This window comes from Pseudomonas orientalis (assembly GCF_022807995.1).
Classification (GTDB): Bacteria; Pseudomonadota; Gammaproteobacteria; order Pseudomonadales; family Pseudomonadaceae; genus Aquipseudomonas; species Aquipseudomonas orientalis_B.
The window spans coordinates 696446-754116 of sequence record NZ_CP094351.1 but is presented as its reverse complement, the minus strand read 5'-3'; the positions used below and the strand labels follow the sequence as shown (position 1 = coordinate 754116).

The window sequence follows — 57671 nt, the reverse complement described above, 5'->3', positions numbered from 1 at the left end:
GCGCCCGGAGACCCAGGAATGGGCCAGGGCCCTGGGCGCCGATCTGGTGATCGACCATAGCCAGCCATTGAGCGAGGCACTCAAACACGCCGGCCACCCGCAAGTGACCCACGTCGCCAGCCTGACCCAGACCGACCATCACCTGGACCAACTGGTGGAAGCCTTGCAGCCCCAGGGCAAGCTGGCGCTGATCGATGACCCCAAGGCGCTGGACGTCAGCACGCTCAAGCGCAAGAGCCTATCGCTGCACTGGGAGTTCATGTACACCCGCTCGATGTTCGAGACACCGGACATGATCGAGCAGCACAACCTGCTCAACCGCGTGGCCGCGCTGATCGACGCCGGCGTCTTGAAAACCACACTCGGCGAGCATTTTGGCGTGATCAATGCGGCGAACCTGCGCCGTGCCCATGCGCTGCTGGAAAGCGGCAAGGCCAAGGGCAAGATCGTGTTGGAGGGGTTCTAGAAAACGGCTGTCAGTGTCGTCTATTACTGGTGTAAGTAATGGACGACACCATTAGTCCGAGAGTTGACCTTTGTCATATCTGTGAGCGCATACGGGTTTATATTGGCCGCCTTTGCCACGATTCTTTTACGTGAGGAAGTCAGCAATGAAGATCCTGATAAAAGCGTTAGCAAAAAAATCCCAATGGGAGGTCCGCCTGGACCAGCGGTCGATTATTTTTCACACCGAGGCCGAGGCCCGTGCCTTTGTCGACACCTTGCAAGCCCGCATCCAGGCCCCCCACCGTTTTCCCCTCAGCCAGCAACGCGCCGCCGGCTGATCGGCCCTTCAGACCTGCGCCTGTAAAGCCCTGGCCCGTTGCAGGCGCTGGGTCGCCATCGCAATCGTCACTGCCAGCACCCCGCACAGGCTGATGACCATTGCCATCGGCATCGCCGTGCCATCGTGCAACACCCCGACCAACGACGCCGCCCCCGCCGCCACACCGAACTGAATACAACCGAGCAACGCCGACGCGCTGCCGGCCCGTGCGCCCTGCCCGCTCATGGCACACGCCGAGGTGTTGGGCAAAATGCAGCCCAGGCTGGCGATACAGATAAACAGCGGCACCAGCAACGGCCACAGGGCTTCGGTGCGCAGCGCTGCAATCCCCAGCAGGGTCAACGCCGCCGCCACGTAAACCCACACCGTACGCGAGAGCAGAAACGCCGGGCCACGCTTGGCCAGCAAGCGCGCATTCAACTGCGCCACCAGGATAAAACCGGCGGCGTTGGAGCCGAACAGCCAGCCGTAATGCTCGGCGGGGACGCCATACAGCTTGATGAACACGAACGGTGAGCCGGCGATGTAGGCAAACATACCGGCAATCGCGATGCCGCCGGTCAGGGCGTAACCCAGGTAAACCCGGTCCGACAACAGCGCGCCGTATCGACGCAGCGAGCCGGACAACGGCTGGCGCGGCTGGTGCGCCGGAAAGGTTTCCGGCAAGCCCACCGCCACCGCAATGGCCGCCATCACGCTGAACAGCGACAGCGCCAGGAAAATCGATTGCCAGCCCCACAGCCCCACCATCAGCCCGCCCGCCAGCGGCGCGAGGATCGGCGCCAGGCCCGTGACCAGCATCAGTTGCGAATACACCTTGGCCGAGCCCACGGCGTCGCATTTGTCACTCACCACTGCCCGCGAAATTACCATGCCCGCACAGCCGCCGAGGGCCTGTACGAAACGAGCACCGATCAGCCATTCCAGGGACGGCGCATACGCGCAGGCGAAGGACGCGAGGGTAAACAGCGTGACACCGCTGAGCAGCGGCCCGCGCCGGCCAAAGCGGTCGGCCAGCGGGCCGTAGATCAATTGGCCGATGGCCAGCCCGGCGAAATACACCGCCAGGGTCAGTTGGACATGTTTTTCGTCGGTGGCAAAAGCGCTCGCGATGGCCGGGAAGCCCGGCAGGTAAAAGTCGATCGCCAACGGCGCGAAGGCGCTCAAGGCGCCAAGGATCAGAATTATGCGAAGGTTCATCAGGCACCCAAGTGAGTCGGCAGCCCGACAGTCTAGCCGCGCTTGGGTGCCTTGAACATTAAGATAGCTCGCTAACTATTAAAAATCAGACGACGGTGTAGCCTTCTTCCTTGATCAACTGTGCAATGGCTTCGCGCTCCAGCAGGCTTTGTACCCTGACCTGCTTTGTTGCGAGATCGACAGTGACCTCGGCATCTGGGTCCTGGCTCTGCACCGCCTGGGTCACCGCCCGAACGCAATGGCCGCAGGTCATTCCTTCAACACTGAATACTTGCATGACATGACTCCTTTTGATGAGGTTGAAGCCAGTCTTGACCTTGCCATGATGGCAAGGTCAAGTTTCAAAAAAAACGGCCGGGCTGGTATTCGACGGCGACGTCGGCCAAGCTTCAACTTTATCGATGTGACCCACGGAGCATTCGCCATGCGCTGGTCGTTTTTTGCCCTTGCCGGCCTGATGAGTTTTTCTGCTGTTGCGCCCGCCGCTGAAGACTATGCGGTGCTGATCATTTCCCGGGAGCGCCTGGAAGTGCCAACCACCTGTGAAATCGGTCTGTACATCCAGGATCAACTGGCCGGCCGCTTGTTTCAGGAGGAGTCCACTTCATTCAACCTGCCGGCCGGCAATGTGTCACTGCGCCTGAAACTGCTGCCGGGGCAATCGCCGGGCTGTCTGCCCGGCATGCTCGCCCCGCCCTCCCAGAACATCACGCTCAAGGCCGGCGACGTGCGCAAGCTGCGGATCGCCCAGGGCCCGGATGGGATGTACCTCAAACCCACCGAGCTGGGATATTAAGCAGCGAAATCAAAGATGCTTGACCTTACCCACAGGTCAAGGTTGATGCTAGGGGCACTGTCTTCTGGAGGACTGCCCCATGAATGGAACCACCACCTTTGACCTGCCCATCGGCGGCATGACCTGCGCCAGTTGCGCCGGCCGTGTGGAGCGTGCGCTGGGCAAGGTGCCGGGGGTGCAGCGTGTCAGCGTCAACCTGGCCAACGAACGTGCCCACGTTGAAGTACTCGGCCAGATCGACCCCGGCGTCCTGATCGCCGCCGTCGACAAAGCCGGCTACACCGCCAGCCTGCCCCAGGCTGAAACCGCTACGGGGGCCGATCAAGCCCGGCGCCTGCATCACGAACGCTGGGCGCTGACACTGGCGATCCTGCTGGCGTTGCCCCTGGTGCTGCCAATGCTGGTCGAACCCTTCGGCCTGCACTGGATGCTCCCCGCCTGGGTGCAGTTCGCCCTGGCGACGCCGGTGCAATTCATCCTTGGTGCGCGCTTTTACCGTGCCGCCTGGAAAGCCGTGCGCGTCGGCGCGGGCAATATGGACCTGCTGGTGGCGATCGGCACCAGCGCCGGCTACGGCCTGAGCGTTTATCAATGGCTCACCCGGCCCGTTCCGCATTTGTATTTCGAAGCCTCGGCCGTGGTGATCGCACTGGTGTTGTTGGGTAAATACCTGGAGAGCCGCGCCAAGCGCCAGACCGCCAGCGCCATTCGCGCCCTCGAAGCCTTGCGCCCCGAGCGGGCGGTGCGGGTGCTGGAGGGCCATGAGGAAGAGGTCGCCATCACCGCGCTCAAGCTCGGAGACCTGGTCATGGTCAAGCCAGGCGAACGGTTCCCGGTGGATGGCGAGGTCGTCGATGGCCAAAGCCATGCCGACGAAGCGCTGATCAGCGGCGAAAGCCTGCCGGTGCCGAAACAGCCTGGGGACCGGGTCACCGGCGGCGCGATTAACGGTGAAGGTCGCTTGGTGGTGCGTACCCAGGCACTGGGCGCGGAAAGCGTGCTGGCCCGGATCATCCGCCTGGTCGAGGACGCCCAGGCTGCCAAGGCACCGATCCAGAAACTGGTGGATAAAGTCAGCCAGGTATTCGTGCCGACGGTGCTGGTAGTGGCGTTGCTCACGCTGGCGGGCTGGTGGCTGTACGGCGCACCCCTGGAGAGCGCAATCATCAACGCGGTCGCGGTGCTGGTGATCGCCTGCCCGTGCGCCCTGGGCCTGGCGACGCCGACGGCAATCATGGCCGGTACCGGTGTCGCCGCGCGCCACGGCATTCTGATCAAGGATGCCGAGGCCCTGGAGCATGCCCATGCGGTCAGCGCCGTGGTGTTCGACAAGACCGGCACCCTTACCTGCGGCGCGCCGAAAATCGCTCATTTGGCAGCGGTGGACGGCAACACGTCGCTGTTGCTGCAACAGGCGGGAGCCCTGCAGCGTGGCAGCGAGCACCCGCTGGCCAAGGCGGTGCTGGAGGCCTGTGACGAACAAGGGCTGAAGCTGGCCGATGTCAGCGCCAGCCAGTCCCTGACCGGACGCGGCATTTGCGGCACCCTTGACGGCCGGCAACTGGCCCTGGGCAACCTTCGCCTGCTGGAAGAAACCGGCCTGGGCGCCGGCCCGTTGAGCCAGCGTGCAACGGAATGGGAAGCCGAAGGCCGCACCCTGTCCTGGCTGATCGAACAAGGCGCACATCCGCGCGTGCTGGGGCTGTTCGCGTTTGGCGACACGCTCAAGCCCGGCGCACTGCAGGCTGTGCAGCAACTCAAGGCGCAGCACATCAGCAGCCACCTGCTCACCGGCGATAATCGCGGCAGCGCGCGGGTGGTCGCAGAGGCACTGGGCATCGACGACGTCTACGCCGAGGTGCTGCCCGCCGACAAAGCCGCCACCGTGACCGCACTGAAAAAAACCGGCGTGGTGGCCATGGTCGGCGACGGCATCAACGACGCACCGGCCTTGGCCGCGGCCGATATCGGCATCGCCATGGGCGGCGGCACCGACGTGGCCATGCACGCCGCCGGCATCACCCTGATGCGCGGCGACCCGCGCCTGGTGCCGGCGGCCCTGGAGATCAGCCGCAAGACCTACGCAAAAATCCGCCAGAACCTGTTCTGGGCCTTTGTGTATAACCTGATCGGCATCCCGCTGGCGGCCTTCGGCCTGCTCAACCCGGTGCTGGCAGGCGCGGCGATGGCGTTGTCCAGCGTCAGCGTGGTGAGCAATGCGCTGCTGCTGAAAACCTGGAAACCCAAGGACCTGGAGGATCAACGCCCATGAACATCGGCCAAGCCGCTCGCCAAAGCGGGCTGAGCGCGAAAATGATTCGCTACTACGAATCCATCGGCCTGCTCAAGGCAGCCCAACGCACCGACAGTGGTTATCGCCTCTACGGCGCTGATGACCTGCACACCCTGGCTTTTATCAAACGTTCGCGGGACCTGGGATTTTCACTGGAAGAAGTCGGCAAGCTGCTGACCTTGTGGCAGGACCGCCAGCGCGCCAGCGCCGACGTGAAAGCCCTGGCGCGCCAGCATGTCGAGGAGTTGAATCAGAAGATTCGCGAGTTTGAGCAACTGCGCGATACCTTGCAGGACCTGGTGGAACACTGCCAGGGCGACCACCGGCCGGATTGTCCGATTCTCAAGGAGTTGGCTTCTGGCAAGTGCTGCAACTGAGTGGCTGCGCACAAAACCCGTGTGGGAGGGGACTCGCCCTAATACCAGTCTGTAGGAGCGAGCTTGCTCGCGAAAAACGTCAACGATAACGCGTGCTTCCTGAATGAACGCGGTGCCTGTGAGTTTTTCGCGAGCAAACTCGCTCCTACACTCCGCCATCGGGGGCAAGCCCCCTCCCACATGTTGATTTTCATCTACCCGAAGGTTACTGCATCCAGGGCGGCGGCGGTTCTTCTGCCGTCTTGGTCGATGGCGCATCATCCGCCGCGCGAATCGCTTGCTTGCGCTCTTCATCCAGCCGCGCCGCTTCGATCTCGCGGATCACACCGCCCACGTCGGCCAGTTCTTCCGGCTCGTCGAACTCACCGGTCAGGATACTGGCTGGGTGCAAGGTGCCGGCCTCATACAACGCCCACATTTCCTTGGCGTACTTGGTCTTCTTCAGTTCCGGGGCAAAGCGCCCGAAGTAGGAAGCCATGTTGCCCACGTCCCGCTCCAGCATGCTGAACGCGTGGTTGTTGCCCGCCGCATCCACCGCCTGGGGCAGGTCGATGATCACCGGGCCCGTCGGTGTGAGCAGTACGTTGAACTCGGACAGGTCACCGTGCACCAGCCCGGTACACAGCATCAGCACGATCTGGGAAATCAGGAAGGCGTGGTATTCGCGCGCCTGGTCCGGCTCCAGCGTCACGTCGTTCAGACGCGGCGCCGCATCGCCGTACTCGTCGGCCACCAGCTCCATCAACAGCACGCCTTCAAGGAAGTCGTACGGCTTGGGCACGCGAACGCCCGCCCCGGCCAGGCGGAACAACGCCGCCACTTCGGCGTTCTGCCAGGCATCCTCGGTTTCTTTCTTGCCGAACTTGGAGCCCTTGGCCATGGCCCGGGCCTGACGGCTGTTACGGACCTTACGGCCTTCCTGGTATTCGGACGCCTGACGAAAACTTCGTTTATTCGCCTCCTTGTAAACCTTGGCGCAACGCAATTCGTTGCCGCAGCGCACCACATAAACAGCTGCTTCTTTACCACTCATGAGTGGGCGCAGCACTTCGTCGACCAGACCGTCTTCGATCAGGGGTTCAATGCGTTTAGGAGTCTTCATCAGCTTTTATTGTGGGTCCTGTATTACCAAACACGCGTGTGGCACTCGTTATACGGCAATCGGCGCGCCGGTGGGAGAGGCTACCGACCTCTGGCCCTCTAAGAATGCATTCAATAGGCCAATTTTTCTGCTGCTCAGCGCTCGATAATGGCTGTCACGCCCTGCCCCCCCGCCGCACAGATCGAAATCAAGCCACGCCCTTTGCCCGCCGCCTCCAGCAACTTGGCCAGGTTGGCGACAATGCGCCCACCGGTCGCGGCAAACGGATGCCCGGCGGCCAGTGAACTGCCCTTGACGTTCAGACGGCTGCGGTCGATGGCGCCCAGCGGCGCCTCCAGGCCCAGGCGCGTTTTGCAGTAATCGGCGTCTTCCCAGGCCTTGAGCGTGCACAACACTTGAGCGGCGAAGGCTTCGTGGATCTCGTAGTAATCGAAGTCCTGCAGCGTCAGGCCATTCCTCGCCAACAGACGCGGTACGGCGTACACCGGCGCCATCAGCAAGCCTTCGGCACCGTTGACGAAATCCACCGCCGCCGCTTCGCCATCGCGCAGATAGGCAAGGATCGGCAAGCCGCGCTCCCTGGCCCATGCCTCGCTGCCCAGCAGCACCAACGATGCGCCGTCGGTCAGCGGCGTGGAGTTGCCGGCGGTGAGCGTGCCCTTTTCGCTGCGTTCGAACGCGGGCTTGAGCGCGGCGAGCTTTTCCAGGCTCAGGTCGGGGCGCAGGTTGTTGTCGCGGGTAAGACCCAGAAACGGCGTAAGCAAATCGTTGTGCCAGCCTTCGGCGTAGGCGGCGGCCATTTTCTGGTGGCTCTCAAGTGCCAGTTGGTCCTGCTCGGCGCGCGGAATCTGCCAGGTCTGCGCCATCAGCTCGCAGTGCTGGCCCATCGATAACCCGGTGCGCGGTTCACCGTTGCGCGGCAGCTGGGGCTTGAGGTGATGCGGACGAAGTTGTAACAGGATTTTAAGCTTATCCGCCATGGACTTGCTGCGGTTGGCTTGCAGCAGCAGCTTGCGCAAGCCTTCATTGATTCCAATCGGCGCGTCGGAGGTGGTGTCCACCCCGCCGGCAATGCCGCATTCGATCTGGCCCAGGGCAATCTTGTTGGCCACCAGCAAGGCCGCCTCCAGCCCGGTGCCGCAGGCCTGCTGCACGTCGTAGGCCGGGGTTTGCGGCGACAGGCGCGAGCCCAGCACGCATTCGCGGGTGAGGTTGAAGTCGCGGGAATGCTTGAGCACCGCGCCGGCCGCCACTTCGCCGATGCGCAGGCCGTGCAGGTTGAAACGTTCGATCAGGCCTTCCAGAGCGGCGGTGAGCATCGCCTGGTTACTGGCCGTGGCGTAGGGGCCGTTGGAGCGGGCGAAGGGAATGCGATTACCGCCAATGATCGCCACACGGCGCAATTGAGTCATGGAAAGCTCCCTCTGTCTGTTATGGGCTTGATCACTGAGCCTAGTCGAACGACTGCTACCCTGGGATGGTCAACCCTTTGAACCCCAGTCTTCGGAGAGCGTTCCATGTCTGACCGTTATATCGACTTCGCCAACTCCAGCCTCGGCCATCGCCTGGTCGCCGCCCTTGGCCTGCCGTCGCCGGTACGCCTGGAACGCTGGCAAGCCGGGCGCCTGCGCCCGGTGGAAGGTGCGCTGCTGCTGGGCGGCGGCGCGCTGGCGAGCAAGGTCCTGCCGTTCGCCAACAAACTCACCGATGCGCTGTACAGCTATGGCGCCCGAACGCTGGACGCGCCGGCGTGGATTCCCGGGCACGGTCCCAAACTCAAGGCCGTGGTGTTCGACGCCAGCGACTTGCAGCACACCGACCAGCTCAAGCAGTTGCGCGAATTTTTCCAGCCCTTGCTGAAAAACCTCGCTCACAGCGCACACCTGGTGATTCTTGGCCGCGCGCCGGAAAGCCTCAGCGACCCGTTCGCCGCCAGCGCCCAGCGCGCCCTGGAGGGGTTCAGCCGTTCCCTGGCCAAGGAGCTGCGCAGCGGCGGCGTGCTGCAGTTGCTGTACGTGGGCGAGGGTGCCGAGGACCAGTTGGAAGGCGCGCTGCGGTTCTTCCTGTCGCCCAAGAGTGCCTATATCTCAGGGCAGGTGATTCGCCTGGAGGCCTGCGCCACGTCGGTCGAGGACTGGACGCGCCCGCTGGCCGGGCGCAGGGCGCTGGTGACCGGCGCCGCCCGGGGCATTGGCGCTTCCATCGCTGAAACCCTGGTGCGCGATGGCGCCGAGGTGATCCTGCTGGATGTGCCCCAAGCCAAGGCCGACCTCGACGCCCTGGCCGCACGCTTGAACGCGCGCACCCTCACGCTGGATATCTGCGCCGAAGACGCCGCCGCCCGGTTGATCGAACACCTGCCCGACGGCCTCGATATTCTGGTGCACAACGCCGGGATCACCCGTGACAAGACCCTGGCCAACATGACCCCGGAATACTGGGACGCCGTGCTGGCGGTGAATCTCAATGCGCCGCAGGTGCTGACCCAGGCACTGCTCGACAGCGGCACCCTGCAAGAGAATGCCCGCGTGGTTCTGCTGGCCTCCATCAGCGGCATCGCCGGCAATCGCGGGCAAACCAACTATGCCGCGAGCAAGGCCGGGCTGATCGGGTTGGCCCAGGCGTGGGCGCCGCTGCTCAAAACCCGTGGCATCAGCATCAACGCCGTCGCTCCCGGCTTTATCGAAACCCAGATGACCGCGCATATCCCGTTTGCCCTGCGCGAGGCCGGGCGGCGCATGAGTTCGCTGGGCCAGGGCGGCGTGCCGCAGGACGTCGCCGAAGCCGTCGCCTGGCTGAGTCAGCCGGGCTCGGGCGCCGTCAGCGGCCAGGCGCTGCGGGTGTGCGGACAAAGTCTTCTGGGAGCGTGAATATGCAGTGGCAAACGTTGGACAGCACGCCGTTTCTACCGCCGCTGTACTGGCGTGCGGCGCTCAAGCGCAAGATCACCGGCAGTACGCTGCCCGAACATGGCCTGCGCTGCCAGGTGCGGGTCGATCCCAAGGCTGTCGCGGCGTACCGCAACGTCTGCGGGTTTGCCGACAGCCCGATGCTGCCGCCGACCTATCCGCATATCCTGGCGTTCGGCCTGCAGATGCAACTGCTGACCGACAAGGCCTTTGCATTTCCGCTGCTGGGGCTGATCCACTTGAGCAACCGCATTCGTGTCCATCGCCCCCTGGGCAGCGTGGGTGAGCTGACCGTCGGCGTGTATACGTGCAATCTCAAGCCTCACGCCAAGGGCGCCACCTTTGACGTGGTGACCGTGGTGGAGGACGCCCTGGGGCTGCTCTGGGAAGCCGAAAGCACAATGTTGTGCCGTGGCGTGAAGCTCGAGGGTGAAACAGTGGAGCATGGCTTGTCAGTGCACACGCCCATCAGCGAACTGTCCCGCTGGAAAGCCCCCGCCGATATCGGCCGACGCTATGCCCGAGTATCCGGCGATTACAACCCGATTCATCTCAGCGCACCGACGGCCAAACTGTTCGGCTTCCCCCAGGCCATCGCTCACGGTCTATGGAACAAGGCCCGCGCCCTGGCGGCGATGGGCGAGCAACTGCCGCTCGCCAATGTCGACGTTGAAGTTGAATTCAGGAAACCCGTACGCCTGCCCGGCGAAGTGATACTGATGACCAGCGGCGCCGGCTCAAGTGGCGAGTTCGTATTGAACGGCGCGGGTGCTATCGAGCATATGCTTGGGAAATGGCAACCCATTGCCTGAACCACAGCTACACGCTGCAAGCGTTGAGTCACCAGAGGGGGAATGCCATTTGTCGCTTAACGCTTGAGACTTGTAGCTGCGGCAAGGGGAAACAAACTGTTGAGCGTATCGAGCAGTCGTGCGAGGTAGATGGGCTTGCGAAACAAGTCCAGCACCTGCAGGCGCAGCATATCGCTCACATCATCCATCTCGGCATGGCCGGACATCACGATCACCGGCAGGTGGGAACGTGAGGTGTGTTCGCGCAGGCGCTTGATCAGGGAGATACCGCTTTCCTCGGGCATGCGCAGGTCAGTGATGACCAGGGCGATATCGGGGTGCAGGGTGAGTTCCTGCAGGGCGAATGTCACGGAGGTGGCGGTAAAACAAACGAAGCCCTCGTTCTCCAGCGACTCCGCCAGTTCAACGAGGGCATCCTCTTCGTCGTCCACCAGCAGGATTTGCTGGCGGGTTAGTTGGCTTGGAGATGCAGCAACATTCATGGGCACGTCCTGACCAATCAACAACGGGAACTCAAGAGGAAATTGCTGTACCGATCCTGGTAAAGAAGGCAGTGATCTGCGGCCCCAGCGTTGTCCCGGCGGCGAGTATCACCAGCGCTACAATCGCCACAAGAATGAGGTATTCGATTGCTGTCGCGCCGTCTTTACGATGAAACAACAATTGAAGTTGAACGTAAAGCTTCATCAGCAGAGCAAGGACCATAACACTTCTCCTCAGGCGATTGGCGCCTTAATTCCGGTACCGCACGGTAATTGCGATGTGCCACTTGAGCATTGCCAACAAAGCCCGGCCTCACAACTGTAAGAACTGATTAGTCATAAAGTAGTAGGTGCTTTTCTGACGCCGTAAATGCGCGCTTTTCAAAGGAATCAGCCTACAGCCCTAAGAAATCTTTCCGTCAGTAATGGCATTTCGTCCTAGCTGAACTACCGTCAAATAGCGAAATAGTTAGTCACTGTTCATAGCAGCCAGGCTGCGACGTGAGCCTGCTGGATAGTCAGGCTGTGGTGTAGCAGGAAATGGAGAGCCGTCATGAACACGCGTCTGAGCATGGTATTGGCCGGTGTGTTACTGGTCGGTGCGCTGTTTGCCGGTTATTGGGGATTGGTCCTCAGCCGTGAGCCCACCCCGGCGCCGCCACCGCCACCCGCAGCAGCTCCCGCCGAACAAGCCGTTGCCGTGGTAGAAGACCAGACCCGTCAATCGGTCGTCGTCCTGGCCCACGATGTGCCCCCCTTCGTCGCCCTGGTTGCCGCTGATCTGAGCCTCGAAAAACTGCGCACGGCACCGGCGGGCAGTCTGAGCAGTGTCGAGCAGGCCATCGGCCGTACACCGTGGCGCGCACTCAGCGCCGGCAGTTGGTTGAACGACGAAAGCTTCACCCCCGGTGGGCCGCTGGCGCGCATGATCCGTGCCGATGAACGCGCCCTGGCCGTCGCCGTCGATGAAGTGATTGGCGCCGCCGGCCAGTTGAGTCCCGGCGACTATGTGGACGTGCTGCTGTACCTGCGCCAGGACGCCGCCAACCTTGAACAATCGGCCCAAGTGGTGATCCCCGCCATACGCCTGCTCAGTGTCGGTGACCAGATGGGCCTGACCAACGACGGCACGCCGGCCTCCCCTCGCGTGCTCACCGCCGAAGAGAGAGCCCAACGCCAAGCCTCATCGCGCACGGTGGTGCTGGCCGTGCCCGAACAATTGCTCAGCCGGCTGATGCTGGCCACCCAGGCCGGCACCTTGCGCCTGGCCGTGCGCAGCGCCGACGAACGCTTGCTGAGCCGCTACTGGGCCGGCGAAGGCGATGCGCCGGGCAACCTGCAGAACGCTAACCGCGACCTTTATCAGTTCACGCAATTGGCCTTCACCCAGGCCCCCAGGAAAGTGGCCCAGAGCAGTGCACCGCGCCGGGCCGGTGTCGAGGTGATCCGTGGCAATCAAGCAACCCAACAAACACCCGACTGAACAAGGATGCTGTGCATGAGCCGATGTTTCGTACCGGTGTTCACGCTGAAAATCGCCTGTGCCCTGCTGCTCTCGCACCTGTCCATGAGCCTGGCCGTGGCCGCTCAGGGCAATTGCGCCAGCCTTGCACAACTGCCCGCCGCGTTGTCGGTTGGCGAGGGCCTGCAACAGGAACTGCAATCGCCCGTGGCGATCACGCGCCTGGCCATTGGCGATCCGAAAATCGCCGACGTTCATCTCAATGGCGACCGGGCCTTCCTGCTCACCGGCGTCGGCCCCGGCACCACCAGCCTGATGGTCTGGACCGCCTGCTCGACCACCCCGCGCCAGAGCATGGTTTTCGTCAAGGGCAAGGCCAATACCGCCCTGACCAGTCTGTCGCTGTCGCCAGCCGATGATCCGCTGCTGCCCAGCCAGGTACAGACCGACATCCGCTTCGTCGAAGTCAGCCGTACCAAACTCAAGGAGGCCAGCACCAAGATCCTCGGCATCGGCAACAACTTTTTCCTGGGCAGCCCGAACTTGCTGTTCCCCACACCCAGCACCTTCAAACTGCCGGTGAGCGCGGACAACTTCAATATCGGCTTTGGCGGTGGGCGCGTCTCGGCGATGATCAATGCCCTGGAAAGCAGCGGCTTCGCCTACACCCTCGCCCGGCCAAGCCTGGTGGCCATGAGCGGACAAAGCGCAACCTTTCTCGCCGGGGGTGAAATACCGGTGCCAGTACCGAGCAGCGGCAGCGACACCATCACGATCGAATACAAGGAATTCGGCATCCGCCTGACCCTCACCCCGACCGTGATCGACCGCAACCGTATTTCCCTCAAGGTGGCGCCGGAGGTCAGTGAACTCGACTACACCAACGCCGTGGTCATCGAAAATATCCGCGTGCCGGCCCTGACCATCCGCCGCACCGATACCAGCGTGTCCCTGGCCGATGGCGAAAGCTTTGTGATCAGCGGCCTGATCAGCAGCAACACCACCACCAACATCGGCAAGTTCCCGGGTTTGGGTGACATCCCGATCCTGGGGGCGTTCTTTCGCGATTCCTCGGTCAGGCGCGAAGACAAGGAGCTGCTGATGATCGTCACGCCGCATCTGGTGCAACCGCTGGCGGCCAACGCCCGGTTGCCATCGTTGCCTGGTGAAAAAATGCGCAACTACGACCCGAACTGGTACCGGCTGTTCTTCCTGGAAAATGGCAATTTCGACCGGCTCAACGGGCTGTCCCAATGAGCGATAGCCTGAGCCAGACGTTCCTGGCAATCACCCGCAACACCACCGACCTGGAGTGGCTGCAGGGCGCCCTGGCGCCCCTGGGCCAAGTGGTCAGCGCCGGTAGCGGCACGCTCGATGAATTGCTGGCGCTGGTCGATGTGACCTTCGCCAGCCTGGTGTTCATCGGCCTTGACCGCGAGCACCTGGTGGCCCAGAGCGCGCTGATCGAAGGCGCGCTGGAAGCCAAGCCGATGCTGGCCATCGTCGCCCTCGGTGACGGCATGGACAACCAGTTGGTGCTCAATGCCATGCGCGCCGGGGCGCGGGATTTCGTCGCCTACGGCTCACGCTCCAGCGAAGTCGCCGGCCTGGTACGTCGCCTGAGCAAGCGTCTGCCGCCGGTCGCAACCAACACGCAACTGGGCGGCCTCTCGGTGCTCTACGGCACTCAGAGCACTTCCGATGGCGCACTGCTCACCAGCCACCTGGCGCTGGTGGTGCAAAACAGCGGCCAGCAGACATTGTTGCTCGACCTGGGCCTGCCACGCGGTGACAGCCTGGCGCTGCTGGGCCTGGAAAGCTCGTTCAACTTCGGCGATGCGCTGCGCCACCTGAGACGGCTGGACACCACCCTGATCAACAGCGCCTTTACCTCGGCCGAAGCCGGCCTGCGCATTCTCGCCTACGCGCCCAACGATGAGCCGCTGGAGCGCACCAGCGCCGCCGAGCTCTACATGCTGCTCAGCGCGCTGCGCCAACACTTCCAGCACATTGTGGTGAACCTTGCCGGCCAGCCGGACAGCGAAGCCGTGCGCACCTTTGTCAGCCACTGCGACAAGCTGCTGTGGTGCACCGATCAGAACGTACTGGAGTGCCGGCGCAACCTCGCCGTACTGAGCCTGTGGCGCGAAAAAGGCATGAAGCTCGACCATGCCTGGCTGCTGGTGGATCGCTACATCAAAAGCTGCGCGCCTAACGCCGACGCCCTGAGCAAAAGCTTCGGCCTGGAAGTGATTGCTGTGTTGCCACTGAGTCCGGAGGTACGGTTGAACGCCAAGAACCAGGGACAAACCCTGTTTGCGCTGACACCGCGCGAAGCCCTGACTCAAGCGCTCAAAACCCTGGGCGAGCGCCTGGCCAAACGTTTGGAAGACGCCAACCGGAAATCGCCCAGCCGCTGGCTGGAGCGCTTGTTGGGAGCCGATAAATGAGCAGCGAAAAACTCTTCGGCGCCCCCGCGCGAGGCCTGGGCGGCAACACCGACCACGACGGCCTGAAACTGGTGCTGCATCGCTACATCATCGATGCCATCGAAGAGTCGGGGAAAAACCTGCTGGAAGGCTCGCGCCAGTCGCTGGCGCAATTTGTCATCGACAAGGTCGCCGAGTACATCAACCGCATGCACCTGGCGATCTCGCGCTACGAGATGGAGCGCCTGGCCGAAGAAATCGTCGACGAACTGACCGGTTTCGGCCCGCTGGAGGTGCTGCTGCGCGACCCGTCCGTCACCGAAATCCTGGTCAACGGCCCGCACCGGGTGTTTATCGAGCGTGACGGCCTGCTGCACCAGAGCGACCTGCGTTTTATTGATGCGCACCATGTGGAGCGCGTCATGCAACGCATTCTCGCGCCACTGGGGAGGCGCCTGGATGAGTCGTCGCCGATGGTCGACGCGCGCTTGCCCGATGGCAGCCGGGTCAATGCGATCATCCCGCCGATTGCCTTGGACGGGCCGTGCCTGTCGATTCGAAAATTTCGCAAGGACATGCTTAAAAGCAGCGACCTGGTAGCCATGCAGACCATCGACCAGAACATCTTCGATTTCTTCCAGGAAGCGGTGGGCAAGCGTTGCAACATCCTCATCAGCGGCGGGACCGGCACCGGCAAAACCACGCTGCTGAATATTCTCAGCCAGCTGATCAACCCCCATGAGCGCCTGGTCACCATCGAAGACGTGGCCGAACTGCAACTGGGCCATCCCCATGTGGTACGCCTGGAAACCCGCCCGCCCAATGCCGAGGGCCATGGCGAGGTCAAGGCCAGCGACCTGATCCGCAACGCCCTGCGCATGCGCCCCGACCGCATCATTCTCGGCGAAATTCGCGGCGTGGAAGTGATCGATGTACTTACCGCGATGAACACCGGCCACGACGGTTCCATGAGTACTGTGCACGCCAACAATGCCGCCGATGCCCTGCTGCGCCTGGAAACCCTGGTGGGCCTGACCGGCCGGGTGGTCGCGGAAAAGACCCTGCGCCAGATGATCTGCGCGGCGTTGGATGTGGTGGTGCAGTTGACCCGCCTGCCGGACGGTCGTCGTTGCGTCAGCGAAGTGGTCGAAGTGGTGGGCATCCGCGAAGACGTGTACGTGACCAACACGCTGTTCCGTCACGACCGGCGTACCGGCTTCGGCTTCGTGCGCGAAGCGATCAACCCGGCCGGCGAAAAACTGCGCCGCGAATCGGCCTAGCCTTGGAGAGGAGTCGAGCATGACCGGGGCCATCCTGCTGTGCATTTGCCTGATCCTGATCGGCCTGTCGGTCCGCTCATTCCAGAACGGCTTGCGCCGCGCCCGGACCGAACGTGTACTGGTCCGCCTCGCCGAAGGCCAGCCGCAGCTCGTCGAAGAAAGCGATTCCTGGAGCGGCGTGGAGCGCATGTTCCTGCGCGCCGGCCTGGGCAAACCCAGTGACAACCTGGGGCTGTGGCTGACCGCCTGGGGCCTGGGCGTGGTGCTGGGGTTGATCGTCGCCGGCTGGCTTGGCCTGCTGGTGATGCTGCTGTTGCCGCCCGTGCTGCTGCGCCTGTACATCGCCTGGCGTTATCAACGCCGGATCAAACGCATGATCGAACAATTGCCGCCGTTGCTCGACCACACCGTGCGCAGCCTCAAGGCCGGGCGCACCCTGGCCGATGCGGTGCTGGGCGGTATCGAGGTGGCCCAAGACCCGCTGAAAAAAGCCATGGGCCGGGTTCGGCGCAACGTGCATCTGGGGGTCAGCCTGCCGGAGTCCGCCCACGATTTTGCCGAGTTTTACGAGCGCGACGAGTTCCGGTTGTTCGCGTTGGGCTTGAAGGTCAATCACCGCTACGGCGGCAATGCCAGCGAGCTGTTGGAAAACCTGATCAAGATGATCCGCGAGCGCGAGCAAGCCGCGCGCCAGCTGCGCGCCCTGACCGGCGAAACCCGGGTGACCGCCTACGTACTCACCGCGTTGCCCATTTCGATGGTGGGCTATTTCCTGGCGGTCAATCCGGCCTACCTGATGACCATGTGGAACGACGGCACCGGTCGCGTGCTGTTGTTCGTCGCCCTGATCATGCAGGTGCTCGGTTGCTTCACCCTGTGGCGCATGTTGCGGAGCGTATGAGATGGCTATTTCATTGCTGATCAGCGCCGTGTTGTTCCTGGCCGCCCTGGCACTGGTGCTGGCCAACCTGATCAAAGATCGGCGTGGTCAGCGCCTGGTCGCCCAGCGCCTGCAAGGCCGGATGGGCCGCGAACATCGCCTCGGTGCGATGATGCGGCAGTTGGGCAACAGCCCGCTGGCGCAACGTTCGGTCAGCCTGGACAACGAAACCCAGACGCTGCTCAACCGCGTGGGTTGGCGCAAAGCCAGCCAGCGCTCGATGTTCGCCGCCTTCCAGATCGGCACGCCGGTCCTGCTGTTGATCGTCACCCTGACCACTCAGCAGGTGCTGTTTCCCAAGGGTGACTCGCCGTGGCTGGTGCCTCTGATCGCGCTGGGCATCGGCTATCTGTTGCCCAAGCGCATCCTGGCCAGCGCGGCCAAGGCCCGCCAGCAGCGCGTCGCCCAGGAGGTATCGACGTTCATTCCGCTGCTGCGCATCCTGTTCGAATCGGGCATGGCGGTCGAACAGGCGTTGCGCGTATTGAGCATCGAAGCGCAACGCCTGCTGCCGGTGCTGACCCATGAATTACGGCTGATCCTGAACCGGGTCGACTCAGGCCTTGAGCTCGGTGAAGAGCTGGGCAAGACCGCCAGGCTGCTGGCCGTGGATGAGTTCACTGACACCAGCATCATCCTCCAGCAACTGATCCACCAGGGCGGCGGCGCGATGAAGTCGTTGCTGGCGCTCAAGCAATTGCTCGACGACCGGCGCCTGACCCGCATCCAGGAATTTGTGTCGAAAATGTCGGCGAAGATGTCGGTGGTGATGATGGTGTTTCTGTTTCCCGCCTTGCTGATCGTGCTCGGGGGGCCGGCATTCATCGGCATCACCCGGGCCTTGAGTAACTTATGAGGAATACTCGATGAAAGCCTTGATCGCCGGTTTGAGCCTGTTGCTGCTCGGTGGTTGCGCCACCTATGGCCAAACCCCCTGGAGCGCCCTGACAGGCTCCGGCAGTTGCCCCAAGCCCAGCGCCGAACAGGAACTTTCGTTGAACCTGGCCGATGAAATGGCCAACGACGGCAAACTGCACGCCAGCCTGGCCAACCTGCACAGCCTGCCGGCCAGTCTGCCCCAGGTGCGCCTGCGCCAGGCCAAGGCGTATCGCTTGCTCGGGCGCAACGCCGAGCCCCTCTACCGCAGCCTGCTCGGCACCTGCATGGCCGCCGAAGGCGAACATGGCCTGGGGCAACTGGCCTCGGCCAAAGGTGACGACAGCCTGGCCATGGCCCACTTGCAGCGCGCGGCACGGCTGGCGCCCACCGACGAGAAAATCCGCAATGACCTGGGCGTGGTGTACCTCAATCAACTGCGCCTGGAAGATGCACGTTTTGAATTCATGACCGCCATGGAACTCAAGCAGAGCGATCCACTGGCGGCCATCAATCTGGTGACGCTGTTGATCTACCAGGACAACTGGAAGCAGGCCGCGCAGGTGGTCAGCCAGATGGGACTGAGCCCCGAACACGTCACCCAGGCCCAGGCCCGCGCCGAGAAACTCAAGGCGTCAAGCGTCAAGGCCAAGGGTCAGATTGCCACCGTCAATGACGCCACCCGCAACCCGAGGAATTGATGATGAAACTGCCCTGTCTCGCAAGCCTGGCCGTGCTGGCCCTGCCCCTCAGCGTCATGGCCATCGAGCCTGGCCCCTACTCCCCGCAGCAGGTCGCCACGGAGAACTGGCTGGCGTTGCAGATCAGTGGGCAAGCGGCGTCAATCACGCCACAGGCAGCCTCCGCCACCGAACGCGACCTGGCCGCGCAGCGCTGGCTGGAAAGCTTCAAGCATGAGATTCCGGAGTTTTTCGATCAGAAAATCGGCGGAAAAACCGAAGGGGACAACTGAGCAAGACACTAAACGTGTAGGAGCGAGCTTGCTCGCGAAAAACGTCAACGTTAGCGCGTGCTTTCTGGTTGAACGCGGCGCCTGTGAGTTCTTCGCGAGCAAGCTCGCTCCTACATCATCATCGACCGTTGCCTTCAGTGCGCCGTCACCCGCTGGCGCATAGCCGAGCTACCCGGCGACAACGCCAGGGCCAACTGCGTGCGGTTGTTCATATGCGTCAGCCGCAGCACCTGCGAGACATACAGCTTGACGGTGTTTTCCGTGATGCCCAGCTCGCAGGCAATCTGATAGTTGGTCTGCCCCTTTCCGACCAGCCTGGCCACCTCCAGTTGGCGCGGTGACAGCTGGTTGAAAATCGCCGGGGTTTCGACCCGGCCCGCCTCTTGCGTCGAGACCTCTTCGCCGTCCGGCCCGGACGGACTGCGCCGCACTTTATCGAGGTCCTGATACAGATCATTGATGGTTTCGGAAAGACATTGCAGCTTCTGGTTGAGCTTCCCCAGTTGCAAGTCTTTGCTGCGCTCTTGCAACGCGACTTCCTGGCGCTGCAAACCTTCGAGCAATTCTTCCAGGTTAATGGGTTTCTGGTAGTAATCCGCAATCCCGGCGCGCAGGGCCTTGATCACGTCCTGCTTGTCGGCGCACCCGGTCAGCATGATGGCCTCGAACACCCGCTGCCTGCCGGCAATTTTTTGCAAAGCCTGGACCAACTCGATGCCGTCCATGCCCGGCATATGCAGATCGCACAGCACCAGGCCGATTTCGCTGTCTTCACAGAAATGCTGCAAGGCTTGCTGACTGGATTCACAGGGGACACAACGGAACCCGCTGCTTTCAAGAAATTCACACAGCTCTTCCACAATCAGCGGCTGATCGTCGACCACGAGCACTTTTACCGCACAATTAAGCTTGTTCACGCGCTACTCCATGCCTGGCAAGCCAAAGATTGACCCATCCTTAACCACGTATATTCCTGTACAACGCCTTCTTAAACGTAGACGTACTTCCCGACTCTGTACATAGCGTCAATTCCTTGCGACGTTCAATGGATCCAAAGCCAGACAAGCGTAAAACCCACCAACAGGAAGGGGGCAAACGGCAGTTTTTTTGACGATTCAGGAGCCAGGTGCCCCAGGCAATCCGTAAGCCGTTGACTCATAAGCGGCCAGAACTTTGGCGCCAATAGCAGCCAAAGCACGCTCGCCCCGGCAGCGCCGATAAACGATCCCAATAAATACTCGGCGTCCGACACCAATGCCAGGGCCGCGAGCAGCTTCACGTCCCCGGCGCCGAGGCGGCCCAGGGCGTAACCCGGCAAGGTCAACAGCAGCGCCAGGAAAAACGCCCACAGGCCTTGGCCCACCGAAGCACCCAGCCAGGTGCCGCCGGTCCAGAACAGATAGACCCCGCCCAGCAACGCAACACCCAGCGTCAGGCGGTTGGCAAGCAATCGCTGCCGCGTGTCCTGCACCGCACATACCAACAGCCACAACAGCACCACCGCAGCCTGGATCACGTAAAAAACCTGCCTTTTCGCCGATTGATTCTATGCTGATATCAAGTAGTAGCCGTCAGGGTAGACGCGGTGATGAAAACTAGCCTCCCCCGCAAGCAGAAAGGCACGGCCGCGATTGAGTTCGCGGCGGTGTTCGTGATTTTTTTCGCAGTGTTCTACGGCATGGTCAGCTATAGCTTGCCGCTGCTGTTATTGCAGTCGTTCAACCAGGCCACCGCTGAAGCGGTGCGCCTGAGCGTGGGGCTCGACCCGGCGATGCAGGGCTACAGCACCGCCGTGCAAACCACCGCCAAAAACGCGATTAGCGAACGCCTGAGCTGGCTCCCCGACGCGTATAAATTCAATGCGGCGACGCAGGTCAGCACCACCTTCGTTGACGGCCTGCTGAACGTGAAGATCAGCTATCCCTCCGCCAATCTGCACGCAGTTATGCCTTTTATTGTGCTGCCCGGCATTGGCAGCGTGCCGCAGTTGCCGGCGACACTGCAGGCCCAGTCGAGCCTGCAGTTTTGACCTCGGGAGACAAACTGTTCGGGCGTCTGCTTGGCCGTGGCAGCGCGCTGGCGATCGCGCCTGCTGCGCCGCCTTCGGCCGGTTTGCAGGTGCAACTGGATGCGCAAGGCCAGGTGCTCGGTATCAGCGGCACACTGCGCTCACAACTGGCGCCCCATGCCGAGTCGGTGCCGCTGCGCGCCTTGCTGCGAGCCCATAGCGCCCTTGAGGTCGAAGGTGTTCCCGCCGACTGGCAGCGCCATAGCCTCGACCTGGATTTCCACGGCATCGCCGGGCAGGTGTTGCACACCCGCGCAACCCTGGAGCCACACGACCATGGCTGGCGGCTGCATGCGGTGGATATCGGCGACTTGCTCAACGGCCGACGACTGGCCGAGCAGCGTGAACAGAATCAGCAACTGGCCAGTCAGGCCAGCGAGCAATTGCGCGTGTGCAGCCTCAGCCGCTTGCCCGATGTGTTCAACGAACAACTGTGCAGCGTGGCGCAGCGTTGGCGAATCCCGTGTATCGCCCTGGCGCTTGGTGATCAAGAGGACCAGGGCTGGGTGATCTACAGCCAGTACGCCCACCATGACGCGCCGCTGCTCTGGCACATCGGGCAACGCCTCGGGACGTGCCTGGACAGCCTCAACGGCACCGCCCCCTTGAGCCTGCAAGCTCATGACAGTCGCGGTGAACACCCGCGCTTGCACAGCGTGTTCGGCAATGCCGAGGGGTTTCTGGTGCCTTACCGCGATAGCCAGGGCGTCGCCGCGTGGCTGCTGTGCGGGGCCTACGGCGGCGACGCCGACACCCGCGAGCGCGACTGGCTGAACCTGGCCGCCGCCCTTGCCGCCCCGCTGCTCAGCCGTCTGCGTGAACAGCGCCACCACCTGCAACTGGAACGCCAGGAGGTCCTGCAGGGCTTGCTGGGCACCGGCTGGTGGGAATGGCTGCCCGCCAGCCACGAGATCCAGCTCGCACCGCAATTGATGCGCAACCTGGGCCCCGAAGACAGCCCTACCCGCCAAGGCCTGGAAACCTGGCTGAACCTCATTCACCCCGCCGATCGCCAGGAATTACACAGCCGTCTGCGCGACTTGCAAGCCCTCGGCAAACCCTTGCTCGCCAGCGTACGCCTGAATCGTGGCGCCAGCGACCAACCGCCCACCTGGTACCGCGTACAGGGCCAGGTACTGGGCGTCGGTGAGCAGCGCCGCTGGATCGGCTTCATGCTCGACATCAGCGACATCAAGAACCAGCAACTGCAGGCCGACGCCGCCCACGCCCGCCTGGACAACCTGATCGCCAGCTCGCCGGCGGTGATCTATGTGCAGCGCTACGTGAACGGCGCCCTGCAACCGGTGTTTTTCAGCGACAGCCTGCTGCCGCTGCTGGGCCGCACACTCGCCGAATGCAGCCATGACAGTTTGGTGCAATGGGTCCACCCGGATGACCGCGACCTGTACTTCCAGTGCACGCGCCAGCTGCTGCGCGAAGGCAGCGTGCGCAGCCGCTACCGGGTTCAGGATAAACAAGGCAACTACCACTGGCTGCTCGACGAAGCCAAGTTGCTGCGCGACGACCTCGGCCTGCCGGTGGAGGCGGTCGGCCTGTGGCTGGACATCACCGAGGCCACCCTGGCCGCGCAGCAGGTCAAGGACAGCGAGGAACGCTACCGCATCCTCGTGGAAGACTCCCCGGCGATGATCTGCCGCTACCGTCCGGACCTGACCCTGACCTTTGGCAACACGCCCCTGGCCAACTACCTGGAGTGCCTGCCCGGCCAACTGCCGGGGCTGAACCTGGGGCACTGGTTATCGGCCGAGCAACGCGCGGCATTCGTGTTGCGCATCGAGCAACTGACGCCGGAGTTTCCCGTGAGCACGGCGGAAATCAGTCTGCAATTGCCGGGGCGTGAGCACGCCTGGTGGGTGTGGTCGGACCGTGGCGTGTTTGACGAGCAAGGCAATCTGCTCGAAGTGCAGGCCGTGGGCCGCGACAACACCGAAGTACGGCGCTCCCAGCAGCAACTGACGCAAAGCGCGAAAATGGCCACCCTCGGCGAAATGGCCACCGGCCTGGCCCATGAGATCAACCAGCCGCTGAACGTGATGCGCATGGCCATCGTCAACGTACTCAAGCGCCTGGGCAACGGCGACGCGCAGATCGACTACCTGACGGAGAAACTCCAGCGCATTGACGCGCAGGTACAACGAGCGGCGCGGGTGGTGGACCACATGCGTGTGTTCGGCCGCCGCTCGGAAGTCGAACAGCAGCCCTTCGACCCGGCGCAGGCGGTGGAAGGTACCCTGTCGCTGCTCAGCGAAGGCCTGCGCGGTAAAGGTGTGGAGATCAAACTGACCCAGGCGGATAGTGCGGTGCAGGTCACAGGCTACGCCGACCAGCTTGAGCAAGTGCTGATCAACCTGATGGTCAATGCTCGCGATGCGCTATTGAGCCGGAAGGAAAAGCAGCCGGACCTGCGCCCGTGGATAGCCCTTCACACCGAACACGACAGCCGCCACGTACGCATCTGGGTCGAAGATAACGGCGGCGGCATTGACCCGCGTTTGCTGGAGCGCATCTTCGAGCCGTTCTTCACCACCAAGCCGATTGGCGTGGGGACCGGGCTGGGCCTGTCGGTAAGCTACGGCATCGTTGAAAACATGGGCGGACGCCTCAGCGTCAGCAACGGTGAACATGGCGCGCGGTTCTGCGTGGAACTGCCCAGGGCCTGCGAAGCTTAAATCACCAGGTAGGCCTCGCCGGTCTGGCCGCAGCTCAGGTTGGCGCCCACGGTCACGCTTGCCAGGCTGATACCCAAGCTGCTCAACAGATTGTTGAGGATCGGATTGAGCAACGGGTTAAGCACGTTGTTCAACACAGGCGTCACCAGGGTGCTGACGCCGCTGAGCAACGACACTGTGCTGGCGATCACCCCTCCCAAGGCGTTGCTCCCCACGGGTTGATAAGCCGTAATGCCGACGCCGCCGAGGGCAGAGGAAAGGCCATTCACCAGGTTGGTGGCCGGCGCGACCGTCTGATAGCTGGGCGCAAGCCCCACATTGGCGGGCGTGGCAAAGGGCGTGGTGCTGGAAAACACCAGGTTCTGATTACTGTTGCTGCCCACAATCGGGCTTTGCACCTTGATCCCGACGCCGCCGCCTGCAAACGGAATGCGGGGATCGCACGTGCCGATGCCGAGGATTTTACGGCATGTCTTGATGCCGAAATCGATCAGGGCCAACGGCGCCACGGTCATCGGCTGTGTGGATGAGAATGCGTTGGTGATATTGCCTACGTTCAGCGATGCCGCCGAGGTGGTGGTGTAGGCCGTCAAGCTCTTGGTGCCCGCGCCTCCCGTTGGACAGCTATAGGCGGTGACATAGCTGCTGGCCCCGCCGGCATCCAGCACAATCTGCAGCGGCAGGTTGCCCGGCAATGCCAGGATGTCCAATTGTTGGCAACCGGCACCCAACAGGCAAAGCGTCGAGTTGATCGTGGTGACCAGGTTCAAGCTCAACAAGCCGCTGAGTACAGGTGTCAGTGGCCCCACCAAGTCATTCACCGCCGCAGTCAAGCCGGACAAGCTGGCGAGCACCGGCAAACTTACGGTTATCTGCGTGCGCAGCTGGGCGGTGCGCACATAAATTTTATTCGGGCCCAACGGGTCGGCCGCCGCGCGTATCGGGTTGCCGACGGCCGATAACTGCGCCGGCTCCATGACTTTGATCTGAGTGGTGATATTGGCCAGCCCCAACAAGCTAACAGGCAGTGTCACCGCCGCCGCGCTCTGGTTGCCGGCCAGCTGCACCACGCCTTGGACCAACTGAAAGAGTTGCAGATTGGCATTCAGCGCGGCGGCGGTGACGCCCGTCTGCAGTTGCAGGATTTTGCCCAGTGTGAGCGGCACAGGGTTGATTGCGGCGACTTTGATATTGCCCAGCGCGGTCGCTGCATTCGCCGTCAACGGGCCATCACCCAGCACAGTGATTGCAGCCTGGAGCAACTGCGAGGCGCTCACCGTGGTGTTGAGCAATTGGGTGTAGTCGCCGGCGGTGACATGCAGGTCGACGGCCAATTGATCGAGGTAACTGAGCATATTGATATCGCTGTTGAGCAGACCGTTCCAGCCGAGCACAGAAACATTGACCCCACCACCGAGCAACCCGCTGAACACCGCGTTCATCATGCCAGCACTGGCGGTATCAACGCTGACCAACGTGCTCCTGATGCTCAACTGCGCTATCGGCGGCGTGGGTTTGGCCGCCACTGCCGTCGCGCTCAATTGGGTATTGAGGCTGACCGAGTTACCCGACATCATCGACCAGACGCCACCGGCCACGCTGGTGGTGACGGTTTTGCCCACCACCACCTCAATGGCTGACGACAGGGCCGGGTTGGCGGTGAACACGCGCCGACCGGAAGCCGCCGTGGTCACCGCGCCGCAGCGGGTCACCAACGTATTGCCGTTACCCGTCACAAATTTATTACGCGCGCCACTTTGCGTCGCATACGCTGCTGCGCTCAAACCCGCTGCACACGTGCCATTGCGGCTTACGGCCTCCAGCGCTGCGGTGTCCGCGACCCCTTGCAGCTTGCGTTTTTCCAGGTAAAGCCGCCCGCTGTCCACCGCCAGCAAGGTAAACGCCAACACCAGCGCCAACACACCCACTGCCATCAGGCCGATAGCGCCACTTTGCTTGCCATGAAGTCGGGGAGACATCGAGCACTCCTGTGCCGGCGAGTCGCCGAGCGTTTACGCTCCTGAGGGTATGAGTGAGTGTAGACAAGAGTGGCGGCTGGCAACGGGAGAATGTGATACGCCGTAAGGGCGCAGCCGATAGCAGGCGTTACCGCAGGAGCAGATGTGTACTCGGTCTGAACCGGCATCCTGGTCGGCCCGGAGGCCGCCATCGGGGCAAGCCCTAATGCCAGTCAGTTAAGCGAACGAAATGCTTAAAGCAGCGAAGATCAAATGTGGGAGGGGCGGTGCGACGATTCGACTTGCCCCCGATGACATCAGCCCAGCAAACACTGATGTTGGTTGACCCACCGCTATCGGGGGCAAGCCCCCTCCCACATTTGACCGAGGAGAGGGCTTGCCCCCCCCCGATGACCAATATCTACACAACTTCGCAGGCTACAGCCGCCAACGCTAACCACGATGCGAAGCGAGCCGCTCTTGATCTTGATCTGGCTTTTGATCTTGATCTCAGGCGCCCCGTTAAACCACGCTGGCCGAACGCAGGCTTGAATCCGTGGGTAACCCGGCAGGACGCCGGGTTAGCCGCAATGGGCCATGGATGGCCCATTGCGGCGGCCCACGGATTCAAGCCTGCGTTCGGGCACACCGAGCCTGAGCGAGGTGCCGAGTGGTGGGGCAAGAGCGTTTTGCTTACTTTTGACTGGGCCGGCATTCCGGCTTTTCAAAAGTGAGCCGCCGTCAGGGCGGAACCCTAAGCAGCCGTGACCGCAGAAACGGATATGTACTCGGTCTGATCCAACATTCTGGTCGGTCCTGAGGCCGTCATCGGGGGCAAGCCCCCTCCCACATTTGGACCGGGATCGACACAAAATCCTGGTCGGCCCGGAGGCCAAGCCCCCCTCCCACATTTGACCGAGGAGGCCGTCAGCGCGGCGGGTAGTTGGCGAGGATTTTCGCCACGGTGCTGCGGATAGCGTTGCTGCGGTCCTGCGGGTTCGGCGAACTGGCCATGATTTGCTCATCACTGCCACGCCACACCAGCTTGCCATCCTTGCCGTCGAGCAGGTCGATCTGCAAGGTCGCCACCTTGTAGGAGATGTTGCGCGTTTCGTTGTACATCGGCGCGCCCCAGTAGCCATTCCACGGCCCGCCCCAGGCGCCACCATAGTTGGTGGTGACTTGTTGCTGGCGGTCTTCAACGATCAGATAGGCCTGCACATTCAGGTCGGCCTTGCTGCCGGGCGCGACGGGGCGCAGGCCGCGCTGGTCAAGCTGCTCGCCCACGGCCTGGCGGATGCGCTGCTCGGTGAGGTCGCTCTTGATGCGCGGGTCATCCGGGCGGTATTGCAGCGCCGGGTCTTTCCAGGCCCAGTTTCGGTAGGCGCCAAAGTCGCGGCTGGCGTCAAAATCGTGGTTGACCTGATTACTCTGGCAACCGCCCAGCAGCAGGACAACGGCAAGCGTAGCGATACGACGAAACATGAGGGTTCTCCGATGATCGATCCGGCTTCAGTTGAGAATAGCGCTTAACTCGGAGGATACGCCGTCATTGCCTTCTGCACCGCCTGACGCAACGCATCGGCGCGCTCGCTGAGGCTGCCCTGGCTGCCCGTTTCGGCACTGGCGCTCCACACCGGCTGGCCGCTGCGGGCGTCGAACAGATTGACCCGCACCACCACGACCTGCACTTCATAGGTACGCACCAGCGGCACCGAGTTGTACATGCCGTAGCCATTGCCATAGCGGTTGTAGCCGCCATAACCGTAGCCATAGTCATCCTGGACCTGGCGCAGGCGTTTCTCCAGGCGCACGTCGGCGCTGACCAGCAGGTCGGGCGCGCGTTTATCGTGTATCGGGCGCAAGCCGCGTTGGTCCAGCGCACCGCTGACGGCCTCGGCCACCTGGGCCGAATCCGCCCAGGCGGTACCGGCCGGCAACTGGCCGTTGCGCCAGGCCCAATTGCGGTAGGCGCCATAGTCGCGCACCGGCGCCGGGTAGGCGCTGGCATCAAAGGTCGCGGCCGCCTGAGCCGGGGCCGGCGGCATGGGCGCCGACGCGGCTACGTAGGGGTTAGGGCTGGAACAAGCCCCCAGCCCGAGAGACAACAGGATCAAACAGAGACGACGCATTTCGACCTCCGCAGACTGGGCTGCTTAAACCGGACGGCAAACCCAGTGCAAATAACGCCCAAGTCCGGCAAAGCTTGGGTGACGACGGTGAGCGAGTTCCATCTCCAACAGATCCTGCAGCTCGGCGCGCGCCTGGAATTCCACCGGCATATAGTCGTGGAACACACGCACGCCACTTTGGCTTTCGACCTGCCACAGCCCTTCGAGTTGCGCTGCCAGTTCCCGTGGGTCCAGCGGCTGCTGCGGCGTGAGGCTCTGCTTTTCGCCAGCCATCTCGTTCTTGCGCATCTTGCGAAAGTGGCCCTTGAGCAGGTTGCGATAGATCAGCGCATCGCGGTTATAGAATGCCAGGGACAACCAGCCGCCAGGCAACGTCAACTGATGCAGCACCGGCAGGATCGCATGAGGCTCGGCCAGCCATTCCAGCACCGCGTGGCACAGCACCAGGTCGTAGGGTTCGGCGAGCTGGCCGGGCAAGTCTTGCCAGGGCGCATGGATGAACGTGGCGCTCTGCCCGGCGTCGGCAAAACGCTGGCGCGCGCCGTCGAGCATGGGCGCGGCGGGCTCGGCCAGGGTCACCTGATGGCCGCGTTCGGCCAGCCACAAGGACATATGCCCCAACCCGGCGCCGATATCCAGCACGCGCAACGGGCGCTCCGGCAACGCCTCAGTAAGATCGGCCTGCAACACCGCCAGGCGAATCGCGCCCTTGGCGCCGCCGTAGATCTTCTCGGCGAAGCGCGTGGCCAACTGGTCGAAATGCCGGTCACTCATGGGCAAACCGCCGTTCGCTGTCGGCCAGCTTGGCGCGCACCACTTCGTTCATGTCCAGGCCCAGCTCACTGCACAGCAACAGCAGGTACAGCACGATATCGCCGACTTCCTGGCCAGCGTGAGCGAGCTTATCGTCCGGCAGCTGGCGCGACTGGTCTTCGGTCAGCCACTGGAAGATCTCCACCAGCTCGGCCATTTCCACACTGGCGGCCATGGCCAGGTTTTTCGGGCTGTGGAATTGCTTCCAGCCGTTGCTATCGCGGATGCGGTGCAGGCGTTCGGTGAGGTGTTCGAGGTTCATTGGGGGCTCCTGAATGGGTATAGCTTCAGGGGGATGGGGAGTGAAGGCAAGTGAATAGCTGTGTTGATCTTGAGGGCCTCATCGGGGGCAAGCCCCCTCCCACAATTTTGAGCTGTGAACACTGTTCAAATGTGGGAGGGGCGGTGCGACGATTCGACTTGCCCCCGATGAGGCCCTAATCAACAACACTGAACTCAAGCCTGGCAGTCTGCCCGGCCTCATCCAACACACTGAGCTGATAGCGCCCCAGCCGCTCAAAGCTGGCATTGATGCTGTCCTGATTGGCACTGTCCCCCAACGGCGCACCGTTAAGGAACCACCAGCGCCGCCCGCTGCCGCCCAGCGCGGAGATTTTCAGGCGCAGCGCCTGTTGACTGGCAGTGGGCAGACGCAGTTGATCGCCCTCGCGTACGCCCACGATGGACAGCGGCGAAGCGGCGGCCAGTGCCGGTGGTGGGCAGTCCGGGTCAGCGGCCGGGATGCGCGATTCACGGCGCTCCACCCTGGGCAGCCAGGGCTCCAGCGGCGCTGGCCACAAGGCAATATTCTTCGGCTCGGCGCCAGGGCAATGGGCGTCCACGCGCAAGCCCTTGGCGTTGACCCAGAGATTTTCCATCAACCCCACGCTCAACGGCTGATCCAACGCCTGCAAGGTCGGCGGTGTGGTGTTGTCCAGTGTCCAGGCAAAACGCTGGCGACGACAATTGGGATCGCTGCGACTCATCGGCTGGCCAAGCGGCCAACAGATAGCCGCCACGCCTACATTGGCCGGCACCGGTTTGACCGGTGCGCTGATGCCGCGCTGGCTGTCGCGGTTGGTCAATACGTCATGCACCTGCAACATCAGCGGCGCCGCCGACGCCAGGCCAAACTGCCCAGGCACCGGCGTGCCGTCCGGCCGGCCGATCCAGACGCCGATCAGATAACGCGGCCCGACGCCGATCGCCCAGGCATCGCGAAAGCCATAGCTGGTGCCGGTCTTCCAGGCGAGCGTCGGGCGTTGCACCAGTTCGGCCCGTGGGTCGCGATCGGGTCGCGCCTGGCCGCTGAGGATGCGCCGCACAATCCAGGCCGCGCCTGGCGACAGCAAAGGGCGCTCGCGCAGCGCATCATCCGGCTGCAGGCGCAGAGTGGCGCTCTTGCCGTCGCGGGCGAATGCACTGTAGCCGCTGACCAGCTCTTCCAGGCGGCTGCCCGCGCCGCCGAGGATCAACGCCAGGTTCGGCTCGGCCAGCGCCGGCAACGCCAGCGGCATGCCGCCGATGCGCATCTGCGCGGCAAAGCGTTTCGGCCCGTAGGCTTCCAGCAATTGCACCGCCGGCAGGTTCAGCGAACTGGACAGCGCCGTACTCGCCGGCACCGCCCCGGTAAAGCCCATGGAGAAATTGCCGGGACGGTAATCGCCGTAGCGTCGCGGCACGTCCTGCAGCAGGGATTCGGAATGAATCAGGCCCTCGTCCAGGGCCATGCCATAGAGGAAGGGTTTCAAGGTGGAACCGGGCGAGCGCAGTGCGTTGATCATGTCCACATGGCCATAACGCTTGGCATCGTTGATATCCACCGAGCCGAGGTAGGCGCGCACCGCCATGGTGTCCTCCTCCACCACCAGGATCGCCGCCGAGGTATGTTCAGGCAAACGCGCACGCCAGCCCAGCAGCAGGTCTTCGAGGCGGCGTTGCAGGGTGGCGTCCACGGTGGTGCGGATCAAGGGCGGGCTGTCCGGCCGGTTCAGGCGGCGGGCGAGCAAGGGGGCCAGGCTCGGTTCCTGGCGCGGTGCGAGCAACAGCGGTTCTTCCAGGGCTTCATCGACCGCCGATTGCGGCCACACCTGGAACTCGGCAAGGCGGCGCAGCACTTTATCCCGCGCCTGCTGGGCGCGTTGCGGGTGACGGTCCGGGCGCAGGCGGCTCGGTGCCTGGGGCAATACCGCGAGCAGGGCCGCTTCGGCGTGGGTCAACTGCGCCGGGGATTTGCCCAGATAGGCCCAACTGGCCGCCGCCACACCCTGCAACGTCCCGCCAAAGGGCGCACGGTTCAGGTACAGGTTGAGGATTTCGTCCTTGGACAGGTGCCACTCCAGCTGCGCGGTACGCCATAGTTGGCGCAACTTGCCCTGCAGGGTGCGTGAATGCGGGTCGAGCAATCGTGCCACCTGCATCGACAAGGTGCTGCCGCCCGACACTACCCGTGCGCCGGTCAGGTTCTGCCACATCGCCCGTACCAGCGCCAACGGATTTACCCCGGGGTGGCGGTAGAACCAGCGATCTTCGTAGGTCAGCAACGCGTCCAGGTAATACGGCGAGACCTCGCTGGTGTGCACCGGATAGCGCCACACACCATCGGCATCGGCAAAGCGCCACAATGGCGTGCCATCCTCGGCCAGCACCACCCGGGCCAGGTCGTCCTGGGGCAGGGGCAAGGGCCAGATACGGTCGGCCAGCCATAGCAGGGCAATGACCAACAGCAGGCTCGCCAGTGTCCAGCGGGCAACAAAACGCAAATTCAACCGGGTAAACCTCTATGCTTGCAGGGAACTAGCCTGTGGCAACAACGACCAAAGGCACAGTTACGCCCACCTTCTTATCAGGACACGCACATGCAGGTAGAAAGCTTCTTCGAATGGCTGGGCCAGGCGCTCGGCTCCGTCATCCGCTTTATCGTCGATGGCCTGAGCGGCTTGTTCGGGGCCTTGACCCACGCCGGCGGCAACTTTATCGATGGCTTGTCGCGCACCCTGGGCATGGACACCTCGATCATCAGCATCCTCACCCTGATCGTCGGGCTGCTCTTTTTGTACTCGGCGGTACGCGCCTTTATGCGGGCCTCGGTCATTATCGGGATCATCTGGCTGATCCTGGGCCTGTGGTTGTTGAGCTGGGTTGTGCACTGATTCAACCAACACCGCACATCCCTGTGGGAGGGGGCTTGCCCCCGATAGCGGTTGTTCAGTCAATGTATCGGGTGACTGACACACTGCCATCGGAGGCAAGCCCCCTCCCACATTGATCTCCCTTTCTACTCCAGCGATCAGCGGCCCTTGATCACCATATCCGCCGGGGTTTCGCCCACCGCTTGCCAGTTCGGCCGATACATCGACTCCACCTGCGGCGGCGGCACGCGGTAGGTGCCCGGTGTCACGGCGCGTGCCAGGTACAGCAAGTGCGTGGTGCCGCCGTAACCGTCCAGGTTCATCGCCGCCACGTAGCGATCATCACGAAATTCCTGATGTTTGAGCGACGCGTTCTGCATCGATTCACGCCACTCCTTCACCTGGCTGCTGGCGTTCTCCAGACTGGCCGCGCTTTGCGCCAGGTTCTGGTTTTCCAGCTCCAGGCCGGCGGGCAGCAGGTCGACCACCAGGGCATCCGGCACGCGTTGCTTGGCGCTGACCGCCAGGTGCACCAGCACCAGGTCGCCACTGTTGAGGCTATGCAGGTTCAACGGCTGGCCATTCATGCCCAGGTATTCGCGACGTATGCTCAGGTTCTCACCGCCCGCTGCCGGTGGCACTTGTGGATAACCGGAAATCGTCATCTGCTGGTACACCGGCGTTTCCCCCTGATTGCTCAGGCTCAAGTCGCTGCTCAGCAGCTTGTCATCCAGTTGCAGTGTTGATTGCTGGTTGTTCAGTTCACGCACACCGCCACTGCCGGTCAGCGACACCTGCCAGTTCGCCTCTGGCTGGGCGAGGCCAAGTCGCCCGGCGAGGAACAGCGAATTGCGCTCCTGGGTCGACAGGTACGGACTGGCCGCCAACTGGTCCGAGAGCGTGAACAAGCGTTCTTCGCGCTTGCCCTTGGCCAGGTCGTTTTCTTCCAGCAACGCCAGGATCATCGCCTGGTCGCGCAATGGGCTGCCGTAGTCGGCCAGCCATTCCTTGGCGCTGCGCTGCGCGGCCAGACCGGCGAGCAGCGCCTGGTCCGCACGCGGCTGGTCGCCCATTTTCTGCAGGGCGATGGCCAACTGCACCAGGGGCAAGCCGGAACGCGCATCGCTGCGTCGCTCGAAGATGCTGCGCAAGGCCCCCAGCGGCGCCTGCTGACTGCGCGCCAGGACCATGCCGGCGTAGGCCTGCACGGCAAAACGGGTGTGTTCGGCGTTGTCGCTGTAGTCGACTTCGATCAGGTTGCGCTCCTGCACATAGCGCAGCAGACGCTCACTGGCTTTCTTCAGCGCTTCGGCCGGTACCGCAAAGCCCTGGTCGCGGGCGCGCAGCAGGAAGTCGGTGACATAGGCGGTCAGCCAGTATTCTTCCTCACCGTCGGCGCCCCACAAACCGAAGCTGCCGTTGTAGCGCTGCATGCCCAGCAGGCGTTCGATGCCCAGCTCGATCTTGCGTTTGCGCTCGGCATCCGGCTCGCCTTTGATGCTCAGGCGTTTAAGCAACGCGTCGTCGGCATAGAGCGAAGGGTACAGGCCGCTGGCGGTTTGCTCCAGGCAGCCATAGGGGTACGCCTTGAGCGCACTGATCTGCGCGCCGAGGTTCAACGGCGGCCGGCTGGACAGGCTCAACAACGCCTCGCGGCCCGAGCTGTCGAACTGCTCCAGCGTGCCCGACGGCAAGCTCCACGGCTGGTCCTTGAGCACGGCGCGGTAATGCTTGAGCAACGCGGGGTACGCAGGGCGCACGCCCAGGGTCCATTCACGGCTGAACGGCGGCAGGTTTTCACCGGGTAGATCCAAGCCGTTTACCGTCACTTTGACCTTGCCGTTGCCCAGGCCGCCCCAGGCTTTCACCGGGATGCGCAGCGTGGTGCGCTGGCCTTGTTTCAATTCGAGGTTTTGTACGCCGCCGTTGACCAGCTCCAACTGCCCTTCGGCGCTCAGTTGCACCTGAAGCTTCTGCGCCTTGCCCGACAGGTTGGACAGGTCCAGCGCCAGCGTCGTCTCGTCACCACCGGCCAGGAAGCGCGGTGCCGACAGCTCGGCAATCAGCGGGGCGGCGATGACTGTCTTGCCCTCGGCCATGCCATAACGGTCATCGCTCCAGGCCTGGGCCATCAGTCGCAACTCGCCGTTGAAGTCCGGAATATTGACGCTGACTTCGCCCTCGCCCTGCTCGTTCAGCGTGACCGGCGCGCTTTGCAGGGCGACGATGGTCACGCTGGTGTCGGGGCGCTTGCCGCCCTTGGCCAGCGCCGCATCGCCCCCGAACGCCAGGCTGGCCAGACGGCCCTGCCCGGCTTCGATCAACTGGCCGTAGATGTCGAACTGGTCCACGCCGTAGGCCTTGCGGCCGAACAGGCTGGAGTAAGGATCGGGTGTGGGGTATTCGGTGATATTGAGAATGCCCACGTCCACCGCGGCCACCAGCACATGCACCTGTTTGGGCACGCTGCCATCAGCGTTTTTGGCGGCGATCTTCACCGTCAGCGGCTGCTTGGGGCGCATTTTTTCCGGTGCCGTCAGCGTCAGGCCGAGCTTGCGCTGGGTACGGTCCAATGGCAGATGCAGCAGACCCACCGCGCGCTTAGGCGTGATATTGGCTTTGCGCTCGCCGGGACGGATCACCAGCGCGCTCACGTACAAATCATGCCGCGACCATTTCGGGTCGAGCTTGACGGCAAAGCTTTTGCCTTCGGCCGGCACGTCGATTTCCTGCCACCACAGCGGGCCCTCGGCGGACTCCACCAGCAGATAACCCTTACCGGCCGCTGGCGGCGTGACGGTGACGTTGGCGGTGTCGCCATCGCCATAGGCGGGTTTATCCAACGCCAGCTTGACCTGATCGGGACGCACGGCGCCGCCTTCGGTGTTGTCCTGGGCCTGGTAGCCCGCCCAGAAGCGCAGGCTGCTGATCAAGCCGGTCTGCGGGTCTTCGACCTCGACGCGGTACGGCCCCCACTCAACCTGGAAGCTGACCTTGGCGGTGTCGCCGGCCTTGATGTTCAAGGTTTGTTCGTCGAGATTGAGGAATTTCTCGTTGTAGTGATAGCTCCAGCCATCATTGTCGGAGTAGTTCCAGTAATAGTCGCGGCGCTCGCGCACCAGGCGCACCTTGAGATTCTGCGCGGCGAGTTTCTGGCCGTCCTGGTTGGCCACCAGCACTTCGAATTCCGCCGGGCCGTCGCCGTTGGTTTCAGTGCCGTCGAACAGACCGCGCAGGCCCGGCAGTTGCTCGGCCGGCCAGATCGGTTGTACCAGACGCCGAGTGATCGGCCGCCCGCCCGACTCCTGCAAACTGGCCTGCACGATCAATTGCAGGGGCGACTTGGCCTCGGCCCATTTGCTTTCCAGGGTCAACGCTTCCTGACCCTTGGCGTCCAGCGTGCTTTCGTCCAGTTCGAAGTCCTGGCTCAGCTCTTCTTCGGTGACCGAGCCGAACTGGTAGCCCGGCAAGTTTTTTACCGCCTCGCGCAGCGGGCGCACATAGACCTGCCCGCTGACTCGATTGCCCGAGGCCGGCGCGCCGTACAGATAACGGCCATTGACCTGGATGACCGCGTCATCCGCCGGGCTCAGCGCAGTGTCACTGCCCTTGAGTTCCAGCGCCAGGCGCTCGGGCAGGAAGTCTTCGACGAGGAATTCATACAGCTGCGGCTTGCCGTCGCCCAAGTCGAATACCAGCTGCCAGCGCCCGGTCGGCGCTTCGCCGGCCAGTTGCAGCGTGTATTGATAGAGACCGGAGGCGTCGGCTTCCCACACGAATTTGCGGCTGACCTGTTCATCGGGGCGCCGCACTTCGACGCTCACCGGTTGCGGCTTGACGGCGTTGCCATCCTTGTCGCGCAGCAGGGCGTTGAGCAGCACGGTTTCACCGGGGCGATATAGGTCACGCGGGCCGAACACAAAAAATTGCAACGGATGGGACGGCTGGCCACCGATATCGAATTCGGCCAGATCCAGCGCGGCGCTGTCCAGGCGCAGCAAGCTGGTCTGTTCACCCTGCTTGGCCAGCAACACCTGGGCTTTTTTCGGCAGTGGCAACTCGGCGTGGCCACCGTCTTCGGTCTTGCCCTGGCCGAGCACACGGCCTTCGGCATCGAGGATTTCCAGTTCGACGCCATTCAACGCCTTGCCGCCTTCCAGCGCCTGGGTAAACACATCCAGGCGATTGGCGTAGCGGTGCACCGACAGGCCGATATCACTCAAGGTAAACAAGGTGGCCGGTTGCGAATAGTTGTAGGTGCCCGAAGCACGCATCACCGCCAGGTACACGCCGGGCTGCTGCAATTGCTTGAGGCCGGCGATCGGCAGCAACAGGGTTTCGCGGGTATTGCGCGCCGGGTTCAGGTCGAAACGCCCGCCGTAGACCAGGTCGGCCATCGGCAGCAATTCACGGGATTCGTAACTTTGCAGGCTGGTATTGCGCCCCCATTGCGCCAGGAACGCCGGCAGGGACTCGGCCTTGATGCGGAAGAATTCGACGTCGATCTTGTCGACGTTCAGCGCGATCACCGGCAGGCCCTCAGCCAGGCGCGTCGGCAACAGCGTACCGCGGCTGGCGAAGCCGACGGTGGCTTGCAAGTCGCGGGTTTCAAGGCGGGCGGTGTACTCGGCGGCGAGGGTGTTGGCGTTGAGCGCCTTGACCCCGGCGTCCACCGTCAGCACCAACTTGCGCTGCGGCTCCAGGTGGCGCAGGCGCAGTTCCATCAGGTTATCCGAGAGTTCCCAGGCGCCGTCGACCTTGCCCGACTTGCTGTCGACCAGATGGACTGTGTCGGCGAACTTCTGATCCGGGTCCAGGGGAATGGAGAAACTCACCGACAAGGTGCTGGCCCCGTCCAACTGCACCTCGGACACATCCACCACGCTTAACTCACGCCCGGCGTAACGCTGCTTCAACGCCGCCACATCCACCGCCGCCTTGGCCGGCTTGGGCGCCACGCTCGCCGCCGGGGCAGAGGGCGCGGACGGTTTATCGGAAGAATCGCAGGCGCTCAGCAGGGCCAGCGCGCAGGCCAGGAACAATCCTTTGTTAAGCATGGGGCACTCGTAGTCAGAGGGAACCGGGGAGGTGAACTATATATCAGCGTCGCTCAGGCTGCTGCGCAGCCGATCACATTGACCGACGGAGGGCGGGTTGGTTCGGGGTGTCATTCGGGCCAAACCAAATCCCACATAAAATGCAGATCAAAATGTGGGAGGGGCTTGCCCCCGATAGCGGTACATCAGCAACAAATCAGTTGCCTGACGCATCTACCCAACTTCACCGTAACCACGATGCGAAGCGGGTCGCTCTTGATCTTGATCTTGCTCTTAGGCGCCCCGTTAAACCACGCTGGCCGAACGCAGGTTTGAATCCGTGGGTAACCCGGCAGGACGCCGGGTTAGCCGCACTGGGCCATGGATGGCCCATTGCGGCGGCCCACGGATTCAAGCCTGCGTTCGGGCACACCGAGCCTAAGCGAGGTGCCGAGTGGTGGGGCAAGAGCGTTTTGCTTACTTTTGCGCTTTTCAAAAGTGAGCCGCTGTAAAAGCGGAACCCTAAGTAGCCGTTACCGCAGAAACGGATATGTACTCGGTCCAACCAGCATCCTGGCCGGCCCTGAGGCCGCCATCGGGGGCAAGCCCCCTCCCACATTTGGACCGGGATCGACACAAAATTCTGGTCGGCCCTGAGGCCGCCATCGGGGGCAAGCCCCTTCCCACATTTGGACCGGGATCGACACAAAATTCTGGTCGGCCCTGAGGCCGTCATCTGGAGCAAGCCCCCTCCCACATTGGATCTGCGGTGGGGTTAATGGACGGTTACAATGCCGCTCCACCAAGGAGCCTTCATGACCGCCCTGCTCGCCGACTGGCGCCACCGCCCCACCCATCGCCGTGTCTGGGCCCTGGCCGCGCCGATGATCCTGTCGAATATCTCCGTGCCGCTGGTGGCCCTGGTCGACAGCATGGTCATCGGCCACCTGCCCCACGCCCACCAACTGGGCGCCGTGGCCGTCGGCGCCAGCCTGTACACCTTCCTCGCCTGGGCCATGGGTTTCTTGCGCATGGGTTCTACCGGCTTTGCCGCCCAGGCTGCCGGGCGCAATGACGGCGCGGCGTTGCGCCAGGTGCTGTTGCAAGGCCTGCTGCTCGCGCTGGGGCTGGCGATGTTGCTGGGCACCGTGGGTATTCCGCTCAGCCATCTGGCGCTCGAGTGGATGCAACCCTCGGCCGAACTGAACCAACTGACCCGCGAATTCTTCCACACCCGCCTGTTCGGCCTGCCCGCCGCCCTTGCCAGCTATGCGCTGGTCGGCTGGTTCCTCGGCACCCAGAACGCCCGCGCGCCGTTGGCGATTCTGCTGACCACCAACCTGGTGAACATCGCGCTTAATCTGTGGTTCGTCCTCGGACTGGACTGGGGCGTGGTCGGTTCGGCCCGCGCCTCGGTGATCGCTGAATGGACGGGCGCCCTGCTCGGCCTGGCACTCACCCAAAAAGCCTTGCGCGCCTACCCCGGCCACATCGCCTGGGCCGCGCTCAAGCTGTGGCAAAGCTGGCGCCCGCTGCTGGCGGTGAACCGCGATATCTTTATCCGCAGCCTGGCGTTGCAGTCGGTGTTTTTCATGATCACCGTACAGGGCGCGCGCCTGGGGGATGCGACCGTGGCAGCCAATGCGCTGTTGCTCAACGGCCTGCTGCTGACCGCTCATGCGCTGGACGGTCTGGCCCATGCGGTCGAAGCCCTGTGCGGCCATGCCATCGGCGCGCACGATCGCCAGGCATTGCGCCGCTCGCTGGTGGTGGCCTGCGGCTGGTCATTGATCGCAAGCCTGGGCTTCGCGTTGCTGTTCACCTTCGGCGGCCATCTGTTTATCGCCATGCAGACCGATATCCCAAGCGTGCGCGAAACCGCCGACCGCTACCTGCCCTACCTTGCGGTATTGCCATTGATTGCAGTGTGGAGTTATTTGCTCGACGGGCTGTTTATCGGCGCCACGCGGGCGCGTGAGATGCGCAATGGGATGTTGCTGACGGTGCTGCTGGTACTGCCGGTTGCCTGGGCATTGCAGGGGCAGGGAAACCACGGTTTGTGGATCACCTTCCTGCTGTTCATGGCGGTGCGCAGTTTGACCCTGTGGGCAATTGCCTGGCGCCTGAATCGGCAAGAGCTGTGGCTCGGTAAAAACTGAAGAAATGCAATCCAAATGTGGGAGGGGGCTTGCCCCCGATAGCAGTACATCAGCAACAAATCAGTTGCCTGACACTCCGCTATCGGGGGCAAGCCCCCTCCCACATTTTTTACGAGGACAGGTAGGAAGAACGGGTCAGGCCCAGGCGCAAGGCGTCCAGGAACTGGGTACGTTCCGACGCACTAATCTTCGCGCTCGCACACTTGTCACGGTAATGCGTCATCAACTCTTCCGGCGACAAGTGCACATAACGCAGCATGTCTTCGATGGTGTCGTGAGTCTCGATCCCGGCGCTGTACACCGAGCCGTCTTCACGCTGGTAGATGTTCACCGAGTCGGTGTCGCCGAACAGGTTGTGCATGTCACCGAGGATTTCCTGGTAGGCGCCGACCAGGAAGATGCCCAACAGGTAGTCTTCGCCCTCGTTCAAGGCATGGACCGGCAGGCTGGTCTCGATGCTCTGCTCGTCGACATACTGCTTGATCTTGCCGTCGGAGTCGCAGGTCAGGTCTTGCAGCACGGCGCGGCGCAGCGGCTCTTCGTCGAGGCGATGCAGCGGCAGGATCGGCAGTACCTGGCCGATGGCCCAGGTGTCCGGCAGGCTCTGGAACACCGAGAAGTTACAGATGTACTTGTCGGCCAGCTTGTCGTTGAGTTCGTCCAGCACCTGGCGGTGCGAGCGCTGGCGGGCCTTGAGCGAGTTGTGCAGGCGACGGCACACCGCGAAGTAGCACTGTTCGGCCAGGGCTTTCTCGGCCAGGGTCAGCTTGCCGTCGGCGTACTGGGTGGCCACGTCGCTCATGTAGTGAGTGGCGCGCCAGTAGGTTTCGGTGACCATCTCGATATCGGTCGGGCCCAGCAGGTCCACCAGCCATTGCACGGTTTCCGGCAGGCTTTCCTTGTTTTCGATGGTCGGGATTTCGTCGTTGTGTTTCTCGACGTCGGTCACCTGCACCACCAGCATGGCGTGGTGGGCAGTCAGGGAACGGCCGCTTTCGGAGAAGATGTGCGGATGCGGCAGGCTCTGCGCGTCGCAGAATTCCTTGAGCATGCCCACGACCACGCCGGCATAGTCGTCCATGTCGTAGTTGATCGAGCTGGCGTTGCGCGAGTGGGTACCGTCGTAGTCCACGCCCAGGCCGCCGCCAACGTCGATGTGGTCGACCGGCAGGCCGAGGTTGCGCAGTTCGCCATAGTAACGAATGGCTTCCTTGAAACCGTGCTGGTAGTCGGCCAGGTTGGCGATCTGCGAGCCCATGTGGAAGTGCAGCAGGCGGATCCCCTGGTCAAGGCCGGCTGCGCGGAAACGCTCGACCACCGACAGCAGCTGCGCCGCCGACAAACCGAACTTGGACTTCTCGCCACCGGTGTCCGCCCACTTGCTGGAGGCCAGGGAAGACAGGCGCACACGCAGGCCCACCTGCGGCTTGACCTTGAGGCTGGCGGCCTCTTCGATCACCAGTTCAACTTCGGATTCTTTCTCGATCACGATAAACACGTTGTGACCGAGCTTCTGGCCCATCAGCGCCAGGCGGATGAATTCACGGTCCTTGTAACCGTTGCACACGATGGTGCCGCCCTTCGGCGCCAGGGCCAGCACGGCCAGCAGCTCGGGCTTGGAGCCGGCTTCCAGGCCGATGGAAACGTTCTGGGTGGCGATGATGTTCTCGATCACCGCTTCCTGCTGGTTCACCTTGATCGGGTACAGCGCGGTGTACTGGCTCTGGTATTCCAGGCGTTCGATGTTCGAATCGAAGGCACCGGTGAGCTGGCGTACACGGTCTTGCAGGATATCGGGGAAGCGCACCAGCAGTGGCAACGACAGGCCACTTTTGCGCAGCTCGTCGACTTGCTCGTAAAGATCGACGGGCGTGCTGTTCGGACCGTTCGGACGGACTTCTACGCGACCGGCTTCATTGATCGCGAAATAACCGGCCCCCCAATGGCGAATCCCGTAAACACTGCGGCTGTCCGCAACTGTCCATTGGCTGCCATCGTCTTTGCGTGTGCGTCGTACGGACATCGAAGTCCCCTATAAATGAAGGCGAAGGCGCCACCTCAAGCGGAGGCTGGCGCAGTCTAAAGAATGAAAATGACGATTTGCCTGTAAGGGAGGTAGACCTCGCTTGCAGGACAGAGTTTAGCCACAGGTTGGGAAGAGGCTTTCAGCCGCCGGACTTCTTGGCCTTGTAACCGAGCTTGATCAACTCGGCCAACAGCAGTTCGACATGCTCGCCCTGGATCTCGATGACCCCGTCTTTCAACGCGCCACCGGTGCCACAGCGCTTTTTCAGCGTGGTGGCAAGCTCCTTGAGCGCCTCTTCGGCCAGGGGCACGCCGGTGATGGTGGTCACCGTCTTGCCGCCACGGCCTTTGCTCTCGCGGCGTACGCGGGCAATGCCGTCGCCTTCGGGAATCAGGGTTTGCTTGCAGGTGCACGAATCCACGGGCTGACGGCAGTCCGGGCAGTGTCGACCTGCATCGGTGGAAAATACCAGGCCACCCAGGGCGGCGAAGGATGCGGCTTTCTTGGCCACCGGCAATCCTCTAGAGGATGAAAAGTGGCGCAGTGTAACGGCAAAAAGCCAAGTTGCTAAGGGCCAAATGGCGCCATTTCATGCAACTTTAGCGACGCAGCGCCAGATAGCGCCGCAGGCCCTCTTGAGCGTCCGGGCAGTAAGGCTTTTGTTGCGCCTCGCTCAGGACCGTTTCGATCGGCAGGAAGCGCGCTTCCATGACTTCTTCGGGCTGCAGGCACAATGGGCCGTCCCATACTGCCGAGTAGGACGTACACCAGAGCCTGCTGTCGCCATCTTCGAAATAGAAATGGTCATGTTTGGTCAACTCCACGCCGCTGACGCCAAGCTCTTCCGCCAGCTCACGGGCCGCCGACTCGGCATAGGTTTCCCCTGCCGCGACCATCCCGCCCGCTGCCGTGTCCCAGAAACCGGGATACAGCGCTTTGCTCAAGGTGCGCCGATGCACACACAGCTCACCTTTTGAATTGAACAGGAAGATAAAGGTGCAACGACCAATAAGCCCGCGGTTGCGCAGGTCGGCCCTTACGAGGGTGCCGAGCAGGTTGTCGTGTTCGTCAACCCACTGGATCAGTTCAGCATCGGAGGCTACCCGGTGGGCGGCCTCCTTTTGAGTAGCGTCCATCATCAACCCTGGTTGAGGAGCTGACGCAAGTCGATCACTGCAGCGTTGGCCCGGGAAATGTAGTTGGCCATCACCAGCGAATGGTTCGCCAGTACACCGAAGCCACTGCCGTTGAGAATCATGGGGCTCCACACCGGTTCCTGCGAGGCTTCCAGCTCACGGATGATCTGGCGCACGCTGACCGTGGCGTTTTTCTTGGCCAATACGTCGGCAAAGTCGACTTCGATGGCGCGCAGCAGATGGGACAAGGCCCACGCCTGGCCACGGGCTTCGTAGAACACGTTGTCGATCTGCATCCATGGGGTTTCCACCACTTCTTCATCGACCTGCGGCACTTCACCCGGCGCCAGTGCTTCGGTTTTCAGCGCGGTGTTCAGCTTCACGCGGCCCACACTGGCCGACAGACGCTGCGACAGCGAACCCAGACGGGTGGCGACATCGCCCAGCCAGTTATTCAGGTTGTCGGCACGGGCGTAAAACAGCGCGCCCTTCTGATTCGGGTCGGACAGGCGTGCTTCGTAGCGGCTCAGGGAATTGATGCCTTCCTGGTATTCCGACTCGCTGGACGGCAGCACCCAGCTCTTGTTGTCAAAGTTGAAACGCGGCTCGGCCTTGGCCAGGTCAGCGTCTTCCGCCGACTGCGACTGGGAACGGGCGAAATCCTTGCGTAGGGCGCGGGTCAGGTCACGTACCTGCACCAGCACGCCGTACTCCCAGCTCGGCATGTTGTCCATCCACAGGCCTGGCGGGAAACGGTCATTGGAAATGTAGCCACCGGGCTTGTTGAGCAATGTGCCGACCACGTTTTTCAGGGTTTCGACGGTGGTGTAGCCGATCACCATCTGCTTGCCTTCCTTCTCGGCGGCAAGCTGGGCGTTTTGCTGGACCGGGAACAACGCCGGCTCCTGACTCCAATACCAACCCAGGCCACCGGTGACCAGCAGGTACAGGCAGATCACGCTGAGCAAGGCGCGGCTCATCAGCAGGTTGCGAACGTAGCTGCGGTTGGCCGACTTGGGCTCAGGGGCGGGGCCTTTGGCACTGCCTTCACGGTTTTTCCAGTCCAGCATGGCGATATCCTTTCAATCACTTGAGTTCATGCACATCAATTGTCCGGGTGCGGTCAAACACTCCGACCACAACCCTACCCCATCGTGCCCACCGGTGCGGCGCTTTTAAAGCAAACTGGCACATACCGGAGGTTGAACTATAAAGGATGCACGCCTTTTGCACAGCGCGACCACCAGGTCAAAAAATGAATAGGACAGACACGTACTTAATTGACGTATGACACTCATACAATAGAAAAGAGGTGATAGCATAGCGCCACCAGTCGACCTCAGCATGCACCCTCACAGTAGTCAGGATATGACCGAGTCAGAAGACCCCAGCCGCGAGCGTCTCAAGCAGCATTTTGCCCAGCGGGTAATTCATCAGGCACGTCAAATTCTTGAGATCTGGCAGCGCCTGCAGCGAAGCGAATGGTCGAACGCCGACTTCTCCGAACTCAGCGAAGCCAATCTGCGCCTGCTGCGCTTTGCCGAGCGTTTTGAACAGCCCGAGCACCGCCAACTGGCCCAGCACATTGGTGAGTCCCTCAGGGCCGTGGACGACAACCGCGGTCGCCTCAGCAGCCAGTTGATCACCGAACTCAACCGCTTGATGCAGCGTCTGTCACGCACCGGGTTGCGCCAGGGCGATCAGCTTGAGCAAACCCTGCTGCCGCCGATGCGCAAGCCGATCTATGTGATGCTGGCCGACCACGACCGTGCCGAACGCCTGGCCAGGCAGTTGGAATTCTTTGGCATGAGCGCCCAATCCCTGGACAGCGTCGCAGCGTTTCGCGCCACCATGGCCGAGCGCCTGCCGTCGGCCATCGTGATGGACGTGGATTTTTGCGGCACCGGACTGGGATTGAAACTGGCCGCCGAAGCCCAGCAGGGCCTGGAGCAAAAGCTGCCGCTGCTGTTTTTCAGTCTGAATGAAACCGACACGCCGACACGCCTGGCCGCCGTGCGTGCCGGCGGCGAAGAATTCCTCACCGGCACGCTGGAAGCCTCGAGCCTGCTGGAAAAGATCGAGGTGCTGACCTGCGTCGCGCAATATGAGCCGTATAAAGTGCTGATCATTGACGACTCCCGAGCCCAGGCGTTGCACACCGAGCGACTGCTCAACAGCGCCGGCATCGTCACCCGCACCTTGATCGAGCCGATCCAGGCCATGGCCGAGCTGGCGGACTTCCAGCCCGACCTGATCATCCTCGACATGTACATGCCCGCCTGCACCGGCACCGAGTTGGCCAAGGTGATCCGCCACAACGACCGCTATGTCAGCGTGCCGATCATTTACCTGTCGGCCGAAGACGACCTGGACAAACAGCTCGATGCGATGAGCGAAGGCGGTGACGACTTCCTGACCAAGCCGATCAAGCCGCGCCACCTGATCACCACCGTGCGCAACCGCGCGGCGCGTGCGCGCAATTTGAAGGCGCGAATGGTGCGCGACAGCCTGACCGGGCTGTACAACCACACGCATATCCTGCAATTGCTCGAAGACTGCAGCTTCCGCGCACGCCGCGAAAACAAGCCGCTGAGCTTTGCCATGCTCGATATCGACCACTTCAAGCGGGTCAATGACAGCCACGGTCACCCCATGGGCGACCGCGTGATCAAGAGCCTGGCGCTGTTTCTCAAACAGCGTCTGCGCAAGACCGACTACATCGGCCGCTATGGCGGCGAAGAATTCGCCATCGTGATGCCCGACACCGACCTTGAATCGGCCTGCAAAGTGCTGGACGACATTCGTGGGCGCTTTGCGGAAATTCACTACCCGGCCCAGCCACAGGATTTATGGTGCACCTTCAGCGCCGGGCTGGTGGAGCTGTGCGACGACTCCGACAGCCTGATGATGGCCGCCCAGGCCGACGAGGCGCTGTACCGTGCCAAGCATGCCGGACGCAATCGCGTGCAGGCGGCTCGCCCATCAAAGCAAAGTGCCATCTTTTCACCGGAATTCACTGACTCGTTCATAACTTTGTAATGGAAACGCAATAACTTCAGGCACTTATCTTTTGCTGTCGGTTGAAACCACGCATGCGCCTGAAGCTGCTGACCAATTTAAACACCCTTCTTCTGGTTGCTGTATGCCTGGCACTTGGGGCGACACTGTGGTGGTCGCAACGAGCGCTGGAACGCCCGTACCTGTTGATGGAGCGCTATCTGGGGCTGTCCCAGGCCTTCGAGAACCAGGCCGCACGCAATATCGACGACTATCTGGCCAGCGGCGACGCCCTGCGCTTGAGCAGTGCCGGCCAGAGCCTGGAAAGCCTGCTGCAGCAGCTCGATCAACTGCCGCCCGAACTGGCCCGGGACCTGCGCCCCAGCGTTACGGATCTGGACGCCTTCAGCAAAACCGACCTGCTCGCCGCCGGTAAACTGGCCGGCGACCCGCAAGCGCTGCTGCTGCAAGCCGAACGCGAACTGGGGGCGAACCTGGAGCAACTGAGCCAGTACGCCGGCACGGTCAATTCCGCAGACGCAGCACGCTACCTGCCGCCGCTGCTGGCCGCCTCGCAGCACCTGGGCAAGCTGTCCCTGGCCCGCGACAAACTGGTGAGCAGCGGTCGCGCCGAATTGGCGGATGATGTCGAGCGTGAAATCGCCAACATTCGTACCCAGGCCGACCTGTTGGCGCAGCTGCCGTTACTCGGCGTAAAGGCCAGCAGCGAATCCAGCACTGACGACTTTTCCGCCTTGATGGGCCTGGAAAACACCGAAAAAACCGAAGCCCAGGACACCGGCGTCGACCTCAAGCGTGAACTCAACGGCCTGTTGACCCGCTACCCCGCCGAACTCAAGCGCACCCGCGAACAGATCCAGCAACGCGCCGACCTTGCCGCCGCCACACACACCAAGATCACCGGCGTGCGCCAAGCCATCGCCGGCCTGGAGCCGGTGGTGCGCGCGCAGCATGCGAAGATCCAGGGCGAAGTGCGCCTGATACAAGGGCTGATGATTGGCCTGATCCTGCTGATCGCCCTGTTGATCGACACCCTGCAACGTCGCCTGGCGCGGGTGCTGACCGCCCTCGTCCCGGCACTGTCCACCTGGGCCGAAGGCAACTTCAGCCGGCCGATCGCCTTGGGCAGGACCAACCGCGAACTGCGCGATATTGAAGCCTCACTTAACCGCCTGCGCGCTTATCTGGTGGACCTTGTCGGCACGATTCGCGGCAATGCCGAAGAAGTTGCCGGCACCAGCCGCGCCCTTGCCGAACTGAGCAGCGGCCTGCACGACGGCGCCGAACGCCAGGCCGGGGATACCGCGCAGATCCGTGATTCCCTGGGCGAACTGGAAGCGACCATCCAGCAAGTGGCGGGCGATGCCAGCCAGGCCGCCGGCGCCAGCCGCAGTGCAGGCACAGCCGTTGAACAGGGCCAGCGGGTGATCGGCCTGAGCCTGACCGGGTTGCACGCCCTGGTGGGTGAAGTGCAGCAAAACGCACAGATGATCGAGAAACTGGCTGAAGAATCCGCCACCATCGGCGGCGTACTCACGGTGATCCGCTCGATCGCAGACCAGACCAACCTGCTGGCGCTCAATGCGGCCATCGAGGCTGCTCGCGCTGGAGAGGCCGGCCGGGGTTTTGCCGTGGTCGCCGATGAAGTGCGCACCCTGGCCCAACGCACAGCCGGCGCCACCGCCGAAATCCAGGGTTTGATCAGCAGCCTGCAAGCCGCCGCCCACCAATCGGTGCAAGGCATGCGTGCGCAGGTCGAACACGCCGAAGCCACCGCCGAGCAAGCCCAGGCCGCCGACGGCGCGCTGGACGAAATCGTCGGGGCGATCCAGACCATTTCCGAGACTGCGGTACGGATTGCCGATGTGACTGCGCAGCAGAGCGGGGCCGTGAGTGAGATTCGCGATAACAGCGAACGAATTCATCAGCTGGGCGAGGATAACCTGCTGCGTATCGGCCAGGGGCGCAGCCAGGGCGAACACCTGCTGGTGCTGGGTGGGCAGCTCAATACGGCGGTTCAAGCGTTCCGCGTCTGATCTCCCATCCAGTGAAGATCGAAATGTGGGAGGGGGCTTGCCCCCTCCCACATTGGATCTCCCGCGATCTCATGAGTGTGTTACCAATGACTGGATCCCACGTCACAGTCACAAATTTCGCGCTATCCTCGTTAATCGTGCTGGCTACTGCATAGAACTGGACAGTCACAAAGGCTTTGCGGCATAGTCGCCGGGTTCTGCGGTACCCCAATCAATAACAAGGAACAGCCGATGGCGACCTTACTGGTTCTTCACGGACCCAACCTGAACCTGCTCGGCACCCGTGAACCGGGCGTCTACGGGGCAGTGACCCTGGATCAGATCAACCTCGATCTGGAACAGAGGGCCCGTGTTGCCGGCCACCATCTGCTCTACCTGCAAAGCAATGCCGAGTATGAATTGATTGATCGCATCCACGCCGCGCGCGGCGAAGGTGTGGACTTTATTCTGATCAATCCCGCCGCTTTCACGCATACAAGCGTTGCATTACGTGACGCGCTGCTGGCGGTGAGCATCCCATTCATCGAAGTGCATTTATCGAACGTGCACAAACGCGAAGCTTTCCGCCATCACTCGTACTTCTCCGACGTAGCGGTAGGAGTGATCTGCGGCCTTGGCGCCAGCGGTTACCGACTGGCCCTGGAGGCCGCCCTGGAACACGTTGAAGAACAGGCTAAACGCCCCTGACCGACCCTTGGGAGTTGATGATTCATGGATATCCGTAAAGTTAAGAAACTGATCGAACTGCTGGAAGAATCCGGTATCGACGAGCTGGAAATCAAGGAAGGCGAAGAGTCCGTACGGATCAGCCGTCACAGCAAGACCCCGGCCCAACAGTTCTACGCGCCACAGATGCAAGCACCGGCGCCAGCCGCTGCTCCGGCTGCCGCGCCTGCCGCCGCTGCACCTGCCGCCCCAGCCGCTCCTGCGCTGAATGGCTTCGTGGTCAAGTCGCCAATGGTCGGTACTTTCTACCGCACCCCGGCACCGACCTCGCCGGCCTTCGTTGAAGTGGGCAAGACGGTGAAAGTGGGCGACACCATCTGCATCGTTGAAGCGATGAAAATGATGAACCACATCACTGCTGAAAAAGCCGGCGTCATTGAATCCATCCTGGTAGAAAACGGTCAGCCGGTTGAGTACGACCAGCCGCTGTTCACCATCGTTTGAACCGCGGAGTGCCTTCGATGTTGAAACCTGCGAAGAAACTGCAAAAAGTCCTGATCGCCAACCGCGGCGAGATCGCGCTGCGTATCCTGCGCGCCTGTAAGGAAGAGGGCATCAAGACCGTCGCTGTTTACTCGACGGCCGATACCGAATTGATGCACGTGAAACTGGCGGACGAAAGCATCTGCATCGGCCCGCCACTGGCTGCGAACTCGTACCTGAAAGTCTCGAACATCATCGCTGCCGCTGAAGTGACCGGCGCTGATGGCATCCACCCGGGCTACGGCTTCCTCGCGGAAAACGCCGACTTCGCCGAACAGGTGGAGAAATCCGGGTTCGCCTTCATCGGCCCGAAAGCCGAAACCATTCGCCTGATGGGCGACAAGGTCTCGGCCAAGGACGCCATGATCGCGGCCGGCGTGCCAACCGTTCCAGGCTCCGACGGCCCGCTGCCGGAAGACGAGGAAACCGCGCTGCGCATTGGTCGCGAAGTCGGTTACCCGGTGATCATCAAGGCCGCCGGTGGCGGTGGTGGTCGCGGCATGCGCGTGGTGCACAAGGAAGAAGACCTGATCGAAGCCGCCAAGCAGACCCGCTCCGAAGCGGGCGCCTGGTTCGGCAACCCGATGGTCTACCTGGAGAAGTACCTGACCAACCCACGTCACGTGGAAGTGCAGGTACTGTCCGACGGCCAGGGCCATGCCATTCATCTGGGCGACCGCGATTGCTCGCTGCAACGTCGTCACCAGAAGGTATTGGAAGAAGCCCCGGCACCGGGCCTGGACGAGACAGCCCGCCAGGAAGTCCTGGCGCGTTGCGTCAAGGCCTGCATCGACATCAACTACCGTGGCGCCGGGACCTTCGAGTTCCTCTACGAGAACGGCCGCTTCTACTTCATCGAGATGAACACTCGCGTGCAGGTAGAGCACCCGGTGTCGGAGATGGTCACCGGTATCGACATCGTCAAGGAGATGCTCAGCATCGCCGCCGGCAACGTGCTGTCCTTTACCCAGGACGACGTGAAGATGCACGGCCACTCCCTGGAGTGCCGCATCAACGCCGAAGACCCGAAGACCTTTATCCCAAGCCCCGGCCTGGTCAAGCATTTCCATGCGCCCGGCGGCAACGGCGTACGTGTGGATTCGCACCTGTACAGCGGCTACAAGGTACCGTCCAACTACGACTCGCTGATCGGCAAGCTGATCACCTGGGGCGCCACCCGCGACGAGGCCATGGCCCGTATGCGCAACGCCCTGGACGAAATCGTGGTCGACGGCATCAAGACCAACATCCCGCTGCACCGGGACCTGGTTCGCGATGAAGGCTTCTGCGAAGGTGGTGTGAACATTCACTACCTGGAACACAAGCTGGCCAACCAGTAAGCGCTCCACCAACAAAGCCGCCTTAGGGCGGCTTTGTTGTTTGTGCACCGTTTATTCTGAAGATGTCCACAGTCCAAATGTGGGAGGGGGCTTGCCCCCGATAGCGGTGGATCAGTTACAGATATTGAGACTGACACACTGCAATCGGGGGCAAGCCCCCTCCCACATTTGGTCCGCATTCATTCAGTAATGTCGTCTTCTGCCGTGCGCTCGCGTAAACTTGCGCGCTTTCGCGGCTACTCGCTGCACACTCATTTATTCAAAGGTGCCCGCCATGCCTTGGCTGCAAGTCCGTCTCGCCATCAGCCCGGAACAAGCCGAAACCTACGAAGACGCTTTCCTCGAAGTCGGCGCCGTGTCCGTGACCTTCATGGACGCCGAAGACCAGCCGATCTTCGAACCGGAACTCAACACCACGCCGCTGTGGTCCCACACCCATCTGCTGGCCCTGTTCGAAGACGGCACCGATGCCGCCTCCGTGCTGGCGCATATGGAGTTGCTCACCGGCGGCCCGCTGCCCGAGCATCACAGCGAAGTGATCGAAGACCAGGACTGGGAGCGCAGCTGGATGGATAACTTCCAGCCCATGCGTTTCGGCCAGCGCCTGTGGATCGTACCGAGCTGGCACGCCGCACCCGAGCCGGAGGCCGTCAATCTGCTGCTGGACCCGGGCCTGGCGTTCGGCACCGGCACTCACCCCACCACCGCGTTGTGCCTGGAATGGCTGGACGGCCAGGACCTGAGCGACTGCAACGTGCTCGACTTCGGCTGCGGCTCGGGAATCCTGGCCATCGCCGCCCTGCTGCTGGGTGCCAAAAAGGCCGTGGGTACCGATATCGACGTGCAAGCGCTGGAAGCGTCCCGCGACAACGCCGGGCGCAACCACATTCCTGAAAGCAAATTCCCACTCTATCTGCCTGAGGACCTGCCGCAGGTACAGGCCGATGTGCTGGTTGCCAACATTCTCGCCGGCCCGCTGGTTTCGCTGGCACCGCAACTGTCGGGGCTGGTCAGGCCGGGTGGCCGCCTGGCGCTGTCGGGCATCCTCGCCGAGCAGGGTGAAGACGTGGCTACCGCCTACGCCAGGGATTTCGAGCTGGACCCCATCGCCAACCGTGACGGTTGGGTACGCATCAGTGGACGTCGGCGCTAGAATGAGCGCTTGTCTGAATCGGATGGCCGCATGACCGACAGTTTCGTCACCCAGTGTCCGCATTGCCAGTCGCGCTTTCGCGTCAACCACGCTCAATTGAGCGTGGCCCGCGGTGTGGTGCGCTGCGGCTCGTGCCTGCAAGTGTTCAACGCCGCTCGCCAGTTGCTGGAGCAACGAGCGCAAATGCAGCCTGAACAGACCCCTGCACTTGAGCCCACTCCCGAAGCGCCACGCGCCATCAGCCAGAAGCAGTGGACGGCCGAAGAGCTGGACCTCGACAACCTGGATCTGGACGAAGAACTGGCCAAACTCGAGCGCCGCGAGATTCAGCACACTCAGCCCGTCGGCGCCGAACGCCGCCAGCCCGGGCCCGACCGTCGGCACAAGGACGACGCCCTCAGCGCCAGCCGCGGTACGGTCAAGGCCGAAGAAGAAAAGTGGGCCGCCAGTTTGTTCAGCGAGCCACCGCAAGAACGCGACCTGCCCGCCGAAGCGGAGCCTGCGCCGAGCGCACGCACCGAACCGTCCATGTCCTTTCACACCGACGATATCGACGACGAGCCGCCACTGCGCGAGACCCCGCACGATGACGATGACCCAGACCCACCCTTCACGCCCCTGACCCCGGCGGCAGACCCAATCGACGAGCGTGCGCAATCGCGGCGCAAGCGCGTGCGCGCCGACTCCAGCGCCCACGACGACCTGTTCCAGGACCTGGAAGACGATCCGCTGCACCTGTATGCGCAGAAGCGCCCGTCAGGCTGGAGTCGCCGCCTGATCTGGATCGTGCTGGTGCTGCTCGCTGCCGCCGGCCTGGCAGGCCAGTACATCGCCTATCAGTTCGACGAACTGGCCCGCCAGGACGCCTACCGCCCGTGGTTCCAGCAACTGTGCCCGACGCTGGGCTGCAGCGTGCCATCCCGGGTCGACATCGCCCACATCAAGAGCAGCAACCTGGTAGTGCGCAGCCACCCGGAGTTCGCCGGCGCCCTGGTGGTGGATGCGATCATCTACAACCGCGCCACCTTCTCCCAGCCCTTCCCGCTGCTGGAATTGCGCTTTGCCGACCTGAACGGCGGCCTGATCGCCAGTCGGCGCTTCAAGCCCGCCGAATACCTCAGCGGCGAATTGGCCGGGGTCAGCGAAATGCCGTCGCAGGTACCGATCCACATCTCCCTGGACATCCTCGACCCCGGCAACAAAGCCGTGAATTACAGCCTGAGCTTCCATTCGCCCGAATGAGGCCACGCCGCAACCGGGGTTTGACGGCGGATTATTGACTGCGCAAGCGTCAACCAAACCGATGGCGATAAAAAAATAACTGTTCAGATTTTATCCAATTCAGCCTTTAACCAGTCATCGAGAGCGGGTATCATGCCAACCCTTTTTCGAACTCTAATGATCCGGCCCCACAACAGGGAAGTCCTATGTCGGCGGTACGCATCGGCCCATATACATTGCACAACGGCTTGATCCTCGCCCCGATGGCGGGCGTCACCGACCAGCCCTTTCGTCAGCTCTGCAAACGTTTGGGCGCGGGTCTAGTAGTCTCTGAAATGGTCACCAGCGACATGAGTTTGTGGAACACCCGCAAGTCGCGGATGCGCATGATCCACGAAGGTGATCCCGAGCCACGCTCGGTGCAGATCGCCGGCGGTGATGCGCAGATGCTGGCGGATGCGGCGCGTGCCAATGTGGAGCTGGGCGCGCAGATTATTGATATCAACATGGGTTGCCCGGCCAAGAAGGTCTGCAACAAGGCAGCCGGTTCCGCCCTGTTGAAAGATGAGCGGTTGGTTGCCGAGATCCTGCAGGCCGTTGTCGCCGCAGTCGATGTGCCGGTGACCCTGAAGATTCGCACCGGTTGGGACCGGGACAACAAAAATGGCCTGACGGTGGCAAAGATCGCCGAACAGGCGGGTATTGCAGCGCTGGCGGTGCATGGCCGCACCCGCGCCGATCTTTATACCGGGGAAGCCGAGTACGACACCATTGCCGCGATCAAGCAGACAGTGTCGATGCCGGTGTTTGCCAATGGCGATATCGATTCAGCCGAGAAAGCCCGGCGCGTGCTGCACGCCACCGGTGCCGACGGCTTGTTGATCGGCCGGGCCGCCCAGGGGCGGCCATGGATTTTCCGTGAAATCGAGCATTTTCTGCGTACCGGCGACGTGTTGCCGGCACCAGGACTGACCGAGGTGGAACGTATTCTGCTGGAGCATCTGGCCGCCCTGCACGCCTTCTATGGGGATGTGATGGGCGTACGCATTGCTCGCAAGCATGTCGGCTGGTACCTCGCCACCTTGCCGGGCGCCAAGGAATTTCGCGCTCAGTTCAACCGTTTGGATGACACGCAGGCACAGGTCGCCACCGTTCGTGAGTTCTTCGCCGAACGTGACAAGAGCCTGGGAACAGGGGATGGAGAGGGGGTGGCCGCATGACGATGATGACCGAGACTTTAGTGAGTGGAACAGCACCCGTGAGCGACAACGTCAATTTGAAACAGCACCTCAACACGCCGAGCGAAGAAGGCCAGACCCTTCGCGGGAGTGTCGAGAAGGCGCTGCACAATTATTTCGCCCACCTCGAGGGTGCTTCCGTCACGGACGTGTACAACCTGGTGCTCTCCGAAGTCGAGGCGCCCTTGCTCGAAAGCGTGATGAACTACGTCAAGGGCAACCAGACCAAAGCCAGTGAGCTGCTGGGCCTCAATCGTGGCACCTTGCGCAAAAAGCTCAAGCAGTACGATTTGCTGTAAGCATTCAATCAAACCAGAAAGGCGCCCGCGTAAAAACGGTCGCCTTTTTTGCTGACTCCTTTGCTTTTGATGGAAATTGAGATGACCGACCAGACTACCCGCCTGCCGATCCGCCGCGCCTTGATCAGTGTTTCCGACAAGACCGGGATCCTCGAATTTGCCCGGGAGCTGGAAGCCCTGGGCGTGGAAATCCTCTCCACGGGCGGGACCTTCAAACTGCTGCAGGACAACGGCGTGGCCGCAGTGGAAGTCGCGGACTACACCGGTTTCGCGGAAATGATGGACGGTCGGGTCAAGACCCTGCACCCGAAAATTCACGGCGGCATCCTCGGCCGTCGCGGCATCGACGACGCCATCATGACCGAGCACGGCATCAAGCCGATCGACCTGGTGGCCGTCAACCTCTACCCGTTCGAAGCCACCATCAACAAGCCAGGCTGCGACCTGCCGACCGCCATCGAAAACATCGATATCGGCGGCCCGACCATGGTCCGCTCGGCCGCCAAGAACCACAAAGACGTGGCCATCGTGGTCAATGCCGGCGACTACGCCAACATCCTGGACAACCTGAAAGCCGGCGGCCTGACCTACGCCCAGCGCTTCGACCTGATGCTCAAGGCGTTCGAACACACCGCTGCCTACGACGGCATGATCGCCAACTACATGGGCACCGTGAACCAGGCCGCTGAAACACTCTCCACCGAAGGCCGCAGCCAGTTCCCGCGTACCTTCAACAGCCAGTTCATCAAGGCCCAGGAAATGCGCTACGGCGAGAACCCGCACCAGAGCGCGGCGTTCTACGTGGAGGCAAAACCGGCCGAAGTCGGCATCGCCACCGCGACCCAACTGCAAGGCAAAGAGCTGTCCTACAACAACGTGGCCGACACCGACGCCGCGCTGGAATGCGTGAAGAGCTTCGTCAAGCCGGCCTGCGTGATCGTCAAGCACGCCAACCCGTGCGGCGTGGCCGTGAGCCCGGACGCCGAAGGCGGGATCCGCCAGGCCTACGAACTGGCCTACGCCACCGACACCGAATCGGCGTTCGGCGGCATCATTGCCTTCAACCGTGAACTGGATGCCGAGACCGCCAAGGCGATCGTCGAGCGTCAGTTCGTCGAAGTGATCATCGCGCCAAGCGTCAGCGAAGAGGCCCGCGCCATCGTCGCGGCCAAGGCCAATGTGCGTCTGCTGGCCTGCGGTGAATGGTCGGCTGACCGCGCCGCTGCCTGGGACTACAAACGCGTCAATGGCGGCTTGCTGGTACAGAGCCGCGACATCGGCATGATCGGCAGCGAAGACCTGAAAGTCGTGACCAAACGCGCACCTACCGAGCAAGAGATCAACGACCTGATCTTTGCCTGGAAAGTGGCCAAATACGTCAAGTCCAACGCCATCGTCTACGCCAAGAACCGCCAGACCATCGGTGTCGGCGCCGGCCAGATGAGCCGTGTGAACTCGGCGCGTATCGCCGCGATCAAGGCTGAACACGCCGGCTTGCAGGTGGTTGGCTCCGTGATGGCTTCCGATGCGTTCTTCCCGTTCCGCGATGGCCTGGACAATGCCGCAAAAGCCGGCGTGACCGCCGTGATCCAACCGGGTGGTTCGATGCGTGATGCTGAAGTCATCGCCGCCGCTGATGAAGCCGGCATTGCGATGGTCTTCACCGGCATGCGCCACTTCCGCCACTGATCCAAATGTGGGAGGGGGCTTGCCCCCGATGACAGTGTGTCAGTCAACTGATCCCTATCTGACGCACCGCAATCGGGGGCAAGCCCCCTCCCACATAAAGCGTTCTTGCGACGCCTACAGAATTTGAGGTTTTTGAAATGAATGTTTTGATCATTGGCAGCGGTGGCCGTGAACACGCCCTGGCCTGGAAAGTTGCCCAGGACCCACGGGTCCGGAAAGTCTTCGTTGCGCCCGGCAACGCCGGTACCGCCATTGAAGCCAAGTGCGAAAACGTCGCCATCGACGTGCTGGCGCTCGAGCAACTGGCGGACTTTGCCGAAAAGAACGTCTCCCTGACCATCGTCGGCCCGGAAGTGCCGCTGGTGGCCGGCGTTGTCGACCTGTTCCGCAGCCGTGGCCTGGACTGCTTCGGCCCTACCGCTGGCGCCGCCCAGCTCGAAGGTTCCAAGGCGTTCACCAAGGACTTCCTGGCGCGCCACAAGATTCCGACCGCCGACTACCAGAACTTCACCGAGATCGAACCGGCCCTGGCTTACCTGCGTGAAAAAGGTGCGCCGATCGTGATCAAGGCCGACGGCCTGGCCGCCGGTAAAGGCGTGATCGTCGCCATGACCCTGCAGGAAGCCGAGGATGCCGTGCGCGACATGCTCGCCGGCAATGCCTTTGGTGACGCCGGTTCGCGCGTGGTGATCGAGGAATTCCTCGACGGCGAAGAAGCCAGCTTCATCGTGATGGTCGACGGCAAGAACGTTCTGCCGATGGCCACCAGCCAGGACCACAAGCGCGTCGGCAACGGCGACAGCGGCCCGAACACCGGCGGTATGGGCGCTTACTCCCCGGCTCCGGTGGTGACCGCCGATGTACATCAGCGCGTAATGGACCTGGTGATCTGGCCGACCGTGCGCGGCATGGCCGACGAAGGCAACGTCTACACCGGTTTCCTCTATGCCGGCCTGATGATCGACAAAGCGGGCAACCCGAAAGTCATCGAGTTCAACTGCCGCTTTGGCGATCCGGAAACCCAACCGGTGATGCTGCGCCTGCAGTCGAGCCTGGTGCTGCTGGTAGAAGCCGCGCTGGCCCAGGCCCTGGACAAGGTCGAAGCACAGTGGGACCCACGCCCAAGCGTCGGCATCGTGCTCGCGGCCGGCGGTTACCCTGCCGACTACGCCAAGGGCGATGTGATCGAGGGCCTGGACGCGGCCGCAGCGCTGGAAGGCAAGGTGTTTCATGCCGGTACTGCGTTGAAGGACGGCAAGGTCGTCACCGCCGGCGGCCGCGTGCTGTGCGCCACCGCAATGGGTGCCAGCGTCGACGCCGCTCAGCAACAGGCGTACAAGCTGGCCGCGAAAATCGACTGGAAAGGCTGTTTCTACCGCACCGACATCGGTTACCGCGCCATTGCCCGTGAACGCGGCGAGAGCAACTGAGTAGCTATCCGTTCGGGTAGGTAAGGGCCTCTGGCCCTTGCCGTACTCATGCCGCCCCGCGCATAGTTAACCCGTGCATTCACCTACGAAGGGATTTCGCCGTGCGCTGGCTCAGGATCGCCTTAGGTTTTACCGTCAGTCTGCTGACCCTGCTCTGCCTGGTCCCGGCCCAAGCCGCGGCGCAAGGCAGTGGTTGGGCAGTATTGCTCGATGATCAGGCCGACCTGCAACTGAGCGACATTCGATCCTCGCGCTACACCAATCAATTCAGCCCCATCGAACTGGACCGGATTACCGCCGCGCCGCCGGACGGTGCGTTGTGGGTACGCTTCAAGCTGCAACCGGGCAAGCATGAACAAGTGCTGCGGGTGTTCGCCCCGGACCTGTCGAACCTGAGCCTGTATGTGCTGGACGGCGATACGCTGGTGGAACAGCAAACCACCGGCACGCGCCAGCCCCAGGCCGAACGCCCGCTGCCCAGCAGTGACTTCATGCTGCCGATGCCCCAGAGCCAGCGCCCGCTTGAAGTTTACCTGCGCCTGGTGTCGGAACACGAGCTACGCCCTTTCATCACCCTGGAGCCCGCCGTACTGGCCGCCGCCAACCAGAACCAGACGCTGGTCTACGGCTTGCTGTTCGGCGTGCTGCTGATGCTGATCCTGCATAACCTCACGCGCTTCGCCTATCACCGCTCGCGCAGCAGCCTGTGGCTGGCCGCGTGCGAGTTCCTGTTGATGCTCAGCCTGGCGCTGTTGCTCAACGTGGTCGGTCCGTGGCTGCCCAACTGGCACGCGATCCAGACCCCTGGCGCATACCTGGCCTTGCTGCTGACCGCACCGTGCGGGCTGATGTTTGCCTATCGCTTCTTCATGCCCCTGGGCCCGCACCCGCTGAACAAACTGTTGATGGCCGACATATTGTTGATCGTGCTGTGTGGGCTGCTGCTGTTGTTCGTCAACACCCTGCCGCTGAACATCATCACCTATGCCCTGGTGGCGCTGGCCGGCCTGAGCATGTTGTTTGTCTCGGCCTATCACTGGCAAAAAGGCTATCGTCCGGCGCGCCTGTTCGTGGCGGGGATGGTGGTGTTCAACATTGGCACGCTGATCATTCTTCCCGCCCTGCTCGGCCTCACGTTGTTGGCGCCCCAAGGCCTGATCGTCACCCTGCT

Annotated in this window: 50 protein-coding genes and 1 pseudogene (2 of these 51 running past the window's edge); 32 read left to right on the top strand and 19 right to left on the bottom strand. The window is 62.5% G+C overall.

The genetic code is table 11. The annotated features are described in order from the left end of the window. Nucleotides 1–466, top strand: partial view of a zinc-binding alcohol dehydrogenase family protein gene (locus MRY17_RS03145; RefSeq protein WP_181284471.1) — the final stretch only. 548 nt of this gene lie to the left of the window's left edge; 466 of the gene's 1014 nt are visible here — the last part of the coding sequence; its start codon lies beyond the left edge, outside the window; the stop codon is at nucleotides 464–466. A gap of 145 nt (nucleotides 467–611) precedes the next feature. Then, complete coding sequence (locus MRY17_RS03140) at nucleotides 612–785, top strand: hypothetical protein (RefSeq protein WP_164485079.1); 174 nt, start codon at nucleotides 612–614, stop codon at nucleotides 783–785. A gap of 8 nt (nucleotides 786–793) precedes the next feature. Here MRY17_RS03140 and MRY17_RS03135 read toward each other — a convergent pair whose 3' ends face one another. Then, complete coding sequence (locus tag MRY17_RS03135) at nucleotides 794–1987, bottom strand: multidrug effflux MFS transporter (RefSeq protein WP_181284469.1); 1194 nt, start codon at nucleotides 1985–1987, stop codon at nucleotides 794–796. Between the two features lie 85 nt (nucleotides 1988–2072). Beyond that, the gene (locus MRY17_RS03130; RefSeq protein ID WP_181284468.1) at nucleotides 2073–2264 is read right to left on the bottom strand and encodes a heavy-metal-associated domain-containing protein; all 192 of its coding nucleotides are present in this window, start codon (nucleotides 2262–2264) and stop codon (nucleotides 2073–2075) included. A gap of 147 nt (nucleotides 2265–2411) precedes the next feature. On the opposite strand from MRY17_RS03130, the gene MRY17_RS03125 reads away from it, so the two are divergent. The 3 genes from MRY17_RS03125 to cueR all read left to right on the top strand — a co-directional run bounded on the left by MRY17_RS03125 (nucleotide 2412) and on the right by cueR (nucleotide 5453). Next, a complete protein-coding gene (locus MRY17_RS03125) occupies nucleotides 2412–2783 on the top strand; it encodes a hypothetical protein (RefSeq protein WP_191956888.1) in 372 nt (123 codons plus the stop codon). Nucleotides 2784–2862: 79 nt separating this feature from the next. Beyond that, a complete protein-coding gene (locus MRY17_RS03120; RefSeq protein ID WP_243353279.1) occupies nucleotides 2863–5055 on the top strand; it encodes a heavy metal translocating P-type ATPase in 2193 nt (730 codons plus the stop codon). Then, nucleotides 5052–5453 (top strand): Cu(I)-responsive transcriptional regulator, encoded by a 402-nt coding sequence (cueR, locus tag MRY17_RS03115; protein WP_181284465.1) that lies wholly within the window; start codon nucleotides 5052–5054, stop codon nucleotides 5451–5453. Before MRY17_RS03120 ends, cueR begins: the two co-directional genes overlap by 4 nt. A 205-nt stretch (nucleotides 5454–5658) precedes the next feature. Here the strand turns inward: cueR and MRY17_RS03110 are convergent, their stop codons facing one another. Together MRY17_RS03110 and MRY17_RS03105 are read right to left on the bottom strand one after the other, a co-directional pair. After that, a complete protein-coding gene (locus tag MRY17_RS03110; RefSeq protein ID WP_124425941.1) occupies nucleotides 5659–6555 on the bottom strand; it encodes a PA4780 family RIO1-like protein kinase in 897 nt (298 codons plus the stop codon). Between the two features lie 134 nt (nucleotides 6556–6689). Further along, nucleotides 6690–7967: an acetyl-CoA C-acetyltransferase gene (locus tag MRY17_RS03105; RefSeq protein ID WP_181284050.1), complete on the bottom strand. Its 1278-nt coding sequence runs from the start codon at nucleotides 7965–7967 to the stop codon at nucleotides 6690–6692. Nucleotides 7968–8072: 105 nt separating this feature from the next. Between MRY17_RS03105 and MRY17_RS03100 the strand changes: the two genes are divergently transcribed. Beyond that, nucleotides 8073–9425 carry a 3-oxoacyl-ACP reductase gene (locus tag MRY17_RS03100; protein WP_191953120.1) on the top strand — a complete coding sequence of 451 codons (1353 nt, stop codon included), beginning with the start codon at nucleotides 8073–8075 and terminating at the stop codon, nucleotides 9423–9425. 2 nt (nucleotides 9426–9427) lie between these two features. Beyond that, nucleotides 9428–10276: a MaoC family dehydratase gene (locus MRY17_RS03095; protein ID WP_243353278.1), complete on the top strand. Its 849-nt coding sequence runs from the start codon at nucleotides 9428–9430 to the stop codon at nucleotides 10274–10276. A 56-nt stretch (nucleotides 10277–10332) separates the two neighbouring features. Here MRY17_RS03095 and MRY17_RS03090 read toward each other — a convergent pair whose 3' ends face one another. Further along, entirely contained in the window at nucleotides 10333–10758 is a 426-nt protein-coding gene (locus MRY17_RS03090) for a response regulator (protein WP_181284047.1), read from the bottom strand. Nucleotides 10759–10789: 31 nt separating this feature from the next. Then, nucleotides 10790–10981, bottom strand: coding sequence for a Flp family type IVb pilin (locus MRY17_RS03085; protein WP_181284046.1), 192 nt, complete (start codon nucleotides 10979–10981; stop codon nucleotides 10790–10792). A 330-nt stretch (nucleotides 10982–11311) separates the two neighbouring features. On the opposite strand from MRY17_RS03085, the gene cpaB reads away from it, so the two are divergent. The 8 genes from cpaB to MRY17_RS03045 are packed head-to-tail and all read left to right on the top strand — an operon-like array spanning nucleotide 11312 to nucleotide 18718. Further along, nucleotides 11312–12241: a Flp pilus assembly protein CpaB gene (gene cpaB, locus MRY17_RS03080; protein WP_191953122.1), complete on the top strand. Its 930-nt coding sequence runs from the start codon at nucleotides 11312–11314 to the stop codon at nucleotides 12239–12241. Between the two features lie 15 nt (nucleotides 12242–12256). Further along, a complete protein-coding gene (locus MRY17_RS03075) occupies nucleotides 12257–13477 on the top strand; it encodes a type II and III secretion system protein family protein (protein WP_191953123.1) in 1221 nt (406 codons plus the stop codon). Further along, a complete protein-coding gene (locus tag MRY17_RS03070) occupies nucleotides 13474–14670 on the top strand; it encodes a pilus assembly protein (protein ID WP_243353277.1) in 1197 nt (398 codons plus the stop codon). Before MRY17_RS03075 ends, MRY17_RS03070 begins: the two co-directional genes overlap by 4 nt. Continuing rightward, nucleotides 14667–15929: a CpaF family protein gene (locus MRY17_RS03065; RefSeq protein WP_181284042.1), complete on the top strand. Its 1263-nt coding sequence runs from the start codon at nucleotides 14667–14669 to the stop codon at nucleotides 15927–15929. Before MRY17_RS03070 ends, MRY17_RS03065 begins: the two co-directional genes overlap by 4 nt. Nucleotides 15930–15948: 19 nt before the next feature. Beyond that, complete coding sequence (locus MRY17_RS03060; protein ID WP_181284041.1) at nucleotides 15949–16830, top strand: type II secretion system F family protein; 882 nt, start codon at nucleotides 15949–15951, stop codon at nucleotides 16828–16830. 1 nt (nucleotide 16831) lies between these two features. Further along, complete coding sequence (locus tag MRY17_RS03055; protein ID WP_181284040.1) at nucleotides 16832–17725, top strand: type II secretion system F family protein; 894 nt, start codon at nucleotides 16832–16834, stop codon at nucleotides 17723–17725. 10 nt (nucleotides 17726–17735) lie between these two features. Then, nucleotides 17736–18446, top strand: a complete 711-nt coding sequence (locus tag MRY17_RS03050) for a hypothetical protein (protein WP_181284039.1) — start codon at nucleotides 17736–17738, stop codon at nucleotides 18444–18446. A gap of 2 nt (nucleotides 18447–18448) precedes the next feature. Continuing rightward, on the top strand, nucleotides 18449–18718 hold the full coding sequence (locus MRY17_RS03045; RefSeq protein WP_181284038.1) for a DUF3613 domain-containing protein: 270 nt from the start codon (nucleotides 18449–18451) through the stop codon (nucleotides 18716–18718). Between the two features lie 134 nt (nucleotides 18719–18852). On the opposite strand, the gene MRY17_RS03040 is transcribed toward MRY17_RS03045, so the two are convergent. Both MRY17_RS03040 and MRY17_RS03035 read right to left on the bottom strand, forming a co-directional pair. Next, complete coding sequence (locus MRY17_RS03040; RefSeq protein WP_181284037.1) at nucleotides 18853–19635, bottom strand: response regulator transcription factor; 783 nt, start codon at nucleotides 19633–19635, stop codon at nucleotides 18853–18855. A gap of 125 nt (nucleotides 19636–19760) precedes the next feature. After that, complete coding sequence (locus tag MRY17_RS03035) at nucleotides 19761–20234, bottom strand: prepilin peptidase (RefSeq protein ID WP_181284036.1); 474 nt, start codon at nucleotides 20232–20234, stop codon at nucleotides 19761–19763. Between the two features lie 72 nt (nucleotides 20235–20306). Here MRY17_RS03035 and MRY17_RS03030 point away from each other — a divergent pair, with 72 nt between their 5' ends. Next, nucleotides 20307–20747 carry a TadE/TadG family type IV pilus assembly protein gene (locus MRY17_RS03030; protein WP_181284035.1) on the top strand — a complete coding sequence of 147 codons (441 nt, stop codon included), beginning with the start codon at nucleotides 20307–20309 and terminating at the stop codon, nucleotides 20745–20747. Beyond that, nucleotides 20744–23476: a PAS domain-containing sensor histidine kinase gene (locus tag MRY17_RS03025; RefSeq protein WP_243353276.1), complete on the top strand. Its 2733-nt coding sequence runs from the start codon at nucleotides 20744–20746 to the stop codon at nucleotides 23474–23476. Before MRY17_RS03030 ends, MRY17_RS03025 begins: the two co-directional genes overlap by 4 nt. Here MRY17_RS03025 and MRY17_RS03020 read toward each other — a convergent pair. Continuing rightward, nucleotides 23473–25455 carry a pilus assembly protein TadG-related protein gene (locus tag MRY17_RS03020; protein WP_243353275.1) on the bottom strand — a complete coding sequence of 661 codons (1983 nt, stop codon included), beginning with the start codon at nucleotides 25453–25455 and terminating at the stop codon, nucleotides 23473–23475. The genes MRY17_RS03025 and MRY17_RS03020 overlap by 4 nt on opposite strands. Nucleotides 25456–25844: 389 nt before the next feature. On the opposite strand from MRY17_RS03020, the gene MRY17_RS03015 reads away from it, so the two are divergent. Further along, complete coding sequence (locus tag MRY17_RS03015) at nucleotides 25845–26168, top strand: hypothetical protein (protein WP_243353274.1); 324 nt, start codon at nucleotides 25845–25847, stop codon at nucleotides 26166–26168. 193 nt (nucleotides 26169–26361) lie between these two features. Here MRY17_RS03015 and MRY17_RS03010 read toward each other — a convergent pair whose 3' ends face one another. From MRY17_RS03010 to pbpC, 5 genes are all read right to left on the bottom strand, one after another. Then, nucleotides 26362–26919 (bottom strand): DUF4136 domain-containing protein, encoded by a 558-nt coding sequence (locus tag MRY17_RS03010; protein ID WP_181284999.1) that lies wholly within the window; start codon nucleotides 26917–26919, stop codon nucleotides 26362–26364. 44 nt (nucleotides 26920–26963) lie between these two features. Beyond that, the gene (locus MRY17_RS03005; RefSeq protein WP_181285000.1) at nucleotides 26964–27566 is read right to left on the bottom strand and encodes a DUF4136 domain-containing protein; all 603 of its coding nucleotides are present in this window, start codon (nucleotides 27564–27566) and stop codon (nucleotides 26964–26966) included. A gap of 24 nt (nucleotides 27567–27590) precedes the next feature. Beyond that, entirely contained in the window at nucleotides 27591–28340 is a 750-nt protein-coding gene (locus MRY17_RS03000) for a methyltransferase domain-containing protein (protein WP_181285001.1), read from the bottom strand. Next, on the bottom strand, nucleotides 28333–28641 hold the full coding sequence (locus MRY17_RS02995; protein ID WP_181285002.1) for a MazG-like family protein: 309 nt from the start codon (nucleotides 28639–28641) through the stop codon (nucleotides 28333–28335). Before MRY17_RS02995 ends, MRY17_RS03000 begins: the two co-directional genes overlap by 8 nt. Nucleotides 28642–28816: 175 nt before the next feature. Next, the gene (pbpC, locus tag MRY17_RS02990) at nucleotides 28817–31147 is read right to left on the bottom strand and encodes a peptidoglycan glycosyltransferase PbpC (protein WP_181285003.1); all 2331 of its coding nucleotides are present in this window, start codon (nucleotides 31145–31147) and stop codon (nucleotides 28817–28819) included. Nucleotides 31148–31237: 90 nt separating this feature from the next. Here pbpC and MRY17_RS02985 point away from each other — a divergent pair, with 90 nt between their 5' ends. Further along, nucleotides 31238–31531, top strand: a complete 294-nt coding sequence (locus tag MRY17_RS02985) for a hypothetical protein (protein WP_057726345.1) — start codon at nucleotides 31238–31240, stop codon at nucleotides 31529–31531. A 137-nt stretch (nucleotides 31532–31668) separates the two neighbouring features. On the opposite strand, the gene MRY17_RS02980 is transcribed toward MRY17_RS02985, so the two are convergent. After that, nucleotides 31669–36567: an alpha-2-macroglobulin family protein gene (locus MRY17_RS02980; protein WP_243353273.1), complete on the bottom strand. Its 4899-nt coding sequence runs from the start codon at nucleotides 36565–36567 to the stop codon at nucleotides 31669–31671. A 794-nt stretch (nucleotides 36568–37361) separates the two neighbouring features. Between MRY17_RS02980 and MRY17_RS02975 the strand changes: the two genes are divergently transcribed. After that, nucleotides 37362–38705, top strand: a complete 1344-nt coding sequence (locus tag MRY17_RS02975; protein WP_243353272.1) for an MATE family efflux transporter — start codon at nucleotides 37362–37364, stop codon at nucleotides 38703–38705. Nucleotides 38706–38814: 109 nt separating this feature from the next. Here the strand turns inward: MRY17_RS02975 and speA are convergent, their stop codons facing one another. From speA to MRY17_RS02955, 4 genes are all read right to left on the bottom strand, one after another. Then, complete coding sequence (gene speA, locus MRY17_RS02970) at nucleotides 38815–40728, bottom strand: arginine decarboxylase (protein ID WP_065883466.1); 1914 nt, start codon at nucleotides 40726–40728, stop codon at nucleotides 38815–38817. 142 nt (nucleotides 40729–40870) lie between these two features. Further along, the gene (locus MRY17_RS02965) at nucleotides 40871–41242 is read right to left on the bottom strand and encodes a translation initiation factor Sui1 (protein ID WP_057724111.1); all 372 of its coding nucleotides are present in this window, start codon (nucleotides 41240–41242) and stop codon (nucleotides 40871–40873) included. A gap of 88 nt (nucleotides 41243–41330) precedes the next feature. Continuing rightward, nucleotides 41331–41867 carry an NUDIX hydrolase gene (locus MRY17_RS02960; RefSeq protein WP_181284673.1) on the bottom strand — a complete coding sequence of 179 codons (537 nt, stop codon included), beginning with the start codon at nucleotides 41865–41867 and terminating at the stop codon, nucleotides 41331–41333. Between the two features lie 2 nt (nucleotides 41868–41869). Beyond that, a complete protein-coding gene (locus MRY17_RS02955; protein ID WP_065883460.1) occupies nucleotides 41870–42937 on the bottom strand; it encodes a DUF2333 family protein in 1068 nt (355 codons plus the stop codon). Nucleotides 42938–43235: 298 nt separating this feature from the next. Here MRY17_RS02955 and MRY17_RS02950 point away from each other — a divergent pair, with 298 nt between their 5' ends. The 12 genes and pseudogenes from MRY17_RS02950 to MRY17_RS02895 form a co-directional block, all read left to right on the top strand. Next, nucleotides 43236–44906, top strand: a complete 1671-nt coding sequence (locus tag MRY17_RS02950; protein ID WP_181284675.1) for a response regulator — start codon at nucleotides 43236–43238, stop codon at nucleotides 44904–44906. 1499 nt (nucleotides 44907–46405) lie between these two features. Continuing rightward, a pseudogene (locus MRY17_RS26550) lies at nucleotides 46406–46921 on the top strand (methyl-accepting chemotaxis protein); the annotation flags it as partial. A 231-nt stretch (nucleotides 46922–47152) separates the two neighbouring features. Next, nucleotides 47153–47608, top strand: a complete 456-nt coding sequence (gene aroQ, locus MRY17_RS02940; RefSeq protein ID WP_065951442.1) for a type II 3-dehydroquinate dehydratase — start codon at nucleotides 47153–47155, stop codon at nucleotides 47606–47608. A 24-nt stretch (nucleotides 47609–47632) separates the two neighbouring features. Beyond that, nucleotides 47633–48091 carry an acetyl-CoA carboxylase biotin carboxyl carrier protein gene (gene accB, locus MRY17_RS02935; RefSeq protein WP_181284677.1) on the top strand — a complete coding sequence of 153 codons (459 nt, stop codon included), beginning with the start codon at nucleotides 47633–47635 and terminating at the stop codon, nucleotides 48089–48091. 17 nt (nucleotides 48092–48108) lie between these two features. Beyond that, nucleotides 48109–49470, top strand: a complete 1362-nt coding sequence (gene accC / locus MRY17_RS02930; RefSeq protein ID WP_181284678.1) for an acetyl-CoA carboxylase biotin carboxylase subunit — start codon at nucleotides 48109–48111, stop codon at nucleotides 49468–49470. Nucleotides 49471–49744: 274 nt separating this feature from the next. Then, the gene (gene prmA / locus MRY17_RS02925) at nucleotides 49745–50623 is read left to right on the top strand and encodes a 50S ribosomal protein L11 methyltransferase (protein WP_243353271.1); all 879 of its coding nucleotides are present in this window, start codon (nucleotides 49745–49747) and stop codon (nucleotides 50621–50623) included. Nucleotides 50624–50653: 30 nt separating this feature from the next. Continuing rightward, a complete protein-coding gene (locus MRY17_RS02920; RefSeq protein WP_243353270.1) occupies nucleotides 50654–51865 on the top strand; it encodes a DUF3426 domain-containing protein in 1212 nt (403 codons plus the stop codon). 185 nt (nucleotides 51866–52050) lie between these two features. Beyond that, complete coding sequence (dusB, locus tag MRY17_RS02915) at nucleotides 52051–53064, top strand: tRNA dihydrouridine synthase DusB (protein WP_191953134.1); 1014 nt, start codon at nucleotides 52051–52053, stop codon at nucleotides 53062–53064. Continuing rightward, on the top strand, nucleotides 53061–53381 hold the full coding sequence (gene fis, locus MRY17_RS02910) for a DNA-binding transcriptional regulator Fis (protein WP_003221275.1): 321 nt from the start codon (nucleotides 53061–53063) through the stop codon (nucleotides 53379–53381). The genes dusB and fis overlap by 4 nt, the downstream gene beginning before the upstream one ends. Nucleotides 53382–53462: 81 nt before the next feature. Further along, the gene (gene purH / locus MRY17_RS02905; RefSeq protein ID WP_181284682.1) at nucleotides 53463–55070 is read left to right on the top strand and encodes a bifunctional phosphoribosylaminoimidazolecarboxamide formyltransferase/IMP cyclohydrolase; all 1608 of its coding nucleotides are present in this window, start codon (nucleotides 53463–53465) and stop codon (nucleotides 55068–55070) included. Between the two features lie 137 nt (nucleotides 55071–55207). Continuing rightward, nucleotides 55208–56500, top strand: coding sequence for a phosphoribosylamine--glycine ligase (gene purD, locus MRY17_RS02900; RefSeq protein ID WP_181284683.1), 1293 nt, complete (start codon nucleotides 55208–55210; stop codon nucleotides 56498–56500). A gap of 101 nt (nucleotides 56501–56601) precedes the next feature. Beyond that, a protein-coding gene (locus MRY17_RS02895; protein ID WP_191953135.1) for a hybrid sensor histidine kinase/response regulator crosses the window boundary here: on the top strand, nucleotides 56602–57671 show its start. The gene runs 1702 nt beyond the window's last position; only the first 1070 of its 2772 coding nucleotides appear in the window; its start codon is at nucleotides 56602–56604; its stop codon lies off the right edge, out of view.

Bases quoted from the DNA above. Each gene is read 5' to 3' on its own strand.
- cueR (WP_181284465.1), top strand. From the start codon at position 5,052: ATGAACATCGGCCAAGCCGCTCGCCAAAGCGGGCTGAGCGCGAAAATG.
- MRY17_RS03110 (WP_124425941.1), bottom strand. From the start codon at position 6,555: ATGAAGACTCCTAAACGCATTGAACCCCTGATCGAAGACGGTCTGGTC.
- MRY17_RS03075 (WP_191953123.1), top strand. From the start codon at position 12,257: ATGAGCCGATGTTTCGTACCGGTGTTCACGCTGAAAATCGCCTGTGCC.
- MRY17_RS03135 (WP_181284469.1), bottom strand. From the start codon at position 1,987: ATGAACCTTCGCATAATTCTGATCCTTGGCGCCTTGAGCGCCTTCGCG.
- MRY17_RS03010 (WP_181284999.1), bottom strand. From the start codon at position 26,919: ATGTTTCGTCGTATCGCTACGCTTGCCGTTGTCCTGCTGCTGGGCGGT.
- MRY17_RS03100 (WP_191953120.1), top strand. From the start codon at position 8,073: ATGTCTGACCGTTATATCGACTTCGCCAACTCCAGCCTCGGCCATCGC.
- fis (WP_003221275.1), top strand. From the start codon at position 53,061: ATGACGATGATGACCGAGACTTTAGTGAGTGGAACAGCACCCGTGAGC.
- MRY17_RS02995 (WP_181285002.1), bottom strand. From the start codon at position 28,641: ATGAACCTCGAACACCTCACCGAACGCCTGCACCGCATCCGCGATAGC.
- accC (WP_181284678.1), top strand. From the start codon at position 48,109: ATGTTGAAACCTGCGAAGAAACTGCAAAAAGTCCTGATCGCCAACCGC.
- purH (WP_181284682.1), top strand. From the start codon at position 53,463: ATGACCGACCAGACTACCCGCCTGCCGATCCGCCGCGCCTTGATCAGT.
- MRY17_RS03085 (WP_181284046.1), bottom strand. From the start codon at position 10,981: ATGGTCCTTGCTCTGCTGATGAAGCTTTACGTTCAACTTCAATTGTTG.
- prmA (WP_243353271.1), top strand. From the start codon at position 49,745: ATGCCTTGGCTGCAAGTCCGTCTCGCCATCAGCCCGGAACAAGCCGAA.
- MRY17_RS02950 (WP_181284675.1), top strand. From the start codon at position 43,236: ATGACCGAGTCAGAAGACCCCAGCCGCGAGCGTCTCAAGCAGCATTTT.
- MRY17_RS03065 (WP_181284042.1), top strand. From the start codon at position 14,667: ATGAGCAGCGAAAAACTCTTCGGCGCCCCCGCGCGAGGCCTGGGCGGC.
- aroQ (WP_065951442.1), top strand. From the start codon at position 47,153: ATGGCGACCTTACTGGTTCTTCACGGACCCAACCTGAACCTGCTCGGC.
- MRY17_RS02955 (WP_065883460.1), bottom strand. From the start codon at position 42,937: ATGCTGGACTGGAAAAACCGTGAAGGCAGTGCCAAAGGCCCCGCCCCT.
- cpaB (WP_191953122.1), top strand. From the start codon at position 11,312: ATGAACACGCGTCTGAGCATGGTATTGGCCGGTGTGTTACTGGTCGGT.
- MRY17_RS03140 (WP_164485079.1), top strand. From the start codon at position 612: ATGAAGATCCTGATAAAAGCGTTAGCAAAAAAATCCCAATGGGAGGTC.
- MRY17_RS03070 (WP_243353277.1), top strand. From the start codon at position 13,474: ATGAGCGATAGCCTGAGCCAGACGTTCCTGGCAATCACCCGCAACACC.
- MRY17_RS02980 (WP_243353273.1), bottom strand. From the start codon at position 36,567: ATGCTTAACAAAGGATTGTTCCTGGCCTGCGCGCTGGCCCTGCTGAGC.
- MRY17_RS03060 (WP_181284041.1), top strand. From the start codon at position 15,949: ATGACCGGGGCCATCCTGCTGTGCATTTGCCTGATCCTGATCGGCCTG.
- MRY17_RS03000 (WP_181285001.1), bottom strand. From the start codon at position 28,340: ATGAGTGACCGGCATTTCGACCAGTTGGCCACGCGCTTCGCCGAGAAG.
- MRY17_RS03125 (WP_191956888.1), top strand. From the start codon at position 2,412: ATGCGCTGGTCGTTTTTTGCCCTTGCCGGCCTGATGAGTTTTTCTGCT.
- MRY17_RS02920 (WP_243353270.1), top strand. From the start codon at position 50,654: ATGACCGACAGTTTCGTCACCCAGTGTCCGCATTGCCAGTCGCGCTTT.
- MRY17_RS03050 (WP_181284039.1), top strand. From the start codon at position 17,736: ATGAAAGCCTTGATCGCCGGTTTGAGCCTGTTGCTGCTCGGTGGTTGC.
- MRY17_RS03015 (WP_243353274.1), top strand. From the start codon at position 25,845: ATGACCAATATCTACACAACTTCGCAGGCTACAGCCGCCAACGCTAAC.
- MRY17_RS03105 (WP_181284050.1), bottom strand. From the start codon at position 7,967: ATGACTCAATTGCGCCGTGTGGCGATCATTGGCGGTAATCGCATTCCC.
- purD (WP_181284683.1), top strand. From the start codon at position 55,208: ATGAATGTTTTGATCATTGGCAGCGGTGGCCGTGAACACGCCCTGGCC.
- MRY17_RS02960 (WP_181284673.1), bottom strand. From the start codon at position 41,867: ATGGACGCTACTCAAAAGGAGGCCGCCCACCGGGTAGCCTCCGATGCT.
- MRY17_RS03095 (WP_243353278.1), top strand. From the start codon at position 9,428: ATGCAGTGGCAAACGTTGGACAGCACGCCGTTTCTACCGCCGCTGTAC.
- MRY17_RS03020 (WP_243353275.1), bottom strand. From the start codon at position 25,455: ATGTCTCCCCGACTTCATGGCAAGCAAAGTGGCGCTATCGGCCTGATG.
- speA (WP_065883466.1), bottom strand. From the start codon at position 40,728: ATGTCCGTACGACGCACACGCAAAGACGATGGCAGCCAATGGACAGTT.
- MRY17_RS03055 (WP_181284040.1), top strand. From the start codon at position 16,832: ATGGCTATTTCATTGCTGATCAGCGCCGTGTTGTTCCTGGCCGCCCTG.
- MRY17_RS03005 (WP_181285000.1), bottom strand. From the start codon at position 27,566: ATGCGTCGTCTCTGTTTGATCCTGTTGTCTCTCGGGCTGGGGGCTTGT.
- MRY17_RS02975 (WP_243353272.1), top strand. From the start codon at position 37,362: ATGACCGCCCTGCTCGCCGACTGGCGCCACCGCCCCACCCATCGCCGT.
- accB (WP_181284677.1), top strand. From the start codon at position 47,633: ATGGATATCCGTAAAGTTAAGAAACTGATCGAACTGCTGGAAGAATCC.
- dusB (WP_191953134.1), top strand. From the start codon at position 52,051: ATGTCGGCGGTACGCATCGGCCCATATACATTGCACAACGGCTTGATC.
- MRY17_RS03120 (WP_243353279.1), top strand. From the start codon at position 2,863: ATGAATGGAACCACCACCTTTGACCTGCCCATCGGCGGCATGACCTGC.
- MRY17_RS03045 (WP_181284038.1), top strand. From the start codon at position 18,449: ATGAAACTGCCCTGTCTCGCAAGCCTGGCCGTGCTGGCCCTGCCCCTC.
- MRY17_RS03130 (WP_181284468.1), bottom strand. From the start codon at position 2,264: ATGCAAGTATTCAGTGTTGAAGGAATGACCTGCGGCCATTGCGTTCGG.
- MRY17_RS03030 (WP_181284035.1), top strand. From the start codon at position 20,307: ATGAAAACTAGCCTCCCCCGCAAGCAGAAAGGCACGGCCGCGATTGAG.
- MRY17_RS02985 (WP_057726345.1), top strand. From the start codon at position 31,238: ATGCAGGTAGAAAGCTTCTTCGAATGGCTGGGCCAGGCGCTCGGCTCC.
- MRY17_RS03090 (WP_181284047.1), bottom strand. From the start codon at position 10,758: ATGAATGTTGCTGCATCTCCAAGCCAACTAACCCGCCAGCAAATCCTG.